Source organism: Nocardia sp. NPDC056611, from assembly GCF_042792755.1.
GTDB lineage: Bacteria > Actinomycetota > Actinomycetes > Mycobacteriales > Mycobacteriaceae > Nocardia.
Map to the genome: position 1 here is coordinate 608,415 of NZ_JBHTVV010000001.1, position 55,920 is coordinate 664,334.

The 55,920-nt window shown below is 67.4% G+C and carries 57 protein-coding genes and 1 tRNA gene (1 of these 58 cut by a window edge); 37 read left to right on the forward strand and 21 right to left on the reverse strand.

Features of this window, described 5'->3' with window-relative positions:
* Positions 1-624: hypothetical protein (locus ACFRAQ_RS02670; RefSeq protein ID WP_379093164.1), on the reverse strand; the 624-nt coding region annotated here is incomplete at its 3' end.
* Between the two features lie 183 nt (positions 625-807).
* Entirely contained in the window at positions 808-1,158 is a 351-nt protein-coding gene (locus ACFRAQ_RS02675) for a YbaB/EbfC family nucleoid-associated protein (protein ID WP_379093167.1), read from the reverse strand.
* A 178-nt stretch (positions 1,159-1,336) separates the two neighbouring features.
* Between ACFRAQ_RS02675 and ACFRAQ_RS02680 the strand changes: the two genes are divergently transcribed.
* The 4 genes from ACFRAQ_RS02680 (at position 1,337) to ACFRAQ_RS02695 (ending at position 4,290) form a co-directional block, all read left to right on the forward strand.
* Positions 1,337-1,630 carry a hypothetical protein gene (locus ACFRAQ_RS02680; RefSeq protein ID WP_379093170.1) on the forward strand — a complete coding sequence of 98 codons (294 nt, stop codon included), beginning with the start codon at positions 1,337-1,339 and terminating at the stop codon, positions 1,628-1,630.
* A complete protein-coding gene (locus tag ACFRAQ_RS02685; RefSeq protein WP_379093173.1) occupies positions 1,627-2,859 on the forward strand; it encodes a DUF6973 domain-containing protein in 1,233 nt (410 codons plus the stop codon). The genes ACFRAQ_RS02680 and ACFRAQ_RS02685 overlap by 4 nt, the downstream gene beginning before the upstream one ends.
* Positions 2,860-2,870: 11 nt before the next feature.
* Positions 2,871-3,380 carry a hypothetical protein gene (locus ACFRAQ_RS02690; RefSeq protein WP_379093176.1) on the forward strand — a complete coding sequence of 170 codons (510 nt, stop codon included), beginning with the start codon at positions 2,871-2,873 and terminating at the stop codon, positions 3,378-3,380.
* Between the two features lie 235 nt (positions 3,381-3,615).
* Positions 3,616-4,290: a biosynthetic peptidoglycan transglycosylase gene (locus ACFRAQ_RS02695; RefSeq protein ID WP_379095756.1), complete on the forward strand. Its 675-nt coding sequence runs from the start codon at positions 3,616-3,618 to the stop codon at positions 4,288-4,290.
* Between the two features lie 162 nt (positions 4,291-4,452).
* Here the strand turns inward: ACFRAQ_RS02695 and ACFRAQ_RS02700 are convergent, their stop codons facing one another.
* The 3 genes from ACFRAQ_RS02700 to ACFRAQ_RS02710 all read right to left on the reverse strand — a co-directional run bounded on the left by ACFRAQ_RS02700 (position 4,453) and on the right by ACFRAQ_RS02710 (position 9,199).
* Positions 4,453-5,163, reverse strand: coding sequence for a histidine phosphatase family protein (locus ACFRAQ_RS02700; protein ID WP_379093179.1), 711 nt, complete (start codon positions 5,161-5,163; stop codon positions 4,453-4,455).
* Between the two features lie 2,405 nt (positions 5,164-7,568).
* Positions 7,569-8,405, reverse strand: coding sequence for a glycosyltransferase family 2 protein (locus tag ACFRAQ_RS02705; protein ID WP_379093182.1), 837 nt, complete (start codon positions 8,403-8,405; stop codon positions 7,569-7,571).
* Positions 8,402-9,199, reverse strand: a complete 798-nt coding sequence (locus tag ACFRAQ_RS02710) for a GntR family transcriptional regulator (protein ID WP_379093185.1) — start codon at positions 9,197-9,199, stop codon at positions 8,402-8,404. The genes ACFRAQ_RS02705 and ACFRAQ_RS02710 overlap by 4 nt, the downstream gene beginning before the upstream one ends.
* A 131-nt stretch (positions 9,200-9,330) precedes the next feature.
* Between ACFRAQ_RS02710 and ACFRAQ_RS02715 the strand changes: the two genes are divergently transcribed.
* From ACFRAQ_RS02715 to ACFRAQ_RS02775, 13 genes are all read left to right on the forward strand, one after another.
* Positions 9,331-9,813 carry a hypothetical protein gene (locus ACFRAQ_RS02715; protein WP_379093188.1) on the forward strand — a complete coding sequence of 161 codons (483 nt, stop codon included), beginning with the start codon at positions 9,331-9,333 and terminating at the stop codon, positions 9,811-9,813.
* Entirely contained in the window at positions 9,813-10,073 is a 261-nt protein-coding gene (locus ACFRAQ_RS02720) for a hypothetical protein (protein ID WP_379093191.1), read from the forward strand. The genes ACFRAQ_RS02715 and ACFRAQ_RS02720 overlap by 1 nt, the downstream gene beginning before the upstream one ends.
* Positions 10,073-10,351, forward strand: a complete 279-nt coding sequence (locus ACFRAQ_RS02725) for a hypothetical protein (protein WP_379093193.1) — start codon at positions 10,073-10,075, stop codon at positions 10,349-10,351. The genes ACFRAQ_RS02720 and ACFRAQ_RS02725 overlap by 1 nt, the downstream gene beginning before the upstream one ends.
* The gene (locus tag ACFRAQ_RS02730; protein WP_379093196.1) at positions 10,351-10,539 is read left to right on the forward strand and encodes a hypothetical protein; all 189 of its coding nucleotides are present in this window, start codon (positions 10,351-10,353) and stop codon (positions 10,537-10,539) included. The genes ACFRAQ_RS02725 and ACFRAQ_RS02730 overlap by 1 nt, the downstream gene beginning before the upstream one ends.
* Entirely contained in the window at positions 10,536-10,820 is a 285-nt protein-coding gene (locus ACFRAQ_RS02735) for a hypothetical protein (protein WP_379093199.1), read from the forward strand. The genes ACFRAQ_RS02730 and ACFRAQ_RS02735 overlap by 4 nt, the downstream gene beginning before the upstream one ends.
* A gap of 5 nt (positions 10,821-10,825) precedes the next feature.
* A complete protein-coding gene (locus ACFRAQ_RS02740; RefSeq protein ID WP_379093202.1) occupies positions 10,826-11,320 on the forward strand; it encodes a hypothetical protein in 495 nt (164 codons plus the stop codon).
* Positions 11,321-11,326: 6 nt separating this feature from the next.
* A complete protein-coding gene (locus tag ACFRAQ_RS02745; protein ID WP_379093205.1) occupies positions 11,327-11,968 on the forward strand; it encodes a DUF2637 domain-containing protein in 642 nt (213 codons plus the stop codon).
* A 109-nt stretch (positions 11,969-12,077) separates the two neighbouring features.
* Entirely contained in the window at positions 12,078-13,352 is a 1,275-nt protein-coding gene (locus ACFRAQ_RS02750; protein WP_379093208.1) for an FtsK/SpoIIIE domain-containing protein, read from the forward strand.
* An 81-nt stretch (positions 13,353-13,433) separates the two neighbouring features.
* Positions 13,434-13,616: a hypothetical protein gene (locus tag ACFRAQ_RS02755; RefSeq protein ID WP_379093211.1), complete on the forward strand. Its 183-nt coding sequence runs from the start codon at positions 13,434-13,436 to the stop codon at positions 13,614-13,616.
* Positions 13,613-13,789 (forward strand): hypothetical protein, encoded by a 177-nt coding sequence (locus tag ACFRAQ_RS02760; RefSeq protein ID WP_379093214.1) that lies wholly within the window; start codon positions 13,613-13,615, stop codon positions 13,787-13,789. Before ACFRAQ_RS02755 ends, ACFRAQ_RS02760 begins: the two co-directional genes overlap by 4 nt.
* A complete protein-coding gene (locus tag ACFRAQ_RS02765; RefSeq protein ID WP_379093217.1) occupies positions 13,786-15,552 on the forward strand; it encodes a replication initiator in 1,767 nt (588 codons plus the stop codon). The genes ACFRAQ_RS02760 and ACFRAQ_RS02765 overlap by 4 nt, the downstream gene beginning before the upstream one ends.
* Before the next feature lie 15 nt (positions 15,553-15,567).
* Entirely contained in the window at positions 15,568-15,768 is a 201-nt protein-coding gene (locus ACFRAQ_RS02770; protein ID WP_379093220.1) for a helix-turn-helix transcriptional regulator, read from the forward strand.
* Positions 15,752-17,014, forward strand: a complete 1,263-nt coding sequence (locus tag ACFRAQ_RS02775) for a tyrosine-type recombinase/integrase (RefSeq protein ID WP_379093223.1) — start codon at positions 15,752-15,754, stop codon at positions 17,012-17,014. The genes ACFRAQ_RS02770 and ACFRAQ_RS02775 overlap by 17 nt, the downstream gene beginning before the upstream one ends.
* Position 17,015: 1 nt before the next feature.
* Here ACFRAQ_RS02775 and ACFRAQ_RS02780 read toward each other — a convergent pair.
* The 4 genes from ACFRAQ_RS02780 to ACFRAQ_RS02795 all read right to left on the reverse strand — a co-directional run bounded on the left by ACFRAQ_RS02780 (position 17,016) and on the right by ACFRAQ_RS02795 (position 19,982).
* Positions 17,016-17,089 (reverse strand) — tRNA-Leu (locus ACFRAQ_RS02780).
* Positions 17,090-17,167: 78 nt separating this feature from the next.
* Positions 17,168-18,013, reverse strand: a complete 846-nt coding sequence (locus ACFRAQ_RS02785; protein ID WP_379093226.1) for a universal stress protein — start codon at positions 18,011-18,013, stop codon at positions 17,168-17,170.
* A gap of 236 nt (positions 18,014-18,249) precedes the next feature.
* The gene (locus ACFRAQ_RS02790) at positions 18,250-18,738 is read right to left on the reverse strand and encodes a hypothetical protein (protein WP_379093229.1); all 489 of its coding nucleotides are present in this window, start codon (positions 18,736-18,738) and stop codon (positions 18,250-18,252) included.
* Positions 18,735-19,982, reverse strand: coding sequence for a hypothetical protein (locus ACFRAQ_RS02795; protein WP_379093232.1), 1,248 nt, complete (start codon positions 19,980-19,982; stop codon positions 18,735-18,737). Before ACFRAQ_RS02795 ends, ACFRAQ_RS02790 begins: the two co-directional genes overlap by 4 nt.
* A gap of 179 nt (positions 19,983-20,161) precedes the next feature.
* Here ACFRAQ_RS02795 and ACFRAQ_RS02800 point away from each other — a divergent pair, with 179 nt between their 5' ends.
* From ACFRAQ_RS02800 to ACFRAQ_RS02830, 7 genes are all read left to right on the forward strand, one after another.
* Positions 20,162-20,521, forward strand: a complete 360-nt coding sequence (locus ACFRAQ_RS02800; RefSeq protein ID WP_379093235.1) for a hypothetical protein — start codon at positions 20,162-20,164, stop codon at positions 20,519-20,521.
* A gap of 93 nt (positions 20,522-20,614) precedes the next feature.
* Positions 20,615-21,565, forward strand: coding sequence for a hypothetical protein (locus ACFRAQ_RS02805; protein ID WP_379093238.1), 951 nt, complete (start codon positions 20,615-20,617; stop codon positions 21,563-21,565).
* 228 nt (positions 21,566-21,793) lie between these two features.
* The gene (locus tag ACFRAQ_RS02810) at positions 21,794-23,941 is read left to right on the forward strand and encodes an ArnT family glycosyltransferase (protein WP_379093241.1); all 2,148 of its coding nucleotides are present in this window, start codon (positions 21,794-21,796) and stop codon (positions 23,939-23,941) included.
* A 225-nt stretch (positions 23,942-24,166) separates the two neighbouring features.
* The gene (locus tag ACFRAQ_RS02815) at positions 24,167-25,303 is read left to right on the forward strand and encodes a BTAD domain-containing putative transcriptional regulator (protein WP_379093244.1); all 1,137 of its coding nucleotides are present in this window, start codon (positions 24,167-24,169) and stop codon (positions 25,301-25,303) included.
* A gap of 101 nt (positions 25,304-25,404) precedes the next feature.
* On the forward strand, positions 25,405-28,077 hold the full coding sequence (locus ACFRAQ_RS02820) for an alkaline phosphatase family protein (RefSeq protein WP_379093247.1): 2,673 nt from the start codon (positions 25,405-25,407) through the stop codon (positions 28,075-28,077).
* An 82-nt stretch (positions 28,078-28,159) separates the two neighbouring features.
* Positions 28,160-29,395: a cytochrome P450 gene (locus ACFRAQ_RS02825; protein ID WP_379093250.1), complete on the forward strand. Its 1,236-nt coding sequence runs from the start codon at positions 28,160-28,162 to the stop codon at positions 29,393-29,395.
* A 161-nt stretch (positions 29,396-29,556) separates the two neighbouring features.
* The gene (locus tag ACFRAQ_RS02830; protein WP_379093253.1) at positions 29,557-30,126 is read left to right on the forward strand and encodes a TetR/AcrR family transcriptional regulator; all 570 of its coding nucleotides are present in this window, start codon (positions 29,557-29,559) and stop codon (positions 30,124-30,126) included.
* 18 nt (positions 30,127-30,144) lie between these two features.
* Here the strand turns inward: ACFRAQ_RS02830 and ACFRAQ_RS02835 are convergent, their stop codons facing one another.
* Together ACFRAQ_RS02835 and ACFRAQ_RS02840 are read right to left on the reverse strand one after the other, a co-directional pair.
* Positions 30,145-31,062: an alpha/beta hydrolase gene (locus tag ACFRAQ_RS02835; RefSeq protein WP_379093256.1), complete on the reverse strand. Its 918-nt coding sequence runs from the start codon at positions 31,060-31,062 to the stop codon at positions 30,145-30,147.
* A gap of 5 nt (positions 31,063-31,067) precedes the next feature.
* A complete protein-coding gene (locus tag ACFRAQ_RS02840) occupies positions 31,068-32,531 on the reverse strand; it encodes a flavin-containing monooxygenase (protein ID WP_379093258.1) in 1,464 nt (487 codons plus the stop codon).
* 139 nt (positions 32,532-32,670) lie between these two features.
* Here ACFRAQ_RS02840 and ACFRAQ_RS02845 point away from each other — a divergent pair, with 139 nt between their 5' ends.
* A complete protein-coding gene (locus tag ACFRAQ_RS02845) occupies positions 32,671-33,711 on the forward strand; it encodes an NAD(P)-dependent alcohol dehydrogenase (RefSeq protein WP_379093261.1) in 1,041 nt (346 codons plus the stop codon).
* Between the two features lie 6 nt (positions 33,712-33,717).
* Here ACFRAQ_RS02845 and ACFRAQ_RS02850 read toward each other — a convergent pair whose 3' ends face one another.
* A complete protein-coding gene (locus ACFRAQ_RS02850) occupies positions 33,718-34,650 on the reverse strand; it encodes an alpha/beta fold hydrolase (protein WP_379093264.1) in 933 nt (310 codons plus the stop codon).
* Between the two features lie 24 nt (positions 34,651-34,674).
* Here ACFRAQ_RS02850 and ACFRAQ_RS02855 point away from each other — a divergent pair, with 24 nt between their 5' ends.
* The gene (locus ACFRAQ_RS02855) at positions 34,675-35,427 is read left to right on the forward strand and encodes a hypothetical protein (protein WP_379093267.1); all 753 of its coding nucleotides are present in this window, start codon (positions 34,675-34,677) and stop codon (positions 35,425-35,427) included.
* Position 35,428: 1 nt separating this feature from the next.
* On the opposite strand, the gene ACFRAQ_RS02860 is transcribed toward ACFRAQ_RS02855, so the two are convergent.
* Complete coding sequence (locus ACFRAQ_RS02860) at positions 35,429-36,301, reverse strand: hypothetical protein (protein ID WP_379093270.1); 873 nt, start codon at positions 36,299-36,301, stop codon at positions 35,429-35,431.
* Between the two features lie 288 nt (positions 36,302-36,589).
* Between ACFRAQ_RS02860 and ACFRAQ_RS02865 the strand changes: the two genes are divergently transcribed.
* The gene (locus ACFRAQ_RS02865) at positions 36,590-38,047 is read left to right on the forward strand and encodes an amino acid permease (protein WP_379093273.1); all 1,458 of its coding nucleotides are present in this window, start codon (positions 36,590-36,592) and stop codon (positions 38,045-38,047) included.
* A 147-nt stretch (positions 38,048-38,194) separates the two neighbouring features.
* The gene (locus ACFRAQ_RS02870; protein ID WP_357092367.1) at positions 38,195-38,482 is read left to right on the forward strand and encodes a hypothetical protein; all 288 of its coding nucleotides are present in this window, start codon (positions 38,195-38,197) and stop codon (positions 38,480-38,482) included.
* A 58-nt stretch (positions 38,483-38,540) separates the two neighbouring features.
* Here ACFRAQ_RS02870 and ACFRAQ_RS02875 read toward each other — a convergent pair whose 3' ends face one another.
* Both ACFRAQ_RS02875 and ACFRAQ_RS02880 read right to left on the reverse strand, forming a co-directional pair.
* A complete protein-coding gene (locus ACFRAQ_RS02875) occupies positions 38,541-39,191 on the reverse strand; it encodes a DUF305 domain-containing protein (protein WP_379093276.1) in 651 nt (216 codons plus the stop codon).
* 89 nt (positions 39,192-39,280) lie between these two features.
* A complete protein-coding gene (locus ACFRAQ_RS02880; protein WP_379093279.1) occupies positions 39,281-39,748 on the reverse strand; it encodes a DUF6153 family protein in 468 nt (155 codons plus the stop codon).
* 106 nt (positions 39,749-39,854) lie between these two features.
* On the opposite strand from ACFRAQ_RS02880, the gene ACFRAQ_RS02885 reads away from it, so the two are divergent.
* The 6 genes from ACFRAQ_RS02885 to ACFRAQ_RS02910 all read left to right on the forward strand — a co-directional run bounded on the left by ACFRAQ_RS02885 (position 39,855) and on the right by ACFRAQ_RS02910 (position 47,475).
* The gene (locus ACFRAQ_RS02885; protein ID WP_379093282.1) at positions 39,855-40,772 is read left to right on the forward strand and encodes a ribonuclease Z; all 918 of its coding nucleotides are present in this window, start codon (positions 39,855-39,857) and stop codon (positions 40,770-40,772) included.
* 58 nt (positions 40,773-40,830) lie between these two features.
* The gene (locus ACFRAQ_RS02890; protein WP_379093285.1) at positions 40,831-42,507 is read left to right on the forward strand and encodes a DUF885 domain-containing protein; all 1,677 of its coding nucleotides are present in this window, start codon (positions 40,831-40,833) and stop codon (positions 42,505-42,507) included.
* A gap of 354 nt (positions 42,508-42,861) precedes the next feature.
* Complete coding sequence (locus tag ACFRAQ_RS02895; RefSeq protein ID WP_379093288.1) at positions 42,862-44,289, forward strand: MDR family MFS transporter; 1,428 nt, start codon at positions 42,862-42,864, stop codon at positions 44,287-44,289.
* A gap of 92 nt (positions 44,290-44,381) precedes the next feature.
* Positions 44,382-45,530, forward strand: coding sequence for a class I SAM-dependent methyltransferase (locus ACFRAQ_RS02900; RefSeq protein WP_379093291.1), 1,149 nt, complete (start codon positions 44,382-44,384; stop codon positions 45,528-45,530).
* 14 nt (positions 45,531-45,544) lie between these two features.
* The gene (locus ACFRAQ_RS02905) at positions 45,545-46,471 is read left to right on the forward strand and encodes an LLM class F420-dependent oxidoreductase (RefSeq protein ID WP_379095759.1); all 927 of its coding nucleotides are present in this window, start codon (positions 45,545-45,547) and stop codon (positions 46,469-46,471) included.
* Between the two features lie 140 nt (positions 46,472-46,611).
* Positions 46,612-47,475: a Bax inhibitor-1/YccA family protein gene (locus ACFRAQ_RS02910; protein ID WP_379093294.1), complete on the forward strand. Its 864-nt coding sequence runs from the start codon at positions 46,612-46,614 to the stop codon at positions 47,473-47,475.
* A 90-nt stretch (positions 47,476-47,565) separates the two neighbouring features.
* On the opposite strand, the gene ACFRAQ_RS02915 is transcribed toward ACFRAQ_RS02910, so the two are convergent.
* From ACFRAQ_RS02915 to ACFRAQ_RS02925, 3 genes are all read right to left on the reverse strand, one after another.
* The gene (locus ACFRAQ_RS02915) at positions 47,566-47,904 is read right to left on the reverse strand and encodes a DUF1330 domain-containing protein (RefSeq protein WP_379093297.1); all 339 of its coding nucleotides are present in this window, start codon (positions 47,902-47,904) and stop codon (positions 47,566-47,568) included.
* Positions 47,905-48,063: 159 nt separating this feature from the next.
* The gene (locus tag ACFRAQ_RS02920) at positions 48,064-49,281 is read right to left on the reverse strand and encodes an acetyl-CoA C-acetyltransferase (protein ID WP_357280193.1); all 1,218 of its coding nucleotides are present in this window, start codon (positions 49,279-49,281) and stop codon (positions 48,064-48,066) included.
* Positions 49,282-49,463: 182 nt separating this feature from the next.
* The gene (locus ACFRAQ_RS02925; protein WP_379093300.1) at positions 49,464-49,928 is read right to left on the reverse strand and encodes a hypothetical protein; all 465 of its coding nucleotides are present in this window, start codon (positions 49,926-49,928) and stop codon (positions 49,464-49,466) included.
* A gap of 81 nt (positions 49,929-50,009) precedes the next feature.
* Here ACFRAQ_RS02925 and ACFRAQ_RS02930 point away from each other — a divergent pair, with 81 nt between their 5' ends.
* A complete protein-coding gene (locus ACFRAQ_RS02930) occupies positions 50,010-51,401 on the forward strand; it encodes a cystathionine beta-synthase (protein ID WP_357091799.1) in 1,392 nt (463 codons plus the stop codon).
* 14 nt (positions 51,402-51,415) lie between these two features.
* Here ACFRAQ_RS02930 and ACFRAQ_RS02935 read toward each other — a convergent pair whose 3' ends face one another.
* Positions 51,416-52,339 (reverse strand): hypothetical protein, encoded by a 924-nt coding sequence (locus ACFRAQ_RS02935; RefSeq protein ID WP_379093303.1) that lies wholly within the window; start codon positions 52,337-52,339, stop codon positions 51,416-51,418.
* 711 nt (positions 52,340-53,050) lie between these two features.
* Between ACFRAQ_RS02935 and ACFRAQ_RS02940 the strand changes: the two genes are divergently transcribed.
* Together ACFRAQ_RS02940 and ACFRAQ_RS02945 are read left to right on the forward strand one after the other, a co-directional pair.
* Positions 53,051-53,614 carry a transglycosylase SLT domain-containing protein gene (locus ACFRAQ_RS02940; protein WP_379093306.1) on the forward strand — a complete coding sequence of 188 codons (564 nt, stop codon included), beginning with the start codon at positions 53,051-53,053 and terminating at the stop codon, positions 53,612-53,614.
* Between the two features lie 185 nt (positions 53,615-53,799).
* On the forward strand, positions 53,800-55,002 hold the full coding sequence (locus tag ACFRAQ_RS02945) for a hypothetical protein (RefSeq protein ID WP_379093309.1): 1,203 nt from the start codon (positions 53,800-53,802) through the stop codon (positions 55,000-55,002).
* Between the two features lie 84 nt (positions 55,003-55,086).
* Here the strand turns inward: ACFRAQ_RS02945 and ACFRAQ_RS02950 are convergent, their stop codons facing one another.
* Complete coding sequence (locus ACFRAQ_RS02950) at positions 55,087-55,434, reverse strand: DUF6401 family natural product biosynthesis protein (RefSeq protein WP_379093312.1); 348 nt, start codon at positions 55,432-55,434, stop codon at positions 55,087-55,089.
* Between the two features lie 74 nt (positions 55,435-55,508).
* On the reverse strand, positions 55,509-55,920 hold the end of the coding sequence (locus tag ACFRAQ_RS02955; RefSeq protein WP_379093315.1) for an acyl-CoA dehydrogenase family protein. The gene runs 764 nt beyond the window's last position; the window shows 412 of its 1,176 coding nt (coding positions 765-1,176); the start codon falls outside the window, past its right edge — the gene reads right to left on this strand; its stop codon occupies positions 55,509-55,511.

Here is a 55,920-nt window from a genome sequence, read left to right on the forward strand (position 1 = left end):
GTCGCCGCGCCAGCCGTCGGTGGCGGTCCAGAAGGTGGTGATGGGTCGGTCGTCGTTGCCGATGGCGAACAGGTCGAGGTTTCCGGGTTTCCGCGCTACCGCGGTGATCTGTTGTGTCCGATGGTCGATGAGGGTGTTGCCGGGCAGGGTCATCCAGTCGCCGCGCCAGCCGTCGGTGGCGGTCCAGAAGGTGGTGATGGGTCGGTCGTCGTTGCCGATGGCGAACAGGTCGAGGTTTCCGGGTTTCCGCGCCACCGCGGTGATGCGTTGCGTCGTGTGATCCAGAAAGGTGTTGCCGGGCAACGCCATCCAGTCACCCCGCCAGCCGGTCGGGTTGTCCGCTGATCCACTCGCGGCACTCCAGAACGTGGTGATCGGCCGCCCCTGATTGTCGATCGCGAACAGGTCGAGGACTCCGGGCTGACGCGCGATCGCGGTGATCTGTTGGGTTCGGTGGTCGATGAGAGTGTTGCCGGGCAGGGTCATCCACTCGCCGCGCCAGCCGTCGGTGGCGCTCCAGAAGGTCGTGACGGGTCGGTCGTCGTTCCCGATCGCGAACAGATCCAGATGCCCGGACGCCCGCGACACCACCGTGATGTGTTGTTTCGTGTGATCGAGCAGCATGGTCGCCTCTCCCATGGCAGGTGCCGTCAGATCATTTCGATGGGAAAGCTCTCGGTTCAGCGGTCAGGCCTACTTCGGACAGCATGCGAAGACGTGGGCTACCAGCCCGGCAGAGATACTACGCCCGCACCGGATATGGCCTGGGCTGATTCCGGTAACAGGTCGGTTCCGAGGCTCGGTTCACTACCGCGTGTCGGTCCAGAGCCTGACCGGCTGCACATCGTCTGGATCGGCCCACTCGGGTTGCGGCGGCATTGCCGGTGCGGCGTCCTTCTTCTCGTTTCGAAGGAACTGTTCGTACACCTTGTGTGCCTGCGTTTCCGCATCGGCGCGCGCGGCCCGGTACTGCTCGATGATGGTCCGCTCGAGCTGCTGGGTCCCCTCGGCGGCGGCGTGCGGCGCCAGCCTGATCTGGGTGATCTGCCCGTAGGCGTCCACCTCGATCGCCATGCTGCGGTCCGCGGCGCGAGCCTGGGCTCGGACCACGCCGATGGCCTCATCGATCTTCTCGGCCCGCGCGCGACGCTGGTCCACGTGCTTCGCACCCCTTCATCCGGATCGTCCATGCCGGGATGTCTCCCCCCGACTGCTCGACACTGTACCGACACCAAGCGTCCGATTGTTCGCAGTACATACCGACCGCTACTGTTAGCGATGCCATTGCCAGTGCTGGGGGATTCATGAAGCGAAAGCTGTTGGTGGGACTGTAGACATGGTTGCCTTCGATCCCGAGAAGTTGCGCGCGCTCGCCACCGATACCCGCACCCATGCCGGTGCGATCGGCAAACTGAGCCCGATCGGCGAGCACAACCGTGACGCTGCTCCCGGCGCGATGCCGTTCTCCGCCTTCGCGAACAACGTCGGGTTGGTACTGAAGGCGATGGATCGGGTGGTGGCGCTCCATCAAGGCAGGCTCGACCAGTTCGCGACTCTGACCGACAACGCGGCCGGCACAGTCGATGGGATGGAAGCGGCGAATGTGGCCGGATTCAAGGGGATCAAGTGAGCGGTGAGAAGATCACCATCTCCACGGTGCTCGGGTGGAAGCTCGATTCGGCACGCTTCGCCGGCGCGGACGCGATGAACGCCGGTATCACCGTCGAGGCCGAATCCCTCAATGCCGACAAGGCGATTCAGGGTTCCGACTCCTACTTCGGCGAGGCCGCCGGTAGTGCCGCCCGCACCATGTCGACCAAGTTGAAGAACGAGGCGGTCACCACCGGTGACGTCCTCGATGCCATCCACAAGCAGATCGACACCACGGCCGCCGCACTGCAATCGGATATCAAGAGTTTGCAGTCGGCTGTCGACGACGTCGAAGACTCGGAGTACAACCTCTTCTACGACGACGAGACCGGTGACGTGAAGTCATACGACTCGAACTGGGAGACCATCAAAAAGCATTGGGGCAACCCGGCTTCCGTCGCCTGGAAGACCGCCGAATGCCTCACCTTGGGTGCGAGTCTCAAGCAGGCGTTCTGGGATGTGCAGGCAACCGACAAGATCGGCGCGCGCGACCTGGCCACGCAACTCGAGCACGTGTCCGATGATGTCAAGCTGGTGCTGGCCGGTATTCCGGAGGACGCCGCGCTCAGGGATATTCTCCTGAAGTATCAGGTGGACACGACGAAGTCCGAGATCGTTGTCTGGCCCGACTCGACCCTGCTGAACCTGATCAGAATGTCCAAGCCCGACATGCAGCCGGTAGAGATGACGGTCGAGGAAAAGGCCGCCATGGATGAGCTCTGCAACCCGCTGTATGGGGGAAATCCGTTGAACTACATGAAGTTCAACGACATCAAGGACGAAGCGGAAGAGTTCGGGAAGAACAACAAGTACACCGAAGTGAATCCGAAATCGAAGGATGACGGTCACGGGGACGCGGCCCGGCATGCCTATTGGAACGCGCGCATGACCCAGGAGTTCGGCGCCGACTGGGCGAAGCAGTACGCCACCGCCCATGAGGGCGTCGGCGGAAACGGTCCGCAGCGAGAGGCGATGGATCTCAAGAACAATGATGTGGGCCGCCAGATCGGTCTGGCGAACATGAACGCATCGAAGGACGACCTGAAGACGGCGGTCATCGCCGCGGTCGACAAGGGCGACACCGTCGTCATCCACAGTCCCAATGGGGACCAGGCTCCCGCCCAGATCGCCTTCAGCAATACCGTTCCCTGGACAGATACGAGGAGTCCCGAGCAAGTGGATATCCCACTTCCGGGCAAGGGAAAGTGAGTGCGAGGTAAGTGAAACCAGCAACGATCGTTGTCGGCATCCTGATGGTTCCGCTGCTGGCTGGATGTGCTGCCAAACCGGCAAAGCCCGCTGCGAAAACCTGTCAATCCGAAATCCGCCTCGACCGGGAGCCGCAGCCGCTCGGCTCGAGCAAGGCGCTGACGGCGGAACTCGAAACCGCCGGGCGAGGACATCAAGCCATCAGCCTCGGCGAGGTCGCTCACGCGGCAGGTTGGTCCGACGACTGGGACACGATGATCGAGGCCGCCGAAGCCTACAACGATGACTGGATGAACAAGACCGCGCAAACCCCAGCGGGCACCTGCTGGAAGGGGCTACCGCCCCGTATCGATTCCGAATATCCGGCGCCTTTCGGATATTACGTCTTCCTCAAAGACCGGCAGGTGGTGCAGTCCGTGGTGTGGCACACCGGCGACATGCCCCTACTGCTCCGTCCCAGCGAGCGGCTGACTCACGAAACCATGCTGAACGCCAAGGGCGGAGGACTCGCAACCTACTGAGGCCCTCACCGACGCCACGCTTCATCGAAAACTGTTGTGCCCAGGAGGGCGTCGGCGGAAACGGTCCGTAGCGAGAAGATGACATGAGCGGCCAGGAGGCCGATGCCATCCGCGCAGAATCTTCACATTCGGCGCAAAGCAACTCCACCCGCGATGCTTAGGGTCACTGGTTATGGAATCCAGTAAACCTCGGCGCCGTCACCGGCTGCGTCGGCTGGGGAAAGTGCTCTTGGTCGTGTTCTTGGTGCTCGGGGTCGTGGTGGCTGCCGGGTGGGCGCTCACCCCGTCGGTTGCCGACGCCGATCAGCGGGTCCGGGATCTGGCAGCGGATCGGCATTCGGCGCTGCTGTCCGATTCGGTGCCGGCGCGGTTCGCGACAGCGCTGCTGGCCACCGAGGACAGTCGTTTCCATGGGCATCACGGCATCGACATCCTCGGTATGGTGCGCGGCGGCCTCGGTCTACTCGGTTCCCGGGAGAGCGGCGGGTCGACGCTGGACAAGCAGCTGATCAAGATGCTGTATTTCCACGGTGACCATCCCCTGGTGGGCGCCCCCGAACAGCTGCTGCTCGGCGTCAAGCTCGACACCACCTACTCCAAGTCCCAGATCCTCCGGATGTATGTCGACGTCACCTATTTCGGTCACGGCTTCTACGGCTTGCAGGACGCTTCCTGCGGTTACTTCGGGGTGCCGCCGGCCCAGTTGAGCTGGTCCCAGGCAACGCTGCTGGCTGGGCTGCCCCAGGCTCCCAGCAACTACGACCCGCTGACCAACCCGGACTTGGCAGCCATCCGTCAGCAACACGTCGTCGACCGCCTGGTCGCGACCGGCACCCTGACTCACGAGCTCGCAACCGAAATCTCCCCGGCCGCATGGCATCTCACGACCACGCCGGGTTGCCACGACTGACCACCGGGCCTTCCGGCCGGGCGGCTGACACGCTCATCATTCCGACTGCTGGGTGAACCGGGCTTCGAAGGTGAGCAGGTCCGTGGGGACCCTGGGCCGAGAGACAACTGCGCCCCGGTGCCATCGATCGTGTCGGTGACATCCGGGGCGCGGAAGGGTGAATCAGCCCAGGTCCGGGTGGCCGACCCACTCGACAATCGTCCAGCCCTTCTGCGGGTTGCCCTTGAGGACGACGCGGCCGCCGTTGCGCATCGGATCGGTGCCGAGCTTGCTCTTGTCGGCGTTGCTCGCATTCATCATGGCCCAGAACATGATGGTGCCGCCGTGCGAGAAGATCACCGGGTTGGCGCAGTTGCGGCGCTGCACCTCGAGGAGTGCCTGATCGACGCGGCCGTCGAACTCGTTGCCGTCGATGGAGCCTGGAATGCGTGCGTTCAGGTCGCCGGAGAGCCACTTGATCGGCGCCTGAAGGTACCCGGACATCGCCTGGGCCTCCGGGGTGCCCTCGTACTCGCCTGCCTCGATCTCCCGGAAACCGGGCTGAACGTTGAGGCTCAGGTTGCGCTTCGCGACGGTCGGTGCCGCGGTCTGCTCGGTACGCACCATGTTGGACGCGAAGGCGCAGTCGTAATTCTTGTCGGCCAGCTGGGTGGCCAGATTGTCTGCCTGCGTCCGGCCGCGCGCGGTCAGGTCGGGGCCGGGCACCTTGGTGTCGATCAGGCCGGAGGTGTTACCGAGGGATTCGGCATGGCGCACCAGGGTGATGACCATTTCGCCGGCGCTGCTGCCGGAGCTGCTGCCGGAGTTTCCGAAGCCGATATCGGCGGACGCGACGCCGGTGGTAGCGGTTGTGGCCGCGACCGCGGTCGCCATCACCGCAAGGGACAATCGAAGAGATCGGATTCGCATGGGTGGGAATGCCTTTCATCGTGGCGAACGCCACTTCAGGTATGCCGAAGAACCGGAATTTGGGGTGTCGCGTCTCACAGAAGCAGCTATCTACCCGAATCAAATACGGGAAATCCCATTCATCGGGATCTTTCGCGCACCGGACCGCGCGCAGGCGAAACCACCTTGCGAGCGTCATGTCGACTCACGCGACCCGCTCACCCGGCCGTTCTCGATGCCGCCGATTCGTCAGGCGACCTGGGAAGATCGTCCGTCCCGTTCGGGCGGATCATGGCTGAACCGGCGGCAGAATCCTGACCGCCGCGAGCGTTTCCCCGGGGCGGTCCTCCGGTCAGTGAGTAGATATCGGAGGCCGCCATAACCGCTTGCCCCAGAGACTGTTCCGGGGACATATAGGGCGGAGTGCCGACTGTCCGGTCGATGTGGGTGAGCCGAGGTGCGGTGCGTGCCGACGATCGCTGGTTATGCCCCGGTACAAATTGTCGAACCGACACCATCCGGCCTCGGCGTTTGCCATCGGTCTCGACGGTGTTGACGCGGTAGAAGACTCGCGACCTGCGCAGACCTGGTTGTCGGTTGGTGCCCCCGGTCGGGTTCGAACCGACACTGTGCGGATTTTAAGGTGGACCCTCTCGACGTTTGTCCGTGATGGACCGCGTTGGTGCACAACGGATGCGCGCTCTGAGCGGGGAGATCGTCTGCTGGCGTCGTTGGTGGGGTTGGGTGAATCTGGCGCTTCTGCGGACTGTCTGCGGACGCGTGGCCCCGGTCAGTATCTGCTGCTACTGTGATCATGTACGCGCGGGAACGTTCGTACGTACCTCTGTAGCTCATTGGATAGAGCGCCCTCGTGCCAAGGGGGATGTAGCGGGTTCGAGTCCCGCCAGGGCTTGGGAGAGGCGCGGTGAGGCCACGGCCCCGCGCCTCTTCTGCTGTTCTAGGACGGGGCTACGGGCATCGGCGGATCCTGACTGGGGACTGTTCTTCTCCCTGCTTCCTCATACTGGCCGCTCTCTGTGGAAGGAAGTCGGGTCAAGGGTGGGCGGATGCCCATCGGCGTGCCGACGCGACGAAGGAGCGCCCTTGATGCGGCTTCCTGGAGCGAGACAATTGGGCCGATGAGGAGGCGGGGAGTTGCCATCGCAGACTACCGTCATCCCAATGACCGGTCTGTCAGTCGCTGCCTTCGCTGTCTCGATAGTGTCGCTTGCCTGGAATGTCGGGTTGTCGATCATCCGATGGCCACGAGTTGGTGTCGCAGTACGGCAGTCAGTCTCCATCGTCGTCGGTTCGTCCGCACCGCACCAAGAGACGTACCAACTCGTTGTGATCAATCGTGGTGCCGAGGCAGTGACGATCGCGAACGTCGGACTGCGTTCAGCTGATGGAGCTTTCGCGTTCGACTACGGAGTCGAAGCAGCCACGGCTGACCCGCTTCTCCCGAAGGGGGAAACGCTCCCGACTCGAATCGAGGGCCACGGATGTCTCCTGTGGGATTTTGATGAGTCCATGCTGGCACGATTCCCGCATGGCACGCAGGTTGTCGGCTACGCACACCGGTATCGGATGTTCGCGAGATGGCCGCGCAGCAAGAGGAGTGTGGTGAAGGAGACCGTGACCGTGATTCCGGTGCACAGAAACGGTGGAGTGCCTGCTCGGGCTTCTTCATAGGCACAGTGGTCTCGTCGGCCCGGCGGATGGTCTCCGCGGCTGGGTATGCCGGCCGATTCGTAAGCGGAGGCCCGTCCAGCCCGTCGGGGTCGGTTCTCAGGCCCGCCTGCTCCTTCGATCATGTCCGTTGCATGAAGCTGCCCATTTGGGATTCGGGTGGTGCGCTGGGGGCGCCGCAACGTGCCGACCCGCCGGGGTGCGAGGAGCGCATGCGACGAGTGCCCCGTCGCGGGTCGTAGCGCGGGGCGGCGCGCCCTGCGCGCCGCCTCTTGAAACCATAGAGGCAAATTCGGCAACGGGACGCGGGTGACAAGCGCGCATGGTCAGCCGTGACGTGCCGCTAGCAGGCTGGCTCATGCGACGACGCTGAAACCGTTCGCGCGCAAGCTGATCGGAGTTGATCGCAGCACGGCAGATCCCAAGCGTGCGAAACTCTGAGCATGGCGAACAACCTCCAGCCGGGCTACTACGTCCTCGCTCCGAACGGCACGGGTCGGGACTACCTACTTGTGCGCATCGACGGTACAGAGAAGCGGTTTCGCTGCCAGGCCGGATATGCGGTCCACCAGGTCGATTCTGGCGGAATTCTCTGCCTCCCTCTGGGGCAGCGGAATCAGTGAGGGCACCAAAAAGGCTGGGAATCAACCGGATTCGATGACCGAACCGAGGATCCCAGCCTCTAAAGGTGAGGGAATTCGCTATGGAATGTAGCGGTCGCCCCCGGGCCTGTCTCCGGGCTGCCATTTGGGAATTGGGCGTATGAGCAGATCTCCAATAGCCCGGACGCGTTCGGCAATGATGTCCAGCCGCTCGGGTCTCGTCTCTCTTGTCAGCGACCGGGTGATCTGGTCATCGTGCTTCCGGTAGTGCAGCCCGACTTCTCTGATGTAGAGGCCGGGAACCGCAGCTTGCGTAGCAAGAAGAAGTCCAGCATCTTCTGCATGGGGCATCGCCATCCATCCACCCATAGCCATCACCCATTCTCGACGGATACACAGCGTCGCTGGATGCACGGGCAGGTCATAGTTGTTCGCAAGCCAGTAGTCGAAAACCCATCCCCGGGGGATGAACGGGGTGAGATTCATTGGCTCCGTTTGGGCGGGAACAAGGCTACCGTCCTGTTGCAGGTCCAGCGCACGGCTGACGGCCCATCCGCAGGCGGGGCGATCCATGAGGGCGTTGATGCTGCGTGCCAGTGCGCCAGGGGTGAGGATGTCATCAGCGTCAAGCACTGCGATCAGCTCACCTCGGGACCGAGCGAGCGCGAGGTTTCGAGCCACGGCTGGCCCACCGAAAGGGCCGGTTGCAGGCTTGACCCGAGGGTCGGCTATCGCAGCGTCAGGAAGCGGAAGAGGCTCATCTTCGCCGTCAGCTTGAACCAGCCACTCCCAGTCCCAGCCGACTGGAAGTTGTTGCGCCAGAAGGGATTCGTATGCGGCGGCAAGGAAGTCAGCCCTTGACTGATAGCAGGGCGTGATCACTGATATCAACATCAGGGCGCTTTCCGATTCGTTGCCAGGGGTTGGAAGGCTCATCTCTGCCACCTCGTGAGATGCGTAGTGAAGACCAGCTGACTCCGGTCGCCAGGAAGGATGACATCCACAACTTCCACCACACGCCCGGTCACGTCCACTACTCGTTTCCGAATATCGAAGACTGCCGTCCCCTCGCGAGCCATCCCCAGCTCGTCAGCTTCTTGAGCAGTCGGCGGGCGCGTCTCAATCTCTTCGGTAATGTGGTCAACCTCTATTCCGAGGGTGAACAGCTGATGCTGTGTACCGCCGGGCCAAGGCTCGTTGTCGACAATCAGCAAGTCGGGGTTGGCCGCAATCATGTCGTATGGCAAGTACGAGCGACTGATATTCAGTGGGGCGTCCTCGACGTGCGGCCGGGTGCGGTAGTCCCGCTGGAGGATCTTCGTACCTGCCGGCACCTCGAACGCATCAGCCAGTTCGTCATCGGCGTAAATGACCTCGTAGTGCGCAGTGAATGACAGGCCGGGCATGGACAGGCCAGAATCTTGCTCGGTCGCGCCGCTAGTGCGCCGCACCGATTCGGGTTCGCGGACCCAGTTCTTTTCCCACTGATACCGCTCGTCGGTGCGTCGAACTTTGACGCGCGGCGCTCGAACAAATGTTCCAACGCCATGCTTGGCCTCGATCAGCCCTTCTGTGCGCAGGACGGCTAGGGCTTGCCGGACCGTCGGGATGCTGACCTTGAACTGCTCAATCAGGGCGGTTTCGCCAGGAACTCGATCGCCAGGGCGTAGCTCGCCCGACTTGATCCGTTGCCGAAGTTCGCCTGCGATTAGCTCATATTTTGATGGCACAACCGCTCCTCTCTCACTCGTTGAACTCATCATCTCATGTCCTCTGTAGGTCTTGACCGCAGGGGTGGAGTTCTGCTGTCCTATATAGGAGTTGTCCTACATAGGACGGCAGGACATAAGGAGTTCAACTAATGGCTATTGGCAAGGGTTTCCGGTTCCCGATCGAGTTCAAGACGGCGTTCCCGCAGGGACTGGTGCAGATGGGCGACATCACGCCGGCCATCAAGTACAACGCGGATCGCACGGCGTTGCCGGAGCAGGATTTCGACTTCGATCCGAAGAATCCGGGTGTCGGTACGCAGCTGCACATGTGGAAGGTGACGGTCTCGGACCCGAACCAGGACAAGGCCAAGCGGGCCTCGTTCGAGATCATCTTCACCGCTGAGGTGCAGCCGGTTCCGGTGAACGAGGAGCTGGTCCCCGGTATGGGGATGCGGTTGATCGAGTTGGAGGGGCTGACCGCCGAGCCGAAGGTGATGGGGCAGGCCCCGTATCAGTACCTCGGCTACATCTTCCGCGCGACGGGCATCAAGGGTGACACGTCGGGTGCGAAGATCCCGCCCGTCGACGTTCCCGCGTCGCGGCCGGCCCGTGGCGAGAAGGCGGGTGCGTGATGTCGGCGAAGATCTCGGTCGGCAACATGGACGACCAGCTCAGCGAGGTCCGCTACGAGGCGGCCTACACCTATCGCTGCGGGCCGAACGGGCGGCGGGGCATCGAGATCCCCGCGACGGTGGCGCTGCGGTTCAACAACGGCACGCTGCGTCTGGACATCGACGACGCTCGAGCCTTGGCGGACGGTCTGACGGTCGCTTTGTCGGAACACGCTGCGACTCTGAAGGATTCGGCTTCCGGTCCGAAGGCGGTGGCGTGATGGCGTTCGTCGATTTCGGTTACGTCGCCGAGTTCACCAAGGTCGAGTACCGGCCCGGAGTGCCTCTGCACGCTCTGAAGGCCATGGGTGTCGATCCCGCCGGGGATCTGCACGGGTACCGCCCGGAGGTCTGGGTTCGGTACGGCGAGAACGCCCTGCTCGTGCGGATGTTCATGGAGGACGTGGAGTCGCTGATTCAGGGCCTGGCTGAGGCGATGGCCGAGCATGTGGCGCAGGTCCAGGCCGGCACGTCCTTCGACCCGAAGGCGGGGCTGTGATGTCGACCTCCGAACAGCGTGCCCGTGCGCGGAAAACCCGCCGGCATGACGACGGAATGCCGGAGCGGCCCGTGAAGACCCGCCGTGGTCAGCGCGATCGTTCGACCAGCCCCGATCTGCTGCTGAGCTCGTGGACCTGTGAGGGCCAGCTGGAGTTGTTCGACATGGCCGAGGAGGTGCAGCGATGAACCGCCAGGATTCGCCGTCGATGTTCGTGCGTGGGGCGTTCGGAATCGCCCTCGCCCTGGTGGCTCCGGCGCTGATCGTCCCGGCGGCTGCGGTGCTGCTGGCTTTCGGTGATCGTCCCGAGCCGGCCGGCACGGAACCCGCTGCGGTGCTGGTGTCGAACCCGACCGGGCCGGCGTGTGTGATGTTCTGTGACGAGCCGTCGCGGACCTCGGATGCGCCGATGCCGACCGCTGATCCGGCGACCTTGTGCCCGCCGTTCTGCGAATTCGAGCGGTGGTGATCGACATGGGAATGCTCGAAACACTCAAGCGTCACATGCCGTTCCGCAAGGTCTCGGGCTGGTGCTTCGAATGGGGGATGCCGACCGACGAGTCGGACACCTCGATCCTGCGGCAGGCCGAGAACTACTGGGTGCCGCGCGATGACAACCTGCGCGTGCACTACTACAACCATCCGCAGCCGCATCCCGTTTCCTGGGAGGAACTCCAGCACGGTTCGGGCACGGTGGCGGCCCGCTTCGAGACCAGCAATACCGCGACGAATGGGCACGTGGTGCTCGTCGTGGGCGGCCATCACAAGGCCAATGTGCCGTGCTCCACACTGTGGATGGATCTCGATACGGCTGAGGAACTGGTGATCCAGCTGCTGGCCGCGCTCACCGACGGCCGCCGCTCCCAGGGTGCGCTGCTGGACCCGATTCCGTTCCAGGACACCACCTTCCAGTCCTGCCAATGCAACGACTGCATTGAGCCGTGGGCCGACGGGATGACGGGGTGGTGATCGACGATGCGGACCAAGGTCACGGCCAACCTGCTCACTCTCGGGCTGGCCGTGGCCGCCATCCTCGCCGTGGGGCTGGCGGCCTTCCGTCTCTCCTTCGTCGGCCTGCGTGAACTCGCTGTAGCGGCGGGGATTCCCGCCGGGGATGCCTGGCTGTTCCCGGTGGTCATCGACATCACCACCGCTATCGCCGCCGCCCTGGCACTCGCTGCCACCGATGACGATGTGCGGCAGTGGTTTTCCCGCGTCCTGATCGTGGGCACCGTGGTGAGTATCGCCGGCAACGCCCTGCACGCCGTCTTGCGTGGTCAGTTGCTGCCGACCTGGGGTTGCGTATTGGTCGTCTCGGTCGCCCCGATAGCGGTGTTCGCCGACGTCCACGGCCTGATCCTGCTCATTGCGTCCATGACGAGCATTCCGCGACCGGCGCCCGCGGATTCATCCCCGGCTCAAGCTGTCGTGCCCGTGAGTGCTCCGCCGGCTCCGGTGTACGTCGATGAGCCGATCCCTTTGGAAGCCGCGCCGGCTGATCCGCCGATGGTGGCGGTGTCGGTGGCTGTGAGTCCTCCGCCCCGTCCCGCACCTGTGCGCCCGATGCCGGTTCAGATGCCGATCGCCCGCCCGATCGTCCCGGTATCGCGTCCGTAATTGCTTGTCCTACTTCGTCTTTCCTGTCTTCCCTGAGGGGGTTGTCATGTCTCTTCTGTCCATCGCTCAGTTCGCTCTACCTGCTTCGGTTGGTCTGGGGGTGACCGCCTTGGTTGTTCCCGGTCCCTGGCATCGCCCCGAACCCGAAGCCCCGCCGTCGGTCGCCGACATCGTGGACGAGGCTCCGGTGGTGCTGCGGCCGGCGGTGGAGGTGTTCGCCAACCCGGAGCAGACCGACCGCATGTTGACCACTCTGAGCCTGGGGCACCCCGAGCGCGGGTTCCCCGGCTTCCAGGGCTGGAACTACGAGCGCCACGGCCTGGACGTGGATCTGTGGGCGTTGGGTGGGCAGACCTTCGACGACTGGTCCAACGACCACACCCGGGCGCAGTTGGCCACCTATCTGGGGGTGGAGCAGGTGACGGTGACTTCGCCTGCTCCGAGTTGGATTCGCCTGCATGTGAGGGTGCACGACACTCTCGCCGAATCGGCAGCGTTGCCGGAGTTGGCTCACAACGACGTGGACTTGCAGGCGGTTCCGATCGGCATCCGCGAGGACGGCACCGTGTGGACCCTGAAAATCCTGTACCGGCAAATCCTCATCGCTGGGGCGTCGGACTCGGGCAAGGGTTCGGTGCTGTGGTCGATCATCGCCGGCCTGGGTCCTGCGGTGAAAGCGGGTCTGGTCGACATCCTCTTGGCAGATCCCAAGGGCGGCATGGAATTCGGGCGCGGCGAGAACCGTCTGTGGAAGCGCTTCCACTACACCGCTGAAGGCATCCTCGAAATGCTGGAAGAGGCCGTGAAGGCGATGCACGAGCGCGCGGCGCAGCTGAAGGAAGCCAAGATCCGCAAGTTCGTGCCCTCCGTGGACTGCCCGCTGATCGTGATCATCATCGACGAGTACGCGGCCATGTCGGCGTTCGCGACCCGGGAGCAGATGGAACAGGGGATGCGGCTGATCGGGCTGCTGCTGACCCAGGGTCGTGCGGTCGGGTTCTCGGTGATCGCGGCCGTGCAGGACCCGTCCAAGGACACCATGCCCAACCGGCAGTACTTCATGACCCGCATCGGCCTGCACCTCGACGAGGAAGGCCAGAACGACATGATCCACGGGCGGGGCGCGAAGAAGCGCGGCGCGTACTGCCACGAGATCCCCACCACCACACCCGGTGTCGCCTACGTCGGCGCGGACGGCTCGACGGACTTCGTGCGGGTCCGCGCCTTCTATATCAGCGACGACGATGCGGACGCGATCATCGAAACCTACGCGGTCGCACCTGAAATCACTGGTCCCACAGAGGATTACAGCGGGTTCGACCCTGACGACCTGGGCGACGAGACCCCCGTGGACGGGTTCGGCGAGACGGGAGCGGCGGCATGAGACCGCGACTGTTGGACCTGTACTGCTGCGCGGGTGGATCTGCCGTCATCTCCTGCCCGCTATCGCTCAAGGGGTAGCGGCATGAGCAACATCGTGCGAATCCGCTTGTCGGGCAACCGCGCCGACATCACCCACGTGCTGGCAGACCTGATCGCCTCACACGCGTTCCGCATCGCCGTGGACGAGCGGACCTACCTCAACCGGGACGGCGGAGTCCGTGTCTACGCCGAACTGACCATCCAGGACCAGGAGATCCGGCGATGACTCTCACCGAAACCGCTCCCCGCCACTGCGACACCCACGCCCACCACTGGAACAGCTGGCTCCCCGACGGCCACTGCGACCGCTGCGGACTGCCCCTGCGCGAAGTCGTCGCCTGGGATCGCCACGGCCAGATGCTCGGCATCATCCCCACCCGCGAGGACGACCCGAGATGAGCGACACCGAAACTCCCGACCCGACCCCGCCGGCCGAATCGGCGCCTGCCCGGCAGACGGCCGCCGAACGCCGCGCGCTGCCGAACCTGGCCGAGATCGCCGAAGCCGCCGCGGAGAAGTACGGCGTGTGCAAGCGCCCGATCCCGATGCGCGCTTTCGACCCCGACACCGGTGAGTCGAAATATGTTGGCGCAGCGTGCAAGTCAACGGTGGCGTCGGTGTGCCCCAGCTGTGCGGCCAAGGCTCGCGCCCTGCGGTACACCCAATGCCGCGAAGGCTGGCACCTGCCCGAAGAACCGGTCCGTCAGCGCAACACCCCCTCCGAGCACCAGCAGGCGTTGCTGACCGCCCGCGCGGACATGTTCGCCGGATACACCGACGCCCGCGACAAGGGCGACCAGGAAGCCGCCGACGGGTTCCGGGAGGTCATCGCCGACCTGGACCGTGAACTGCGAGCCTTGGGCCTGTCGGGCCGGATCAAGGGCATCGACGCCCAGTCCAAGCCACGTCGGACTCGTTCGACCAAGCGCCGGCAGGATGTTCCGAACCTGCCCCGCAAGAGAATCGAAAAGACCACCCTCGGGCGCAAGTACGCCGGCCATCAGCCCTCGATGTGGCTCACGGTCACCATGGATTCCTACGGGCGCTGCCACCGCGACGGCGCGATCGACAAGCACGGCAAGGCTGTGGGAGATGGTTCTCCGGTGGACCCGGAGACCTACGACTACCGGCGTGCCGCGCGGGATGCGATGTTCTTCCCCAAGCTGTTCGACCGGTTCATCCAGAATTGGCGACGCGCCGCCGGACGAGACGTGCAGTACTTCGCCGCAGTCGAACCCCAACGACGAGGAGCACCCCACGCCCACATCGCTGTGCGCGGCACCGACTCACACGCCTTGATCGGCCAAATCATCGCCGCCAGCTACCACAATCAGTGGTGGCCAGACTTTAACCACGAGCAGTACTCCGATGATCGGATGCCGATCTGGGTCCCCGAAGCCGGCGCATTCGTCGACCCCGACCACGGAACCATCCTGCCCACTTTCGATGACGCCATGGCGATGCTCGATGACGACCCCGACGCCCAACCCGCCCACGTCGTCCGCTGGGGCGTCCAGACCGACCACCAGGACATCGGCGACACCGATCCCGACGGTGAACAAGGCCCCGTCCGCCCCGGCAAAGCCAAGGGCGTCATCGGCGGTGAGGATGCCAACAAGCTCATCGGCTACCTCACCAAATACCTGACCAAGTCCATCGCCGAAGTCCTCGAACCACCCAACGAGCGCACCCGCCGGCACTACGAACGCCTGCACGCCGAAATGCAGCGGACACCGTGCTCGGAGAAGTGCGCCGTATGGGTGCGCTACGGCATCACCCCCAGAGGCGCGAACGCCAAGACCCAGCCCGGACGCTGCAAAGGCAAAGCCCACCGCCGCGCCAACCTCGGACTACGAGGACGCCGCGTACTCGTCTCCCGGTTCTGGTCGAACAAGACCCTCCCGGATCACAAGGCCGATCGCATCGAATTCGTTCGGCAAGTCCTGGCCGCTGTCGGCATCGCCAAGGCCGAACGCTCCAAGAACTGGGTGATCCGCCTGACCGAACCCGAAGACCCCGACATCCCGCCCCGCGAACACCTGATCATGGCCACCATCGCCCAGCGCTCGACATGGGAGCGTGAGTACCTCGAAGCCAAACTCGCCGTGTCCGAATCGCCAGGGCCACAACATATTTCGTTTACACAACCGGCCTTCGCATAGGAAGGGGCAGGGAACATGAGTGACAGACTGTTACGCGCCAAGCAGTTGGAGGAGCTGACGGGAATTCCGGCGGCAACCTGGCGGTGGTGGGCGCACATCGAAGCCCCCGGCAAGCCGGTGAGCTTCAAACTGGGTGCGCGCCGGCGGGTGTGGCGCGAATCCACGGTGCTGGCCTGGATCGCCGAACAGGAGGCCCACGGTGGTCACGCGGCGTAATCCCCGAACCGGGGTGGAAGATCGTTGGTTCAAGACCGAGACCCACCGTGACCCGGTGTCCGGGGCTGTCCAGCACGAACGGGTGAAGTCCAAGCAGCACGGCAAGGGCAAGCGGTGGCGTGCACGCTACGTCGATCCGAACGGGGTGGAACGGGCACGAGCCTTCGGTACGAAGATCGCGGCCCAGAAGTTCCTCGACGGCGACGTGACGACCAAGGTCGTGACGGGTACGTGGGTCGACCCCGACCGCAGCGGCGTTCTGTTCTCGGTCGTCGCCGAGAAGTGGTTCACCACCAAGAAGTTGCGCAAACCCAAGACCGTCGCCGGCTACCGGTCGCTGCTCGATACCCTGGTGCTACCGCGATGGGGATCAATTCCGTTGCGGGACATCGAATTCGAGGACGTCCAGGAATGGGTGGTGACGCTGCTCGAATCCGGGAGCTACAGGTTCGCGGGACGAGGCTTGTCGCCGTCGCGAGTCATCCAGACATACCAGGTGCTCGACCAGGTCTTGCGGTTCGCGATCAAATCCAAGCGGCTGGCAGTCAATCCCGCTGAGGAGGTGGACCTACCTACGGCGTCGCCGGCTGAGAAGCGGTACCTGACTCACACGCAGGTGCTGCGGCTGGCAATGGCCGCCGGCAGATTCCGCCCGATGGTCTTGACTCTGGCCTACACCGGGATGCGGTTCGGGGAAGCTGTCTCGCTTCGGGCCGCCGCAGTAGACCTCGATACTCGACGGATGACCGTGTCTCGTTCGGCAACCCATGTCGCAGGTGCGGGCATCGTGGAGACCGATACGAAGAATCACACGACTCGGTCGGTGCCGATCCCGGATTTCCTCGGCAAAGAGCTCCGGCCGGTGCTCGACGGGCTCGCGCCGGATGCTCGGGTGTTCCCGGGTCGCAAGGGTGACTGTCTGTCGCTGGGCGAGTTTCGGTGGGCGTTCGACCAGGCGGCGGCGTCGGTCGGAATCACCGGGGTCGTGCCGCACGGATTGCGTCACACGGCCGCGTCGCTCGCGATCAGTGCCGGGGCCAATATCAAGGTGGTGCAGCGGATGCTCGGGCACAAGACGGCGACGCTGACCCTGGACCTGTACGGCCATCTGTTTCCGGATGATCTGGACAACGTGGCGGCGGCAATGAATGCGGGCGCGCTCATTGCTGCGGACGAATTGCGGACCGAGATGGAAGACGCGGAAGCCGGCAATACTGAAACTGACGGTCTGCCTGCCGTTTCGTGAGTGCCCCCGGTCGGGTTCGAACCGACACTGTGCGGATTTTAAGTCCGCTGCCTCTGCCAATTGGGCTACGGGGGCGTCTGGGTCAGACTACCGAGCCGTACGTTCGTACGGGTAGCAGGTATTCGGGCGCGGGAGGGTTCACAAAGGCCGGGGCTAGGGGGTGGGAGCGATCATGATGGGGGTTTGGACGGACAGCAGGAGGGACTGGCTGGTGGAGCCGAAGACCTTGGAGGCGAAGCCACCTCGGCCTCGGGTGCCGACCACCAGGAGCTGGGTGCTGGAGGAGACCTCGAGAAGGGAGCGTTCGGGGGTGTCGTGGGTGGTTTCGCGGTCAATGCGGACGGAGGGGTAGCGCTCCTGCCAGCCGGCGAGGGATTCGGCGAGGACGTAGTCGTCGAGAGCGTCCATCTCGGGGTCGTCGGAGGCGCCTTCGGCGTGCAGGGCGATGACGGCCACGCCGCGCACGGAGGCCTCCTCGAGGGCGGCCCGGATGGCGGGCTCGCTGATCCGGGTGCCGTCCACACCGACCAGGATGGGGCGGGTCGGGAGATCGGGGGGTAGCGGGACGCCGTCGCGGACCACCACGAACGGGCAGTGGGCGCGGCGGGCCAGGACCGAGCTGACCGAGCCGAGCAAGGCGCGGCGCAGGGTGCCGCCGCCGCGGGCGCCGCCGACCAGCATGCGGGCCGCGTGGGTGCGCTCCAGCAGCGTCGGAACGACCGCGCCGGTGGTCAGTTCGGTGGTGACGGTGAGGCCGGGAGCGGCTTCGGAGGCCGCCTGGGCCGCGGTCTGCAGCAGCCAGGTGCCGTGCTCCTCCAGCTGGTCGTAGTCCTGGGTGGTGATCGTGGTCCCCAGGCCCAGACCCTGATCGGGGGTGATCTCCAGGACCCGCAGCAGGTGCAGCGGCGCGTGGTGCAGGGCGGCGGTGTGCGCGGCCCAGGCCACGGCGGAGCCGGCCGATTCGTCCACGGCGACGATCACGGTTTCCCCGGTCGACATTGCTACGTCCTCTCCCACCGGCGAATCACACGGTGCGGCTACGGGATAGCTGAACGATCGCCACCGACCCTACGCCGCCCCGGCCAGGGAGCGTCCGAGCGGCACCGCGACATGCCTCGCCGAAGAACCCGCGGCCGCGACGAGGGGTGTACGGGCTCGGCGCGGCCGCGGGCGCGGGTCGTGAGGCGACCCGGGGACATCCTGGTACCTCAACAGCTATTGAGGTCAAGTCGCGCTCACGGACGCTCGGCGCCGGGCGGCCACAAAACCGTGACCGGCAGCCCACGGGCCCGAGCCGTCGCCACCACATCGGCGGTGCCACCGAAACCCCGCGCCGGCAAGCCGTCCCACACCGCGAGCAGTTCATCCGCCTCGTCGAGCATGCGCAGACTCCCGACCTGATGCGCCGCCGAATTCGACTCCTCCCGATCCAGGGCGATCACCCGATCCGCCGCGGCGAGTAGCCGGTCGTACGCGGGCCGATGGAACGCGGGCAGGCTCGCACGATAACGCCGGGCCGGAACGACGGCGATCAACCGCCCACCCACATCCAGAATCGCCTGGGCGAATAGCGAATCCGGGCCGTCCGCGAGACAACTCACACCCGTCAGCCCCGGCCCGCCCCGCCGGACGCGCGCCGCGATCTCCAGCCGCAGCGCCCGATCCACCAGCGCCAGCGTGGCCGCGGGCAGGCCGCGGTGCCCGGTGATGGCGACGCTCGTCATCGATCGTCACGTCCGTACAGAGTCGCGAGGGCGTCGTCGAGCGCCCTGGCCTCGACGGTACGCGCGGGCAGGTCGGCACGGAATGCTCTGGCCAGCCTGGTGATTCGCTCACTGTGATAGGCGATCCCCACGGTCAGCGCCTGGGTCGCGAGCCCGCAGCCCGCCTCGATGTCGCCGCCGCGGGCCAGCACCCGCGCGTGTTCCACCTTGGCCAGTGCCCGCGGCTTCTCCGCGGTGAACGCGGCGTCCGCGGTCTCGAACGCGATCCGCGCCGCCCGGTGGTCGCCCAGCCGGGCCAGCGCACTGGCCTGATACCGAGCCGCCTTGGGTCCGTCGAACACGAACACCCATGGCCACCGCGGTTCCCCGCGCTGCCGATCCACCAGCCGCTCGGCCCGCCGCAACGCGCCCAGCGCCCCCGCCCGATCACCGGTCTCGGCGTAGGCGACGGCCAGCAGCGACGACATCCACGCCCCGGCGCTGTCGGGAGCATCGGACCCCAACTGCCCGGCCGCCGTCCGCAACAAGGTCAAACCCGCTCGGCCGTCACCCGTTTCGACCGCGTAGTGCCCGAGGCTCGCCGTCATGTACGAGACGAGCAGCGGATGATGCGTCCGTTCGGCATGCCGGATGGCCTCCACGTACCGCCGCCGCGCCGCCGCGTCGTCGCCGCGGTCGGCCGCCAGCCACGCTGCGAGTCCGGCGATCTCGGACAGTGCCCGGAATCCGCCGGAGGTGCGCAAGCGATCCCGCACCACACCCGCCACCAGCGTCAGGTGCGCGTCCACCGCGGGCGCCAGCCGATCCGAGGGCACCGAGGATTCCATTCGCCGGTAGTTGGCGGTCGGCCCGGCCAGGGTGTCGATGAGCTCGGATTCGGTTGGCGCGGAATTCGACAACACCGCGTTCGTGGTCGCCACGAGCGCGCTGGACAGGAATTGCTTGCGGTTCACGCCCGCGTCATCCGCCACGCGGCGCGGAGCGCTGAACCCGAGTTCGGCGTCGGTCGCCACGTTCAGGACGGCCCGCAACGCGGACCGGTAATGCTTTCTGGGCCATGTCGTTTCGCCTCGCTCCCACTTGCCGACGTGTCGCTCGTCGACGGCCCCGCGCTTGCTGGTGGCCCGGAAGACGTGATCGTTGACGGCGTTCGCCAACTCCTGTCGGGTCATCGAATGTCCCGGCGCACCGGGGGATTCCATGCGCAGTCGAGCCGCGATGAGCAGCTCGTTCCGTCCGGTCACGGCATGCGGCCTCTCTGCTGGACCTCTCCCGAGAATAGGTCTTCCACGGATTTGCCGTGCCGCCCTGACCCTGATTTGCCCCGTACTTTCCCCATCGCACGCCATCGATCAATCGGATTCGGCGGACCAACGTTGAAGTCGGCACAGTCGCCGTCAGTGAGCACACCTGAGGAATAGCCATGACATCGGAACACCACGCCATCGGATGGTTGCGGAGCGACATTTCGGGCGAACGTCGCGAATGGGATGAGGCCCGGATTCGCATCATGGCCCACCGGCTGGGGTATAACCTGCGCAAAACGGTGGCCTTCGGGCCATGGACCGACCGGCCGGTCCATCGTTTGCGGGTGCTCGTCTCGCGGCTCGCCCTGGAGGCCGTGATCGTGCCCAGTGTGGAGCATTTCGAAGGCGGTTGCGTGCCCGCGGAATTGGTGGCGGTCACCGACGTCATCACTGTGACGCCGGAGAACACGTACGCCCGCTACGCGACGGGGGAGTTGCCCGCGCGGCCCTGGGCGCGCGGGCTGCCATCTCGGTGATCCAGTTCACATAGACCCCTCTTGCAGATACCCCCCTGGGGTATTAATTTGATCTTTCGTAAGGCAGTGAAAGCACTCGAGAGGGACGAGAAGATGACCACCCAGGCCCACACCGGACACCACAACCACGCGGCTCACGGCGAGCACGCCGGACACACCGAGCACGCGGCTCACGCCGACCACAACGCACACGCCGCGCACGAAGGCCACGGCGCGCACGCCGCCCATGCCGATCACGCAGCGCACACCACGCACGCCGATCACAACGCCCACGCCGGGCACGGCGACCATGCCGCGCACGGCGGTCACGCCCACGGTGGTCACGACGCCGGAGTGCCGGGCGGCCTCCAGGTCACCCAGGACGGCTACACTCTCGATCTCGCCGAAAAAGTCGTCGCCGCAGGCGAAACCGAGTTCCGGTTCCGCATCCTCGGCCCGGACGGCGCGCCCGTCACCGAGTTCGACGCCATCCACGACAAGGAACTGCACCTGATCGTCGTGCAGCGCGAGCTCACCGGTTTCTGGCACGTGCACCCTGAACGGCAGGCCGACGGCACCTGGACGGTCCGCCTGAACCTTCCTGAGGCGGGCGCCTACCGCGCCTTCACCGATATCGCGCCGCGCGCCCTGGGCCGGACCATCACGCTCGGAGCGGATTTCGCCATCGCCGGCGACTACCGGCCGGGTGCCGCGCCCCAGCCCGACCGCACCTTCGCCGTCGACGGCTACGAGGTCACCCTGGACGGCGACCTGGTCGCGGGGGAGGGCCGCCTGCTCACCCTCACCGTGCGCAAGGACGGCGAGCCGGTCACCGACCTGCAGCCCTACCTGGCCGCCTACGGTCACCTGGTGATCCTGCGCGCCGGGGACCTCGCCTACGTCCACGTGCACCCGAACGGCGAGCCCGGTGACGGCGTCACCGCGCCCGGCCCGGACGTCACCTTCCACACCGCCGTTCCCGGCCGCGGCACCTACCGCCTGTTCCTGGACTTCAAGCACGGCGACAAGGTCCGTACGGCCGCCTTCACCCTTCCGACGGTCTGATCCTCGAGGCCCCCAGCATGCTCGAGCCACTCCGTCACTGACAAGCACGACCGGATACCTGGAAAGGGCACCCGCCACAGCGGGTGCCCTTCCGGCTTTCCTGCCCTCTTCCCCCCAGTTCAGGCCCTCACAGGGAACTCCCAGCCGTCTCGAAGCTGTGGTCAAATCCCGCGGCCTAGGCTCCGCGACGACAGAGAAATCGGGCTGGAACAGCAGAAAGCGGGTGGCATGTCGACCATCACCGGTGTTGCGGATGATGCGGCCGTACCCAAGGACGGTGACGTGTCCCCGGACAGTGGGCGGCCGCGCTGGGAACTACCGGCCACCGCCGCGCTGCTGATCGCCACGGCCGTCGTCTATCTGTGGGGACTCGGCGGAGCGGGCTGGGGCAACGGGTATTACGCCGCGGCCGTGCAATCGGGCACCCAGAGCTGGAAGGCGCTGCTGTTCGCCTCGCTGGACCCGCAGAACTCCATCACCGTCGACAAGCCGCCCGCCGCCATGTGGGTGATGGCCTTGTCCGGCAGGATCTTCGGCTTCAACGCCTGGTCCATGTTCGTGCCGCAGGCGCTGATGGGCGTCGCGTCGATCGCGCTGCTGATCGCCGCCGTACGGCGCTGGGCCGGACCCGCGGCCGCGCTCATCGCGGGCGCGGCGCTGGCCGTCACCCCGGTGGCGGCCATGATGTTCCGCTTCAACAATCCCGACGCCCTCATGGTACTGCTGCTGGTGGCCGCCGCGTACTGCACGGTGCGGTCCATCGACGCACCGGGACAACGCTTCTGGTCCAGCGGCACCGGCTGGCTGGTGGGCGCGGGCGTGCTCATGGGGTTCGGCTTCCTCGCCAAGATGATGCAGGCCTTCCTGGTCCTGCCCGGCCTGGCGCTGGTGGTGCTGGTGGCCGGTGCGGGCGGATGGCTCACGCGCATCACACGATTGGCGTCCGCGGGCGCGGCGCTGGTGCTGTCCGCGGGCTGGTACGTGGCTCTGGTCGAACTGTGGCCCGCGAGCTCGCGGCCCTTCATCGGCGGATCCACCAGCAACAGCCTGTGGGAGCTGGCCGTCGACTACAACGGTCTCGGCCGGATCCTGGGCAACCACAACGGTGGTGGCGGCGGACCTCGCACCATGCCGTCGACGCTGCCCACACCGTCCGCCGCGCCCACGCCGTCGGCGGTGCCGAATCCCTCCGCCCTGCCCACCCCGGGCGCGCACCCCGATCCGTCCCAGATGCGCGGCGGCTTCGGCGGATTCGGTTCGCAGCCCGGCATCACCCGCCTGTTCTCCGGGGAACTGGCCACCGAGTTCTCGTGGCTGCTGCCCGCCGCGCTCATCGCCTTGATCGCCGGTTTGTGGCTGACCCGCAGACAGCCGCGCACCGACCGTGTCCGGGCGGGCCTGCTGCTGTGGGGCGGCTGGCTGCTGGTCACCGGCATCGTGCTCAGCTACATGAGCCGCAGCTTCCACTCCTATTACTCGATGGAACTGGTCCCCGCGCTGGCCGCCGTCCTCGGCATCGGCGCGACCCAATTGTGGCAGCGCCGAACCCATCTCGCGGCGCGCGTCACCCTCGCGGTCATGGCTCTCGGCACGGGCATCTGGTCGTTCGTACTCCTGCACCGCACGCCCGAATGGCTGCCGTGGCTGCGCTGGACGCTCATGGCCTTGGCGGTGGTCACCGCGGCCACGCTGCTGATCGCCCCGAAGCTGCCGCGGTTCACCCTCGCCATCGGTGTGTTCGCGCTGCTGGCCGGGCTGCTCGGCCCCACCGCCTACACCCTCGAGACCGTGGCCGGCGTGCACAATGGCGGCAGCCCGATCGCGGGCCCGGCCCGGAGTCAGCGCGGTGGTCCCGGCCAGAATGCCGGTGGCCCCAGCCAATACGGCGGCGGACAGCGCGGCGGGGTCGCCGATCCGCAGATCGTCTCGCTCGTCGACGGCAGCGATGCCCGCTGGGCGGCGGCCGCGATCGGCGCGCAGGATGTCGGCGCCCTCGAATTGACCACCGGCAAGGCGCTACTCGCGATCGGCGGCTTCAGCGGCCGCGATCCGTCCCCGACGCTGGCCCAGTTCCAGCAGTACGTCGCCGACCATCAGATCGGTTACCTGCTGATCCGCCCCCGTCAGGGCAACGAGCCCGGCGGCGCCTCGAACCAGGGGCAGCCGAACAACTCCCAGCCCGGCGGCAATACCCATGCCGGTGGCGGACACCAGCCCCGCCAGGATCAGAACGGCCAGCAGCCGGGCGGTCAGCAACCCAGCGGGCAGGGCTCGGAATCCAACGGATCCACCGGCGCGGAGATCACCGCCTGGGTGAAGGCCAACTATCCCGTGACGATGGTCGGCTCAGTGGAGGTGTACAACCTCAACCCGTGACCCACTGAACGCCTTCTACTTTCGTATCGCTCGCATGCACTGGTGCAGGCACCCTCCCGAAAGCCGACCGCACCGGTGCATGCTCATGAGTACCCGGCCGATGGAACGAAATCGCGACGGGGACCGACCAGTTCGGTGAGACGAATTCGGTGGATGCGAAGGGCGGGGGCGGGCGTGCGAAGTTACAGTGACGGGCGAGAAATCGGGTCCGGCGGGAGGTCGGCGATGGATGGGGTGCGGGCGCGGGTGGGCGTGCTCGGTCCGGTGCAGCTGACCATCGACGGGGTGGCGCAGCAGCTGGGCGGGCCCAAGCAGCGGGCGGTGCTGGCCTACCTGGCCATCAACGCCAATCGGCCGGTCTCGGTGGACGCGCTGGCCAGCGCCGTCTGGGAGGACAATCCGCCGCCCGACGTGCGGGTCAGCCTGCACGCCATCGTCTCCAACCTGCGCAAGCCGCTGCGCGACGGCGGCATCGACGCCCGGACCATGCTCCAGCACATGGGCACCGGCTACCGCATCGTGGTCGAGGACAGCGCCTGCGACGTCTTCCGCTTCCGCACCCGCCGCGAGAACGGCATGCGCGCGCTGGCCGCCGGACGCTTCGCCGCCGCCACCGAGGCCCTCTCCGACGCCCTCGCGCAGTGGCGCGGCCCGGTGCTGTCGGATCTGCGCGGGCTCGGCTTCGCCGACGCCTACGCCGTCGCCCTCGACGACGAGCGGATCGGCGTCATCGAGGCCCGCGCCGAGGCCGAGATCGCGCAGGGCCGCGCCGAGGGCGTGGTCGCCGAGCTGAACCTGCTGGTCCGTGACCATCCGCTGCGGGAATCGCTGTGGGAGCAGCTGATCACCGCGCTCTACATGACCGGCCGCCAATCCGACGCGCTGGAGGCGGCCCGCCGCCTGCGCGGCATCCTCGCCGAGGAGCTCGGCATCGATCCCGGCCACCGCATCCGGGAACTGGAATCGCGCATCCTGCGCCAGGACCCGCTCAGTGTGCGCCAGGTCGCCGCCGCCTCGGCCACCCGCGCCACCACCATCGTGGACCGCAGCTGGCACGAACCGCAGGCGCTGCTGCGCGACCGGTCCGGGCACGTCCATCCGGTGGTCGGTTCCACCACCCGGATCGGTCGCCTGTCCGACAACGACATCGCGCTCGCCGACGGCCGGGTCAGCCGCCACCACGCCCTGCTCATCGACAACGGTCACACCTGGGTGATCAAGGACCTGCACTCCTCCAACGGCGTGTATGTCAATGGTGCGCGCATCGTGGACAGCGGGTTATTGTCCGACGGAGCGGTGTTGCGCATCGGCGACACGGAACTGGTGTTCGTGCTGGTCCGCACCGATGACAGCACCGGTTGAATTAACTGACCCTTCACCGGTGAGCCCCCTCACCGCCACGAATCCCCAAGGTCGGTCGGCGATCCTCGAGATAGCCGTTCCGATGCTCATTAGGGGATGCCATGGATCGGAGGCGTTTTCTGAAGCACGCCGCGCACGCTGGTGGTGCGGCCGGAGCGATGTCCATGCTCCCGCCGAGCCTGGCCCAGGCCTGGGCCGAACCCGCCCCGCCCGGCGGCTGGGACCGCATCGAGCACGTGGTGATCCTGATGCAGGAGAACCGCTCCTTCGACCACTACTTCGGGTCCATGCCCGGCGTCCGCGGGTACGCCGACCTGAACGCGCTGCAACTGTCCACCGGCCGCTCGGTCTTCCACCAGCCCGACGGCGGCCGTGTCGTCCTGCCGTACACCACCACGCTGCAGAACATCGACGGCACCGACCACGGAACCCGCACCGGCCACGACGCTTTCGCCGCCGGCCGCAACGACGGCTGGCTCCAGGCCAAGGGCGAGGGCACCATGGTCGGCTACGACCGCGACAGCCTGGGCTTCTACTACCAGCTCGCCGAGGCGTTCACACTCTGCGACGGCTACCACTGCTCGGTGAACGGGCCCACCGACCCCAACCGCATGTACCTGTTCACCGGCACCGTGGAAAACCCGCTCGCCCTGGACAATTACGCGGAGAACCTGCAGGTCTCGCTGTTCTCCGATGACCTGAAACTGCGCTGGATGCGCAGCCTGCCGGTCACCGGCATCGTGGACGCGGTCCTGGGCCTGGTGCACGGCCTGACCGGCGCGCTCCCGCCGCCGGTGGCCGCCGCGCTGGCCGGACTGGTCGGTCCGCGCACCGGCAACCTGTTCCTCTACGACGCCCTGCTCAGCCCCGACGCCGGGCGCTATGTCAACGACATCATCTTCGGCCTGCCCTGGACCACCTACGCCGAACGACTTCAGGACCGCGGCATCGGCTGGCGCGTCTACCAGGAGTGGGACAACTACACCGACAACGCGCTCGACTTCTTCCTGCCGTTCCGCGAGGCCGCGCGCACCGCGCTGAAGTACACCAACGGCGGGCGCGGCGTCGCCTTCGAGAACTTCTTCCGCTACTACTCCGACCTGGAACGGGATCCGAGCCTGGAACCCGCCTACGCCGCCGCCCTGAAACGGGGCATGGACGAACTGTCGGCCGGGCAGCGCGCGCTGGTCGAGCGCGGGCTGTTGCGTTCGCGCACAGGCACTCTGGTGGAATCGTTCCGCACCGACGTGGCCACCGGGCGACTGCCCACGGTGTCCTGGATCGTCGCGCCCTACGTCGACTGCGAACATCCGGTGATGGGCCCGCGCAATGGCCAGGCCCTGGTCCGCGGGGTGCTGGAGGCGCTCGCCGAACATCCGGACGTATGGAACAAGACCGTCTTCATCCTCAACTACGACGAGAACGACGGGTACTTCGACCACATCCCGGCCCCGGCCCCACCGCCGGGCACCCCGGGGGAGTATTTCGGCCGCCACAATGTCGGCCTCGGCGCGCGGACGCCGGCGATCGTCGTGTCGCCGTGGAGCAAGCAGGCGGTCTCCTCCGAATTGTTCGACCACACCTCGGTTCTGAGGTTCCTGGAACGCGTGACCGGCGTCGCCGAACCGAATATCAGCCCGTGGCGGCGGCAGATGTGCGGCGACCTGTCCTCACTGTTCGACTTCGGCTCCCGGCGCACCCTCATCCTGCCGAACGCCTCACCCCGCGCCGAGCAGCCGATGTCCGGTGTAGCGCAACCGCTTCCGTTCGTCCAGCGGATGCCCAGGCAGCAGAGCGGCAGCCGGCCACGGGTGCCGCTGCCGTATCGGTTGCAGGCGCGCTGTGCTCCCGGGGCCGACGGCGGGATCACGCTGACCATCGACAATGGCGGGACCGCGGCGGCGCACTGCCTGGTGTACCCGAACGCTTTCGCCACGGATTTCACGCCGACCCGCTTCGACCTCACCGGCGGCGGCTCGGTCACTCACGATCTACCGGCGGTGAACGGCCACTACGACTACACCCTCTACGGCCCGGACGGTTTCCAGCGCCGATTCGCCGGAGATCTCGGCGGACCGTGCGGCGGGCTGCGGGTCACCGCCACCGCCGCGGGCTCCGCGCGGCGCACACTGGCGTGGACATTCGAAAACCCTGGTAAGAACCCTGTTTCGGTGCGGGTGGTCTCGAACGCGTACCGCGATGACGGACCCTGGACCATCGAGATCGCCGCGGGGGCGACGGAGCGCCGGGACATGCTCTGCGAGAGCGAGGTCGACGGCGCGGGCTGGTACGACCTCTCGGTATCCGCCGCTGCCGACGCCGGATTCCTGTGCCGCGTCCGCGGATTCGTGGAGACCGGCGCTGCGGGGAAGACCGCCGACGATGCCGCGCCCTTCACCCGGCTGCTGCTGGACCGGTCCCTGTACGAGCCCGGCCGCGATCTCGTCGTGAGTTACGGCCTCGCCGAGGCGGTGGCCGGGCACCGGCTTGCCGTCTACGCCGATCCCGGCGGATTCACCACCGCCGTCCCCGCGACGCCGGTGCTGCGCGGCCTCGCCCTGGGGAACGGGGTGACCCGGGACCAGGTGGTCCTCGGCGTCACCGAGCAGGCGGGCCCGGACGCCGCAAGCGCCCCCATGGCGGGCGTGCGGCAGGTGGCCGTGATCGACCCCGGCCCGCGGCTGGGACCGCTGCCCACCGGCTCCTACCTGCTGCATCACCTCGATGACGGGGGTCGTCCGCTCGCGCATCCGGTGCGTTTCCGGGTGCTCTAGTACCGATCCGACCGCCTGGTACATCAGGAGAATTTTGCAACGGGTTCTAGACATATTGCGTGTTTTGTCTTACCGTCGGTTCATGAGTTCAATGGCGTCTCATGCGGTGCGATTCGAATTGCGGTCCGGGGAGACCTGGCGCGATCCGTATCCCATGTATTCCCAACTGCGCGACCATGATCCGGTCCACCGGGTCGTCCCCGAAGGTCGCGAATCCGACGACTTCTACGTCCTGACCCGGCACGCCGACGTGTACGCGGCCGCCCGCGAACCCGAGAACTACTCCTCGGCCTCCGGACTGACCGTCGACTACGTCGACCTGGTGGCCGCCGGCTTCGGCGCCGCCAAGCCGTTCGTGTTCATGGACCCGCCCGACCACACCGACTTCCGCCGCCGCGTCTCACCGGGATTCACTCCCCGCCAGGTGAATTCGGTGGAGCCCGCGGTGCGCGCTTTCGTCGTCGAACGCATCGAACGGCTGCGCGCGGCCGGTGGCGGCGACATCGTCAAGGAACTGTTCAAGCCGCTGCCCACCATGGTGGTGGCGCACTACCTCGGTGTGCCGGAACAGGATCGGGGCCGCTTCGACGACTGGACCGAGAACATCGTCGGCGGCGCGGTCGCCGGGGCCGGACTGGCCGCGGGCGACCAGAACGCCTTCACCGCGGTCGGGGAGATGGTCGGCTATTTCAGCGAGCTCATCGACCGCCGCCGCAAGGAACCCGGCGACGACACCATCTCGCACCTGCTGGCCTCCGGGCTGGGCGAGGACGGCGACAACGAGGGCCTGCTGGCCATGCTCGGTTTCGCCTTCACCATGATCACCGGCGGCAACGACACCACCACCGGAAACCTCGGCGGCGCGGTGCAACTGCTCACCGCCTTCCCCGACCAGCGTCGCCTGCTGGTCGAGAACCCGGCCCTGATCACCGACGCGGTCGAGGAATTCCTGCGCATGACCTCCCCGGTGCAGGGTCTGGCCCGCACCGCCACCCACGACATCGAACTGCACGGCGTCACCATTCCCGAGGGTCGGCGCGTGCTGCTGTGCTACGGGTCGGCCAACCGCGACGAACGCGAATTCGGTCCCACCGCGGCCGAACTCGACGTGCGCCGCAACCCCAAGCGGATCATGACCTTCAGTCACGGCCACCACCACTGCCTGGGCGCGGCCGCCGCGCGCATGGTCGCCCGGGTGGCGCTGGAGGAACTGCTGGCGCGCTGCCCCGACTTCACCGTCGACCTCGACGCGGTGCAGTGGGCGCACGGCAACTACGTGCGCTGGCCGATCTCGGTGCCGTTCCGCGCACAGGCCTGAGACTCCGGGCCGCCCGCAGCCTCGGACGGCCCGGTTGCACCGCCCTCGTATCGCGCGGGCAGAGTGTGAGGGAACGGGTCCGGCGGCAGCGTCGCCACCGGACCCGTGACCGGAACACGGGACACGCGAACGGGTCCGGATCGGATGGGAAGGGACACCGCATGAGCCGAGACTGGCTGGCCGACGGACGGGCCGACCTGGCCGCCGAACGCATTCTCGACGCGGCCGCGCGCCTGTTCGCCGAACGGGGCGTCGCCGCGGTCGGCATGGGCGATATCGCCAAGGCGGCCGGATGCTCCCGCGCGACCCTCTACCGCTACTTCGAGAACCGCCAGGCCGTGCGCCTGGCTTTCGTGCACCGCGCCACCCGCCGCATCGCCGCGGGGGTGTTCGAGCAGGTCGCCGCCGTCGAGGATCCGGGCGAACGGGTGGTGGCCGCCATGCTCGGCTCGATTCGCGCGGTCCGCGCCGATCCCATGCTCATCGCCTGGTTCCGGCCGGGCGAATCCGGCGCGGCCGGGCGCATCAGCCAGGACTCCGACGTCATCGAATCCATCGCCGCGGGCCTGTTCGCGCCCACCCCGCTCACCGATCCGGAACGCAGCCGCCTGGCTCGCTGGCTGACCCGGATCATCGTGTCCTTCCTCGCCGCACCCGGCCGCGACGACGCGGAGGAACGCGCCATGCTCGAGGAATTCGTGGTGCCGGTGGTCAGCCGCGCTTTCGTCTGAGCCCGTGTTCGGCTCTGGTCAGCGGCCCGTCCGGTGGCCGAGGTGATGGCCGAAGAGACGGTCCGCCAGCATGGTCGCGAGATCGTCCACCGCCTCGCGCGCTACCCGCATCGGCATGACATGGAAGACGTGCCAGAGCTGCGGATACTCGCGATGCCGCAGGGGCGCACCGACTTTCGCGGCCTGCGCGGCGAACTTCCGTGCGTCTCCGGCGAGCAGATCGTCGCTCGCCGAATGCATCACGATCGGTGCGAGACCGGTGATGTCCCGATACAGCGGGGACCGAGCGTGCCGCTCCTGCTCGGGGACACCGGGCAGGTAAGCGTCCATGAACTGGGCCATCAAGGGCGGATTCAGCAGCGGCTCCTGGCTCGGATCGCAGTGGAACGCTGAAGAATCGGCGGTCAGATCCAGCACCGGGCAGATCAGTCCCAGGATCGCGGGCTGCGGCTGATCCTCGTCGCGCAACCGCATCGCCAGATCCAGCGCCAGCCCGCCACCGGCCGAATCACCCACCACGGCAATGCGTTCAGCTGGAATGCCCTGCGCCAGGAGCGCTCGATAGGCCGCCACCGTGTCCTCGATGGGTGCGGGGTACGGGTGCTCGGGAGCCAGGCGATAGTCGAGGGAGTGGACCGTCGTGCCCACGGCCGCCGCCAGCGCGCCGGTCAGGGGTCGGACCATGCTCGAGTTGCCGATCACATAGCCGCTGCCGTGCAGATACAGCACCGCCGCGTCGGCGGGAGCCCCACGCGGCGTGAGGGTTTCGACCGGTACACCGCCGAGTCGGCCGGCCTCGACGGCGACACCGCGCGGTGCGCGGGCGAATGCGGTGCTCGAGCCGACCCGGGCGCGTACCCGGGCCCAATCCGGAGCCGGGCCGAACATCCAGTGGCCGATCAGGCGGGAAACGAAGCGCCACACTGCTTTCTCCACGATCATCACTTCCCGCTCGGAACACTGTGCTTCAGATGGTAATCCACCGGATCGGGCGTGCCGCGGATCAGTTTCTCGTAACGGCCCGGCGTCCACGGCCACAGCTCCGGCAGCCCGTCCTTGCCCAGGTACCAGCTGGTGCAGCCGGTGGTCCACACCGTGCTCGGCGCGGCGGCGCGCATGCGCGCGTTGTAACGATCGGTGGCGGCGTGGGTCGGCTCGATGGTCGCGAATTCGCCTGCGCGCCAGCGCCGCAGCCAGCTCACGATGCGCGCGGACTGCGCCTCGGCGACCGCGGTCAGCGGGTGGTTGGCGAAGGGGCTGTGCGGGCCCACCAGCATGAACAGGTTGGGGAAGTCCGGCATCATGACGCCCTCGAAGGCGCGCGGTCCGTCCGCCCACGCCTGGTCCAGGGTGCGACCGTGGGCGCCCGTGATCGCCATCGGGCGCATGAACGCGTGCGAGTCGAATCCTGTTGCCAATACCAGGATGTCGAGCTCGTGCAGGCGTCCGTCCGCGGTGACCACGCCACGCCCTTCGACGCGGTCGATGTGCTCCGTCACCAGCGTGACATCGGGACGCTGCACCGCCTTGTAGAAGCGGTCGGAGACCACCAGCCGCTTGCACATGGCCTGGTAGTCGGGCGTCAGCTTGCGGCGCAGTTCGGGATCCTCGACCGAGCGCAGATGGCGTTCCACCACCCACTGGATCAGCGTGCGCACCCACCCGGGATGCACCAGGCCCTGTGAGAACACCGCGAACGCCCCGCGATTGAACCAGTAGGGGACCACGCCCAGGGCGGGCGCCAGCTTGTACAGCCGCTTGGACGCCATCGTGTACGGACGGTTCACGGTCGGCAGGATCCACTGCGGAGTGCGCTGGAACAGTACGACTTCCGACGCCACGCCCGCCAGTGCGCCCACCAGCTGGGTGCCGGTGGACCCGGTGCCGATGACGCCCACCCGCTTCCCGCGCGGCTCGACCTCGTGCCGCCAGCGCGACGAATGCATGACCGGGCCGTCGAACTCGTCCAGCCCGGGGATGTCGGGCCGGGTCGGGTGGTGCAGGAAACCCGTTGCGCACAGCACGAAGTCGAAGCGTTCCGTCGTGCCCGCGGACGTGGTGACCTGCCAGCCGTCGTCGCCGAACACCGCGCCGGTCACCTCCGCGCCGAAGCGGGTATGGCGGTGCAGACCGTGCTCGCGCGCCACCCCGACCAAGTAGTCCTTGATCTCCGGTCCGGCCGAATACAGCTGCGTCCATTCCGGATTCATAGCGAACCTGAACTGGTAGTACCGCGACGGCACATCGCACACCAGGCCCGGATAGCTGTTGTCGCGCCAGGTCCCGCCGTAGTCGTGGGCCTTCTCGAAGAGGGTGAATTCGGGGAATCCGGCGCGCTGCAGGGCCACGGCCACGCAGATGCCGGAGATTCCGGCACCCACGATGGCGATCCGCGGTGAGTTCATGGACGGCAGCCTAGACATGTGTCTTTCGGGGCGGGAAGAGTTTGGCGGATATCGGTAGACATTCCGTCATTCGCTAGACACTGTGTAAAGCGACTGCTACCGTGTGCGCCAGGTCACAACATCTAGGCAAGGAAACACGATGCGCGCACTCCAGTGGACCGGCCCGGAAAAGGTGCAGATCAACGACATCCCGGTACCGGACATCGGACCCACCGACCTGCTGATCAAGGTCGGCGCCGCGGGCGTGTGCCATTCGGACCTGACGCTGGTCAACTTCCCCATCCAGCTGCGCGAGGACCCGCTCACCCTCGGCCACGAGGTCGCGGGCACCATCGAGGCCATCGGCTCCGACGTGAACGGCCGTGAGATCGGCGAACGCGGCCTGGTCTACCTGTTCTGGACCTGCGGCGTCTGCCGGGAATGCGTGAGCGGCAACGAGAACGTCTGCCTCGCCGCCGGCCGCGTCGCCATGCCGCCCACTCCGGGCCTGGTCCTCGACGGCGGCATGGCCGAATACATGCGGATCCCGGCCAGCGCCTTCGTACCCATCGGCGACCTCGATTTCGTGCAGGCCGCCCCCGTCGCCGACGCCGCCCTCACCGCGTACCACGCGATTCGCGGCGCCCGGGAAGCCCTGCGTCCCGGCGGCACCGTCGTCGCCATCGGCATCGGCGGGCTCGGCCACGTGGGCGTGCAGATCCTGCAGGCCATCTCGGGCGTCCGGGTGATCGCGGTCGACCAGGCCCAGGAGAAGCTGGACCTGGCCCGCGACTGCGGCGCCGACATCGGCTTCCTCTCCGGCGGCGACACCGCCAAGCAGATCCTCGACCTCACCGACGGGCGCGGCGCGGACGCCGTGTTCGACTTCGTCGGCGTCGACGCCACCGCCAAACTGGCCTGCGAGACCGTCGCCCCCAATGGCGCCTACCGCATGGTCGGAATCGGCGGCGGCGCACCGGAGATCACCGCCGGACCCGCGGGCGGCCCGGGCTGGCCCTGGGGCGCCACCGTGCGCAAGTCGCTCGGCGGCACCCGCGGCGACCTGCACGCCTGCGTGGCGCTCGCGCAAGCGGGCAAGATCCACATGGAGGTCGAGCGCTTCGACCTCAACGACGGCCCGGAAGCCCTGCGCCGCCTGGACGCCGGGCACATCCGGGGGCGCGCAGTCCTGGTGCCGTAGCCGACATCAGTCCTCGGCGGGCTCGATCTCGCCGAGGAACTTCGCGACCCGCGCCGCGATCTCGTCGGGATACTCGCCATTGATGGCGTGCGACGCGTCCGGCCACACCTCGAACTGGCCGCCGGGCACCAGCTTTCGCGCCCGGTCCGCCAGCTTGCGGGAACTGTGCACGATACTGCGGCCCGCGAAGATGCCCAGATACGGCTGGGCGAGTACCGAAAGCTGTTCCCGGGAAATCCGACTCGTCATCGGCAGGTACGCGGCGAAGTCCTTCATACCCGACGCGATCAACCGCCCCTCCGGCATGTCCTGCGGCGCGGACACGCCACCGGAAATCCAGCTCAGCAACGAATTGCGCCACTTCTCCGGCATGCCGGGCAGCACCGAGCCCAACGAGATGGCGATCATCTTCCAGGTCATCGCGCCGAACACGAACGGCGCGTCCAGGGTGATCAGGGAGGCAACCCGCTCCGGGTGGCGCACCGCCAGATTCACCGCCGACCACCCGCCGATCGACACCCCCAGCACGTGCACGGGCCGAGACTCCAGCTCGGCCAGCGCTTCCGAGAGCCAGGTCGCCTGATCCGCGTCATCGGTCAACCGCTTGGACTGCACGCTCAGACCCGGCTCACCCAGCAGGTCCAGCGTGATCACCGGCCGCACCGCCATCAACCCGGGCAGATTCGCGGCCCACAGGGGAGTCGCGGCCTGGCGTCCGGGCAACAACACCAGTGGCGTCGCGTCCCCGTCGCCGAACCGGTAGGCCCGCACGACACCGAAACTTGTCGGGACATCGATCGTCTCGCGCGCCGGCGGCAACTGCTCGAACCCGTCCCGGTACGCCTGCGCGTACCGCCGATACCCCGCCGTCTCGCGGAAGTACCCGACCCGCTTGCCCTTGAACTTCGGACCCACGTTGCTCTCGGGAAACTCGACCATGGAATCCAGGTTAATCTCCACAGTATGGGGAGGCTCTGGCCGATGCTGGCCATCACGACATGCACGCTGCTCACCGCCTGCGGGCCCGGCGACACCACCGCGGATCCGCAGGCTCCGGCCAAAACACCTCCGGCGACGACGGTGGATGCCGCGGCCCTGCCGATGTGCGGTGACATCCCCGGCGCGGGTGCGGGCGCACACGATGTGCTGCCCGATTGCCGACTGACCTCTCGCGACAGCGCGGGGCTCTCGTTCATCGTGCGGCACAAGGCGAGTGCCGACGGCTACGACCGGACGAACATCGATGTCCTGGGGAGCGGGGGAAAGTCCCTGCAGAATCTGTACGTCCGGGACACCGAGGTGCCCGCCGAGCCCTACCTGGCCGACCTCGACGCCGACGGTCGCGACGAGCTGATCGTGCCCATCTCCACCGCGATCGTGGGGAACTCGAACTACGTCATCTTCCGGCCCAAGGCCGGCAAGTCCGAATTCGTCGAGGCCGGACGCGTTTTCGGCATCGGCGTCGATCACACGGCGAGCGGCTACATCGCGGGCATGGCCAAGAACGGTCCCGCGGACAAGTACATCGAATTCCAGAAGTTCGTCGGATCGAAGCTGGTGTTCGTCGCGGAGATCATCCGGACCTACGACAAGGACGGCCACAGCACCTGCCGCGTCGACGACGAAAAGGGCGTTCCCGAGTCCGAATTCAGCGATGAGGAAGTGGTCCGGCGCTTCTGCGGTGAGCAGCTGCTGCGCCCGACCCCGGTCGGCTGACCTACTGCAATCCCGCGATGCGGCGTTGTATCCAGCGGCGGGCTTCCACGTCCCGGGCGTGCACCAGAATCTTGTGGCGGCCACCCGGGGAGAGCGCGGACAGCAGGTGGGCCAAGCGCTTCCGGGTATCCCAGCAGAGCAGGTAGCGGACCGCGCCCGCGGTGGCGCGGTCGTCGGCCAGCTCCACCGCTCGCGCGAAATCGGCCTGGTCCTCCAGGAGGAGGAACTGCGCCGGAATGCGTTCGTGCGCAGGGTATCCCGAGTACCTCCCGGTGCCTGCGGCGAACCAGGCGCACAGTCGCAGGATTCGATCGACGGGATCCGGGTACGTCATGAGGAGCAGGGCGCGGGCCTCCTCCACCTGGGGTCCGGTCAGACCGCCGCCGGTGGTGGACGTATCCAGGAAGAGCCCGGCGAAGGGGATGAGCGTTTCGGGAATCTCGGCCACCCAGCCGTATGCGACGCGGTCGCTCTCGGCCTGGCGCTGCTCGGCCGCGCGGAACTCCTGCAGCGGCACCGGGACGCCGCGCACCGCCAGCCATTCCAGCGAGCGCATCCCGTCGGCGAGCCGCGCGTCCTGCGGCCAGCCCGGCCAGCGGACCGAGTAGCCGTGATGCAGGGTCACCGAGGTGAGGGGGCGTTCGTCGGCGTCGAAGAAGTCGAGCACCACATCGCCCCAGCACATGCACACGAAGCCGGGCAGGTCGGCGACGCGCAACGCCTCCCGCAGCGCTCGCACGGCAACCGGGTCGCGCTCCTCGATCAGGGTCGGCGCGTCGCCCGGCATCTCGCGGACCCGGACTCCCCGGGCGCCGACCAGCACCCGGTCCAGCGCTTCGGGATCACCGCCCGTGGCCTGGCCCCCGACACCCATACCGAAACAGTAATCCGACCCGACGGTCCTCGGCGTGGCGCGGTGACGGCACGCGGGGAGCTTGTCGTTGTCCAGCCAGTTGCTGAACTGGTACGTACCAGCCGATGCTACGGTTTCGTGTGATGCCGATAACTCCGGCCACCAGCGACGGCACACCGGCCGGGAGCCTGCCGGTGACCGATCGGTGAGAACTACTTTGTTGCCGAGAAGCCAGATTTAGGAGAGATAGTGGCGCTATCGGACTCCCCGCGAGACACTGCCGGTCCCGCTGCCCCGCGCGGAAGCGGATTGTTCCGGACCAAGTCGGTCGAACAGTCGATCCGCGACACCGACGATCCGGACGCCAAGCTCCGCAAGGATCTGACCGCGTGGGACCTCACGGTCTTCGGCGTCGCGGTCGTGGTCGGCGCGGGCATCTTCACCCTGACCGCGCGTACCGCGGGCAACATGGCCGGGCCCGCCGTCTCGCTGGCCTTCGTGTTCGCCGCCGTGGCCTGTGGCCTGGCCGCCCTCTGCTACGCGGAATTCGCCTCGACCGTGCCGGTCGCGGGCAGCGCGTACACCTTCTCCTACGCCACCTTCGGTGAGCTCATCGCCTGGATCATCGGCTGGGACCTGATCCTGGAATTCGCGCTCGGCACCTCGGTCGTGGCCAAGGGCTGGTCGCAATACCTCGGCACGGTCCTGAACACCCAGCCCATCTGGCACATCGGATCGGTCAAGTTCGACTGGGGTGCGGTGCTGCTCATCGCCATCCTCGGCGTGCTGCTGGCCATGGGCACCAAGCTGTCCTCGCGCGTGTCGGCGGTCGCGGTCGCCATCAAGCTGGCCGTCATCGCCCTGGTGGTCGTGGTCGGCGCGACCTACTTCAAGGCCTCCAACCTGAAACCGTTCGTCCCCGAATCGGTCCCCAACGCCGACGGCGGCGCGAGCGCGGTGCACCAGACCCTGTTCCAGCTGGTCACCGGCGGCGGCAACAGCCACTTCGGCTGGTACGGCCTGCTCGCCGCGGCCTCCATCGTGTTCTTCGCCTTCATCGGCTTCGACGTGGTCGCCACCGCGGCCGAGGAGACCAAGGACCCCGCCCGCAATGTGCCGCGCGGCATCCTCGGCTCGCTGGCCATCGTGACCGTGCTGTACGTGGCCGTGTCGCTGGTGCTCACCGGCATGGTGTCCTACAAGGACCTGCAGGGCAACGACGCCACGCTCGCAACGGCTTTCGCCATCCACGGCGTCACCTGGGCCAAGAACCTCATCTCCATCGGCGCGCTGGCCGGTCTGACCACCGTCGTCATGGTGCTGTTCCTGGGCCAGACCCGCGTGCTGTTCGCCATGGCCCGCGACGGCCTGATGCCGCGCAAGCTCGCCCACACCGGCTCCAAGGGCACCCCGGTCCGGATCACCGCCATCGTCGGCGTCGTCTGCGCCGTGCTGGCCGGGTTCGTCGACTTCGGCACCCTCGAGGAAATGGTCAATATCGGCACGCTGTTCGCGTTCGTGCTGGTGTCGGTCGGCGTGGTCGTGCTGCGCCGCACCCGCCCCGACCTGCCGCGCGGGTTCCGGGTGCCGCTGGTGCCGCTCATCCCGATCCTGTCGGTACTGGCCTGTGCCTGGCTGATGTTCAACCTGTCGGTGGAGACCTGGCTGCGGTTCGTCATCTGGATGGCGATCGGCATGGTCGTGTACTTCGCCTACGGGCGCCGGCACTCGCTGCTGAACGGTCGGGAAGCCAAAACCGGTAGCTGATCGGGTGCTCAGGTTCGGTGCTGGTGGTGTGTCGTCACGGATTCACCTCCCGGAATGCGGTTCAATTGCTCTCGAATAGTGAGAGTTGTGCCACAAGTTCCGCCCATCAGCACCGCCTCAGCATCCCGAGAGGAACCGATCGTGAGCATGCTCCTCGCCGTGCATGACGCTTACACCTCGGTTGTCGCGCAGATCGGCAACCCCACCCCGGAGACGCCGCCGGTGGCGGACAAGCTGATGAAGCTGGTCCGCTACTTCACCTGGTTCACCATGCTGTCCGGCGTCACCGCCATCACCTACGGCGGCGGCCGGTTCGCCTGGGAGAAGTGGAGCGGCGGCGGGCTCGAGTCACCGAAGATGGTGGCCGGGGCCATGATCGGCGGCGCGACCGCCACCAGCGCAGGAACCATCATGAACGCCGTGATCGGCAGCTAGCGGAAAGCCGCCGAACGGGTGCGCCGGAAACCTGGCGCACCCGTTCGTGTTTCGAGAACTAGCCCTGCGCCAGCATCTTGTTCATCTGATCGATCTCCTGCTGCTGGGCGGAGACGATCGCCTGCGCCATGGCCTTGGAGTCCGCGTTCGAGCCCTGCGCCAGTTCGGTGTTCGCCATGGTGATCGCGCCCTTGTGGTGCTCGATCATCATCTGCATCCACAGCTTGTCGAACTCGGGACCGGACAAGCTCTCCAGCTTCGCCATCTGATCCTTGGTCATCATGCCGTCCATGCCCGCGTGGCCGCCCATGTCGGCGGACGGGGCGGGCTTGCCGAAACTCCGCAGCAGCGTGGTGATCTGCTGCATCTCCGGGGTCTGCGCCGCTTCCACGGCCTTGGCCAGGGTGAGCAGCTCCTGGTTCTGCGAGCGGGTCGGCACCAGCTTCGCCATCTCCACGGCCTGCGCGTGATGCGGGTACATCATCTGCAGGAAGGTCACATCGGCGTCATTGAAGTCGCTGCGGGTCGCCGCCTGTGCCGAGGTGCCGGTCTGGCCGTGATCCATGCCGGGCATGGTCCCGTGATCCACGGCCGCGGTCGTGGTGGTGGCCTTCGAGCCGTCGCTGTCATTGCTGCTACAGCCCGCCGCGACGAGCGCGGTGGCGGCGGTGGCGGCGATCAGGGCGCACTTGAGACGGGTACTGAACATGGTTGAACTCCTTGGGGTTTGGTGAGCGATCCGGATCCGGGCATGCCGAAGTCCGCGTCCGCGCGAGGTAACGCGGCGCGGCGGGCCCATCAGATCCGCAGAATCGCCAGGTCGGCCAGGGAGAGAACCGTCCACGGAGGTGGACGGGCGGGGAATCCGCGCGGGTGGCGCGGGGTCGAGACGAGCGTGTCGCGGCGGCCGGGCCCGACCCAGGCCAGCAGCGCCGGCCCGAGGCCGAGCAGCAAGACCGTCAGGACGAACAGACAGCCGTGCATGCCGGCGTGGCCATCACCGCAGTCGCCACCGCAGCCCGGTACCGACATGGACTGATCCATGTCCGTCAGCACGGTGATCGGTGCGGCTTCCGGCAGGGAAATCGGCTTGTCGTGCCAATCGGCCATCGCTGCCGGTGCGCTCATGGCGGGATCGGAGTCGTGGCTCATGCCGTCGTGGCTCATGCCGAACACGAGGGCGTGCATGGCCACCAATCCGGCCAGCAGTGCGAGCAGCCCGAAGGCCCGGATGAACCGGGTGCCGGGGGACCGTTGCTCGACCACCCGGACATTCTACGCACGCGGGTCATACCCCCTTGCGGTATCTCCGTAGGGACGCGCCGGACTCACCGCCGCGAGGATCGGCGGGCCGGCCGGTAGCCTGGCGGCCGTGTCACAGCGCGAACTGGTCATTCTCGGAACGGCCAGCCAAGTACCGACCAAACAGCGCAACCACAACGGCTACCTGCTGCGCTGGGACCGCGAGGGTCTGCTGTTCGACCCGGGGGAGGGCACCCAGCGGCAGATGAGCTTCGCGGGCGTGGCCGCCAGCGGCATCACCCGCATCTGCGTCACCCACTTCCACGGCGACCACTGCTTCGGCCTACCCGGCGTACTCGGCCGCATCAGCCTCGACGGGGCGCTGCACCCGGTGGACGTCTACTTCCCCGCCTCGGGCGAGGTCTTCTACGAGCGGCTCGTCGACTCCTCCGCCCACAACCGCCAGGTCGAACTGCACCCGCACCCGATCACCGACAACGGCGAACTACCTCCACCGGGAGCCGATTTCACCCTGCGAGCCGCGCGGCTCTCGCACCCGGTGGAGGCGTTCGGCTACCGCCTCGACGAGCCCGACAGCCTCCGCTTCATCCCCGAACGACTGCGCGAACTCGGTCTGTCAGGTCCGGTAGTCGGCGAACTACAGCGGCGCGGCGCCGTCGAGATCGGCGGCCGCACCGTCACTCTGGACGAGGTGAGCGAGGCCCGCCCGGGCCAGAGCTTCGCCTTCATCATGGACACCCGACTCTGTGACGGTGTGTACGACCTGGCCCAGGGCGTCGACATGCTCGTCATCGAGGCCACCTTCATCGACGCCGACGAGAAGCTCGCCGTCGAATACGGCCATCTCACCGCGGGCCAAGCCGCCCGGGTCGCGGCCCGCGCCGGCGTCCGCACCCTCGTCCTCACCCACTACTCGCAGCGCTACCGCACTCTCGACCAGCATCTCGCCGACGCCCGAGCCCATTTCGACGGCGAGATCGTGGTGGCCGAGGACCTCATGCGAATCCCGGTGCCGCCCCGCCGCTGAGGGTGCGAAGTTTCGCGGCGCCCCCGCCGCGGGGGCGGGCGCGGGCATGATGGTCGGCATGGACGCGCACAAGGAGCTCATCGCACTCGCCGACCGGTACTGGGACGCCATGCTGGAGTCCGCGCCCAGTGAGGCGACCCTGTTGGGGGACAGGCGATTCGATGATCGGATCGAGGACCTGTCGGCGGGGGCGGAGGAGCGGTTGCTCGGCACCTGGCGGGGGCTGCTGGCCGAGGTGGACGCGTTGGACGCGGCGGGGATGAGCGCGGAGGACCGCACCACGCGGAGTCTGCTGCGGACCGAATTGGCTTCGGCGGTCTCGCATCTGGAGTGGCGGCCGGTGGAGATGGCCTCGGATCAGATGACCGGGGTGCACTCGGCCATGTTGACCATGGCGCCGCAGGTGAACGCGCCCGCGCCGGAGAACGCGCGCGATCTGGTGCTGCGGTATCGGCAGTTCGGCACGCTGATGGAGCAGGCGGTGGAGCGGTTCCGGGCCGGGCTCGCCGCCGGGCGCACGCCCGCGCACATCACCATCGAGCGGTCGATCAACCAGCTCGACGGGTACCTCTCCGCCGATCTGGCCGACGATCCCTTCGTCACCCTCGCCGGTCCGGCGGACTGGGATGGCGAAAGTGCTTGGCGCGCCGAGCTGACCGAGGTCGCGCGCGATGTCATCCGGCCCGCGTTCGCCGCCTACCGCGAGGCGCTCGACACCGAACTCCGGCCGGTCGCCCGCCCCGACGAGCGGCCCGGCCTGTGCTGGCTCGGCGACGACGGCGCGGACATCTACCGCCGCCTGCTGCAACGGCACACCACGCTGCCCGACCTCGGCGCGGACGAGATCCACCAGCTGGGCCTGGACGAATTGGCCGGGCTGCGGGCCGAATACGAGGAGATCGGCGGGCGCGAATTCGGTCTCACCGACCAGACCGCCATCTTCGCCCGGCTGCGCGAGGACTCGGCGCTGCGCTACACCGACGCCGCGGACATCATGTCCGACGCCCGCGCCTGCCTGGCCGCCGCCGAGGCCGAGATGCCCCGCTGGTTCGGCCGCCTGCCGCGCCAATCCTGCGACATCCTGCCCGTTCCCGACTTCCTCGCCGCCGACGCGCCCGCGGCCTACTATTTCCCTCCGGCCGCCGACGGCTCCCGCCCCGGCGCGTACTACGTCAACCTGCGCGAGCCCGGCACCCGCAACCGCTACGAGACCGCGGCCGTCGCCTACCACGAGGCCATTCCGGGCCACCACCTCCAGCTCACCATCGCCAACGAGCTCGACCACCTCCCGGCCTTCCAGCGAATGTCGTTCTCCAACACCGCCTTCGTCGAAGGCTGGGCGCTCTACACCGAACGCCTCGCCGACGAAATGGGCCTCTACCCCGACGATCTCGCCCGCATCGGCATGCTGGCCGCCGACTCCTGGCGCTCCTGCCGCCTGGTGGTGGACACCGGCCTGCACGCCAAGGGCTGGACCCGTCAGCAGGCCATCGACTTCATGGTCGCCAACGCCCCCGTCGGCGTCGAGGAGATCCGCGTCGAAATCGACCGCTACATCGCCATGCCCGGCCAGGCGGTCGCCTACAAGGTCGGCCAGCTCGAGATCCGCCGCCAGCGCGCGCAGGTCGCCGAGCGCCTGGGAACCGCCTTCGACATCAAGGCTTTCCACGACAAGGTCCTCGGCGCCGGCTCGGTCAGCCTGCCGGTCCTGCGCGATCTGGCGGCCGAGCTCTGAATGGGTGAGCTTCTACGACAACGGCCAGTGCATTACGGGCACGGAATCGGCGCATGTCGGCGACAGTGAGAGGCGGCCATGGGCGGGCATCACGTTGGTCCCGGACACGGCCGGACATCACGTCCTGTCCGTCGAGTACGCCGGGCAGACGATGACGGTCGCTGTCGACATCCAACCCGCACCCGCGGGCAGCACGCCACCCGAGACGTCCCCGTGCGGACTGGCAGGCCGGCTCGGCTCGGGCCGCGCTGGATGGTCGTCGGGCAGCGCCGACTGTTCTGACCCCGCGGGAATAGTGGCCCGGGAGATGCGTTCGACTCCTTGGTGAGTCGGGTCGTGGAGAAGGGGTTGCCGGTGACGGTCGCGGATGTGAAGTCATCGGTCGGATTGCGGTCGGAGCGCGGGCCGATCCTCGCGGCGCTCATGTTGTCGACCTCCTTGGTGGCGCTGGACTCCACGGTGATCGCGACCGCGGTGCTCACCATCACCGACCAGCTCGGCGGATTCGCGCTGTTCCCTTGGCTGTTCAGCATCTATCTGCTGGCGCAGGCGGTGACCGTGCCGATCTACGGCAAGCTCGCCGACATGGTGGGGCGGAAACCGGTGATGCTGTTCGGAATCGGGGTGTTCGCGCTCGGGTCGCTGCTGTGCGGGCTCGCCACCAGCATGCTCGGGCTCATTGTCTTCCGTGCGGTGCAGGGCATCGGGGCGGGCGCGGTCAGCCCGATCGCGATGACCATCGCCGGTGACGTCTACACCGTGCAGGAGCGGGCCAAGGTGCAGGCCTACCTGGCCAGCGTGTGGGCGACCTCCTCGGTGGTGGGTCCGCTGCTGGGCGGGGTGTTCTCCGAATACGTCAGCTGGCGGTGGATCTTCCTCGTCAACCTGCCGCTCGCCGCGCTGGCCGGCTGGATGATTCAGCGCAAGTTCACCGAAAGCGCTCCGCGGCAGAGCCATCGGATCGACTACCTCGGGGCCGGGCTGCTGACCATCGGCGCGGGCGCGCTGATTCTGGCGCTGCTCGAGGGCGGGCAGGCCTGGGCCTGGGATTCGGCCGCCAGCCTGGCGCTGTTCGGCGGCGGCGCGGTGACGCTGGTGGCGTTCGCGCTGGTGGAGCGGCGGGCCGCGAATCCGATTCTGCCGCTGTGGATTTTCACCCGCCGCGTGGTGGTGGCCAGCAGCCTGGTCTCGCTGCTGGTCGGCGCGATCCTGCTGGGGCTCACCTCGTATGTGCCGACCTTCGCGCAGGGCGTGCTGGGCAGCGGCGCGATGATCGCCGGACTCACCGTGGGCGCGCTCACGCTCGGCTGGCCGCTGGCGGCGTCCCAGGCCGGGAAGGTGTACCTGCGCATAGGTTTCCGATCGACCGCTTTGATCGGCACCGTCCTCGCCACCGTGGGTGCGGCGTCACTGCTGCTGGTGGGCACGGGCTCGAGCCTGACCCAGGTGGCGATCGGCTGCTTCATCGTCGGGATGGGCATGGGCCTGGTCGCCACCCCGACCCTGATCGCGGCGCAGTCGCAGAGCGAATGGTCCGAGCGCGGCGTGGTGACGGCCACCAATATGTTCGCCCGCTCGCTGGGCAGCGCGGTCGGAGTGGCCGTGTTCGGCGCGGTGGTCAACGCGCGCCTGGGGAACGCCGATCATCCGGCCGCGGCCGATCTCGCGCCCGCGGTGCATCTGGTCTTCGTCGGCGTGGCCTTGATGGCGGCGGTCATGATCGCGGCGGCCGCGTTCATGCCTCGGGGCGACGGGATCGCGGCGGAAATCCATTCGGCGTGAACGGGAATTGCGCGTAGGTCATTCCATTTCGGAAAATGGCCACCGGCGGTGCCGAATGGAATAGTCCGGCAATGATCTAGCACACTGTAGGCGTGGTTGAGGTCGAGGACGTATTGCGCCGGTTGCGCCGGTATCCGGATGTCGAAGCGGTGAACCTGTACGCGGTCGATGCCGCTGACCGGCTCATGCTGGATGTCGCCGCCGATTCGCTGGCCGCCGTGGGCGACCGGCGGGTGGCGGTGATCGACGACGGCTACGGCGCGTTGACGCTCGGCGCGATCGCCGCGCACGACCTGCGCGGCGTGCGCGTGCATCAGGATTTGCTGACCGGAGAATTGGCGCTCGCCAACAATGCCCGAATTGTCGGACTATCCGATCGCTATTCCACCGAGGAATTAGGCCCGGACCTCCTCGCCGACGTACGCGTGGTGCTGTGGCGGCTGCCGCGGGCCCTGTCCGGTCTGGCCGAGACCGCTGACGCCATCGCGCGTTTCGCGCTGCCCGAGGTGGAGGTCTTCGCGGGCGGCCGCGACAAGTACCTGACCCCGGCCATGAACGAGGTGCTGGCCGAATCCTTCGGCTCGGTGCACGCCAGCCGCGGCCGCCAGAAGTCCCGCATCCTGCTCGCGGCCGAGCCCAAACCCGTTGGCGAACCCCGTTTTCCGGTGCGCAACCGCCTCGACGAACAGGGCCTGGAGGTGGTCGCGCACGGCGCGGCCTTCTCCGGCCCGCGCCTGGACATCGGCACCCGCTTCCTGCTCGACCACCTGCGCCGGATGAAGCCCGACGCCCGCGACGCCATCGACCTGGGTTGCGGCACCGGCATTCTCGCGGTCGCCCTGGCCAAGGCCCGCCCCGGCATCCGGGTAACAGCGACCGACCAGTCCGCCGCCGCCATCGCTTCGACCCGCGCCACCGTCGCCGCCAACGACGTCGCCGACCGGGTCACCGTGCTGCGCGACGACGCCATGTCCAGCGCCCCGGACAACAGCGCCGACCTGGTGCTGTGCAATCCGCCGTTCCACATCGGTGCGGCCGTGCACACCGGTTCGGCCATCAAGATGTTCCAGCAGACCGGCCGCGTCCTGCGCCCCGGCGGCGAACTCTGGACCGTCTACAACACGCACCTGAACTACCGCAGCGTCATGGAGCGCATGGTCGGCAGAACCGATGTGATGGGCCGCAATCGCAAGTTCACTGTGACCCGGTCGGTGTGTGGTCTGCGCGACGCCGAACAATAGGGTTCATGGGACGAATCGATCTTCGAATCTTCACCGAACCCCAGCAGGGCGCGTCCTACGACACCCTGCGCACGGTCGCCAAGGCCGCCGAGGACCTCGGCTACGACGCCTTCTTCCGCTCCGACCACTATCTGAAGATGGGCGACGCGGACGGCCTGCCCGGCCCCACCGACGCCTGGATCACCCTGGCCGGGCTGGCCCGCGAGACCAGCCGCATCCGGCTGGGCACCCTGGTCACCTCGGCGACCTTCCGGCATCCGGGCGTGCTGGCCATCGAGGTGGCCCAGGTCGACGCCATGTCCGGCGGGCGCGTCGAATTCGGTTTCGGCGCGGGCTGGTTCGAGGCCGAACACGCCGCCTACGGCATCCCGTTCCCGGCCGAGAAGTTCCCGCGCTTCGAGGAGCAGCTGGCCATCGTGACCGGCCTGTGGTCGACGCCGGTGGGGGAGACCTTCTCCTTCACGGGCCGGCACTACACGCTCAGCGATTCCCCGGCGCTGCCCAAGCCCGCGCAGGACCGCGTCCCGGTCATCATCGGCGGTATGGGCGCCAAGCGGACCCCGCGCCTGGCCGCGCGGTACGCGACCGAGTTCAATGTGCCGTTCCAGTCCGCCGAGGCCAGCGCCGACCAGTTCGATCGGGTCCGCATGGCGGCCAAGGACATCGGCCGCGATCCCGCGGACATCACCTTCTCCAATGCCCTGGTCGCCTGTGTCGGCGCGACCGATGCGGAGGTGGCGCGGCGCGCGGCCGCCATCGGGCGCGAGGTGGACGAGCTGCGGGCCAACGGCCTGGCGGGCAGCCCGGACGAGGTGGTCGACAAGCTCGGCCGCTACGCGGAGATCGCCGGGACGCGCCGGGTCTACCTGCAGGTGCTGGACCTGTCGGATCTGGACCACCTGGAGCTGATCGCCACTCGTGTGATGGGTCAACTGACCTGATCCTTCGGTAAAGCTGAGGTAAAGTCCGTTCAGTCCGATCTGTGGGGTTCGGGAACTCCGGGCCCCCATCACGCGTTGGACGAATAGCTTCACTGGCCACGACCGACGTGAGCCGCGACTCCAGAAAGGGACGCACGGAAATGCGCTCCACATCCAACCCGGTCTTCCGGAACTTGCAGCCGCAGCAGGGCGGCTATGCCGGCTTCGGCTCGGCGCCTGGAGCCGGACAGTTCCCCAGCAACCCCTACGGTCAGCAGCCGCCGCAGTACCCTGGCGGGTACCAGCAGCCCTACCAGCCGGCCGTGCCCACCACCCGTCCGATGACCATCGACGATGTCGTCCAGAAGACCGGCATCACCCTCGGCGTGGTCACCCTGACGGCGATTCTGTCCTACGCGCTCACCTCGGCCAACCACGGCCTCGCCATGCTGTTCCTGCTGGTCGGCGGTCTCGGCGGCTTCGCGCTCGCCATGATCATGACCTTCGGCCGCAAGCAGGACAACCCGGCGCTGGTGCTCAGCTACGCGGCGCTGGAAGGCCTGCTGCTGGGCTCGTTCTCGTTCCTGTTCACCAATGTCGAGATCGGCGGCGTCGGCGGCTCGGGCCTGATCGCGCAGGCGGTGCTCGGCACCTTCGGCGTGTTCTTCGGCATGCTCGTGGTCTACAAGACCGGCGCGATCCGCGTCACCCCGCGCTTCACCCGCATGATCGTCGGCGCCATGATCGGCATCCTGGTGCTCATGCTCGGCAACCTGGTCGCCGGTTTCTTCACCTCGGGCGGCTTCGGCCTGCGTGACGGCGGCCCGCTGGCCATCGTCTTCAGCCTCGTGGTCATCGCGGTCGCGGCCTTCAGCTTCCTGCTGGACTTCGACGCCGCCGACCAGCTCATCCGGGCCCAGGCTCCGGAGAAGGCGGCCTGGGGCGTGGCGTTCGGCCTGACCGTCACCCTGGTCTGGCTGTACCTCGAGATCCTGCGCCTGCTCAGCTACTTCCAGGACCGGTAGCGATAGCCGCATACAAGAGGCGAGAACAGTGGGCGGGCATCGGGAATCCGGTGCCCGCCCACTGCTGTGTAGCCAAGCCTGAGAACAGAATCAGTCGTTGGTCACCACCTCCTTCAGCACGTCGGTGGCGACGTGATCCTCGCCGCAGTGCGCGGCGAGAATGCCGACGCTCGAACAGTTCCGCAGGCGCAGCGGCAGGATCGCCTGATAGGCGGGCGACTCGTACCAGTCGATGACGGCTTGGTCGTCGGGGAATTCGATGACGATGGCGATCGCGCTCGCCGGGCCCTCGATGACCCGCTGGATGCCGCCGTGGACGATGAACTTGCCGCCGAACGGTTCCAGCGTGGAGTCGATGCGCTCCAGGTATTCCACGATCTCGGCGTTGAGGTCCACGTCCCACAGATTGGCGATGGCGTAACCGGGCATTTCGAGCTCCTCGATCGGATTGCTGTGCTGCCCTTGATGTTTCCGCCTACGCGGAACGAAGTCGATTACCTGCCAGGTAATACCGCGGGCCCGGCGCCCGGGAGAACGAAACGGGCCGCCCGACCGTGAGGTCGAGCGGCCCGCGTCAGTGCCGAGTTATCAGCTCAGGCGCTCGATGATCATCGCCATACCCTGGCCGCCACCGACACACATGGTCTCCAGACCGAACTGCTTGTCGTGGGTCTGCAGGTTGTTGATGAGGGTCGCGGTGATGCGGGCGCCGGTCATGCCGAACGGGTGGCCGAGGGCGATGGCGCCACCGGACACGTTCAGCTTGTCCTCGTCCATGTTCAGCTCGCGAGCCGAACCCAGGACCTGAACGGCGAAGGCCTCGTTGATCTCGTACAGGTCGAGGTCGTTGATGGTCATGTTCGCGTTCTTCAGGGTGTTGCGCACGGCCTCGATCGGGCCCAGGCCCATGACCTCGGGCGACAGACCGGAGACGCCGGTGGCCACGACGCGGGCCAGCGGGGTCAGGCCCAGCGCCTTGGCCTTGGTGTCGGACATGACGACCAGCGCGGCCGCACCGTCGTTCAGCGGACAGGCGTTACCGGCGGTGATGGTGCCGTTCTCGCGGAAGACCGGCTTCAGCTGCGAGATCTTCTCGTAGGAGGTGCCGGCGCGCGGGCCGTCGTCGGTGGTGACGACGGTGCCGTCGGGCAGGGTCACCGGGGTGATCTCACGCTCGAAGAAGCCGGCCTTGATGGCCTCCTCGGCGCGGTTCTGCGAACGCACGCCCCAGTGGTCCTGGTCCTCGCGGGAGATGCCGGTGAAGGTGGCGACGTTCTCGGCGGTCTCACCCATGGCGATGTAGACGTCCGGGAGCAGGCCCTCGGCGCGCGGGTCGGTCCAGGTGGCGTTGGAGGCCTTGGTCGCCTGGGTGCGGGCCTCGGCGTCGGCGAAGCGCGGGTTGTGGCTGTCCGGCCAGCCGTCCGCGGTGCCCTTCGGGAAGTTGGAGACGGTCTCGACACCGGCCGAGATGAACACGTCGCCCTCGCCCGCCTTGATGGCGTGGAACGCCATGCGGGTGGTCATCAGCGAGGAGGAGCAGTAGCGGTTGACGGTGACGCCCGGCAGGGAGTCGTAGCCGAGCTGCACGGCGACCGAGCGCGCGATGTTGAAACCGGCGTAACCGGCGGGCTGGCCGCAGCCCAGCAGCAGGTCGTTGACATCGTTGACGTCCAGGCCCGGCACCTTGTCCAGGGCGGCCTGCACCATCTGCGCGGCCAGATCGTCCGGTCGCATGCTCACCAGAGAACCCTTGCCGGCGCGGCCGATCGGCGAGCGGGCGTACGAAACGATGACGGCCTCAGCCATGAGGACTCCTTTTTTGCTGGGGTGATCCTCTTCGAATTTACGACGGGTGTGTTTCGTGTCCTACATCCGGTATGCCGGTATCCCATCCACTGGTCTGTGGGAAATCGCACTCGCGCGGCTCTCGTGCCGCACTGCCTGCGGCAGCGCGGCACGAGTCGAGAAGGGGTAGGGCACGTTCGCGTTCACGAGGGGACATCAAAAGTGCTGTGGGACGGGATGTTCGCCATGTCGGTGTAGACGGTGACGACGATGTGCCCGGGTCCGGTGTCCTGGAACAACGCGTAGTGCTCGCTGCCGTAGAAGCCCGCGAGGACGGGAACTCGATATTCGCCGGCGGCGCCGGTGTTCATGTTGCGCCAGGCGACGGTGGCGGTGGTCTCACACATCGGCGCGAAGGAGAACTCGCCCGGATCGAACCCGGCGACCGGCAGCGCCTGCACGTTCACGATCGCCCGGCCGGGCCACTGCGGGCTGGTCTCGGCCCAGGATCGGATAGTGCCGCCGCACAGCATCGCATCGTGGTACATGCTCGGGACCTGCGGAAACTCGATGGTTCCGGCGGTGGCGGGAGCGGCGGAGATGATCATGGTCGTGCTGCCGAGAACGGTCAGCAGGGAGGCGGCGGCCACGCTCGTCGGCATCCTCATGGGGCGATGGTAATTTCCGGTAAGCGTGATATCGCCGACGTGCGCGAAGGCCCGCATCTCCTTTCTGCAACGATGATGGGTATGCGCATCGCTAACCATGTCGTCGATCTGATCGGAAACACCCCGCTCGTCCGGTTGAACTCCGTGGTGGGGCCGAACTCGGGACTGGTGGCGGCGAAGGTCGAGTACCTCAACCCGGGCGGCAGCTCGAAGGACCGCATCGCCGTCAAGATGATCGACGCCGCCGAGAAGGCCGGGCTGCTGAAGCCCGGCGGCACGATCGTCGAACCGACCTCCGGCAATACCGGTGTGGGCCTGGCCCTGGTCGCGCAGCAGCGCGGCTACAAGACCGTGTTCGTCTGCCCGGACAAGGTCAGCGAGGACAAGCGCAACGTGCTGCGCGCCTACGGCGCCGAGGTCGTGGTCTGCCCGACCGCGGTCGCGCCGGAGGACCCGGACAGCTACTACAACGTCTCCGACCGCCTGGTCCGGGAGATCCCGGGCGCCTGGAAGCCGGACCAGTACTCCAACCCGGGCGGGCCGGAATCGCACTACGAGACCACCGGTCCCGAGATCTGGCGCGACACCGAGGGCAAGATCACCCACTTCGTGGCGGGCGTCGGCACCGGCGGCACCATCACCGGCACCGGCCGCTACCTCAAGGAGATCTCCGGCGGCAAGGTCAAGATCGTCGGCGCGGATCCGGAGGGCTCGGTCTACTCCGGCGGCACCGGTCGTCCGTACCTGGTCGAGGGTGTCGGTGAGGACTTCTGGCCGACCGCCTACGACCCGGCCATCCCGGACGAGATCATCGCCGTCTCCGACGCCGACTCCTTCGAGATGACCCGCCGCCTGGCCCGCGAGGAGGGCCTGCTGGTCGGCGGCTCCTGCGGCATGGCGGTCGTCGCGGCGCTCAAGGTCGCCGAGCGCGATCCGGACGCCGTGGTGGTCGTGCTGCTGCCGGACGGCGGCCGCGGCTACCTGTCGAAGATCTTCAACGACCAGTGGATGAGCTCCTACGGCTTCCTGCGCTCGCGCCTGGACGGCACCACCGGCGGCGAGGTGCACGTGGGCGACGTGCTGCGCGGCAAGTCCGGCGAACTGCCGGACCTGGTGCACACCCACCCGCAGGAGACCCTGCGCGACGCCATCGAGATCCTGCGCGAGTACGGCGTCTCGCAGATGCCGGTCGTCGGCGCGGAGCCGCCGGTGATGGCGGGCGAGGTCGCGGGCTCGGTCACCGAGCGCGATCTGCTGTCGGCCGTGTTCGAGGGCCGCGCCAAGCTCACCGACCCGGTCTCCATGCACATGAGCCCGGCCTTCCCGCTGATCGGTGCGGGCGAGCTGGTCTCGGCCGCGACCAAGCTGCTCGAGAGCACAGACGCCCTGATGGTCGTCGACGACGGCAAGCCGGTCGGCGTCATCACCCGCCACGACCTGCTGGGCTTCCTGAGCACCGACGCGCTGGTCTAGCCGACCGCGAAGTCTCACCCGCCCGCCGGAACCGTGAAAGTTCCGGCGGGCGGTTCGCTGTCCAGGGGCGCACCCCGCCCATATCGGTCGATCCACCTAGCCCCGGCGGGCCGGTTCAGCCGGGAAGCAGCCTGTGACCGCGTGTGGCCAGACGCACGTGGCCCTCGCGTCAGGTGAGTCCGCACGGGTATTCGGCGCGCGCGGCCTCGGCGGACAGGTGGGCGGCGGCCTCGCTGGGTTTGTGCGCGAGTCGGCGCGGGCGGTTCGGTTATGGCGGCCAGCACGTCGGCGGCCTCCGGCAGCCGCGCCACGGTGAACAGGTCGTGGACGCGCAAGCCGCGGTGGTGGGCGCTGCCGTCGAGCCGTTCGTGACGCCCGGCGGCGACCTCGGCCAGTTGGTGAGGTGGGGGAGCGGCGCAGGACCCGTTCGGTCCAATAGTTTTGCGGCCGAACCCTTTCCAGGCCGCTGTGGCCGAGTCGGCCGGGGTGTTCCAGATCGATCCGGAGACGGCAGCGCGGCCGAGTTCGCCTGCGGCGTCGGCGAGTTCGGCCGTGTGCGTCGAATGTCCCAGCAGAGAGCGGCCTTTCAGATCCGCCACGGTCGACAGGGGCCGGAACAGATGATCGCGGTCCCGCGGCCGGATCGCGGTGGGCAGCCCGGGTTCTGCGCTCACCACCGCGGTCAGCGGACCCGGTTGGTCCGGCCCGCTCCACATGGCGTCTTGGTCGGCGGCGAACACCACAACCAGGTCGGGATCCAGGTGCCCGCCCGGCGGCCCCGAGCAGCGCGGCGTGGAAGACCGCCCGTCGAGCGGCCTCGGCCAGGCGTAGCTGGGCGGCGTCGGCAACCAGGCAGAACCTTCTCGAACGGCCTTTCCGGTGGCCGGATCAGTGCGGGACAGGGCCGCCGGCACTTCGATGACCAGGGTGGATGCCATGTTCCGACCTCATTCGCGCGGTACTTCGTTGCGAGGTCTTTATCTGCCGTGAGAATTGTGACGTGTGTGATTTGAGCTAACTACTGTGATTTGCTGGACCGTTACCAAAGGGAGCCGAAACGCCGGTGGAACGCCGCGAAATATGCCAAATGTCGGTATATCGCGATCCGAGGGCGAAATTGTTCTGTGATCTGAAACACTTAATGGTTTTAATTGAATCACCAGGTCATCGCATGTATTGATGCAGGTCCGAGGCGTGTGCCTGGGCCGAATTCATCTGTCGTTAACCTTTGATTCAGTCTGCGTTCACTATGCGCTATCAAGCTGTGACCTTGTCGGAAACAGACCGCAAGTCTGGATGGCGCAAGGAGATGTGAACACACATGCGGAACGTGATCACCACATCGGTGCGCTGAGGCTCACGGCCGGGAGGCCGTCACCCTCGCTGCCGCCCTCTAGGTAGGGCGCCAACTCCATTGACCCGTAACGGGTTTCACAACAGCATCCACAACAGCCCGCAGTGTGCAGGTGAGCGTCGGTAGACGCCCGCGTGACCAAGCGCTGCCATTTCAGGCCCGCGAGCCCGAAACCGAACAGGAATCCAAATTCGCCATGCCCAAGAATGTTATGTCTGCTCTCAGTGACCCTGCCAAACGTAGCAAGGTAGTTGCCACCGCTCGGACGGCCGGTGCCGCCGCTCTCGCCCTCGGCGTGTTCGGCTCCATCTTCACCGCCGCCGGCGCCGCGAACGGCGATGTCGAGCCCGCTGCGCTGAAGCAGACCCTGGCCGCCGCCACCGCGCCCGCCGCGACCCTCAAGTTCGCGTCGGCCGGCGAGCACCCCGCCGCGGCTCCGGCCCCGGCCGCGGCTCCGGCCCCCATGCCGGCCCCGCTGCCCGAGGTGGCCCCGGCGCCCGCTCCCGAGCCGGCTCCGGCCCCCGCGCCGCCGGTCTACGCCGACAACCTGGACGGCTGGATCCGCCAGGCGCTGGACATCATGGCCCAGCGCGGCATCCCGGGCAGCTACGACGGCATCTTCCGCAACATCATCCGGGAGTCCAGTGGCAACCCGCAGGCGATCAACCTGTACGACTCGAACGCCGCCATGGGCATCCCGTCCAAGGGCCTGCTGCAGGTGATCGACCCGACCTTCGCCGCCTACCACGTCGACGGCACCCCGTTCGACGTCTGGGATCCGGTCGCCAACATCGTGGCCGCCTGCAACTATGCGGCGCACCGCTACGGCTCGATGGACAACGTCAACAGCGCGTACTGATCCACCGACGACATCACGATGGCCCGCCCGATGAGGGGCGGGCCATTCGTCGTATTCGGGCGGTTGTCCGATCCGATTGGGCAACACTTTCGCAAACAGCCGGATCCGGCGATCGACTCGGCGTATAACGGCCCCGTGGAGCAGTTCCGGCACCCGGCCGGAACAGATAGCGAAGGGACGGGGTCATGCACACCTCGAGTTCGGCTATCGATATCCAGATCGGGCGAGGACTCTCCGACGCGTGGAGTTCCATCGCCACCTGGCTGCCCAAATTCGTCGGGTTCCTGGTCATCCTGCTCATCGGCTGGTTCGTCGCGAAACTCGTGGCCCGGCTGGTGACCCGAATCCTGCACCGAGTCGGCTTCGATCGCCTGGTCGAACGCGGCGGTATCAGGGAGATGCTCGCCCGCGGCCGCTACGACGCCACCGGCATCATCGCCAAGCTGGCGTACTACGCGGTCCTGTTGATCACCCTGCAACTCGGCTTCGGCGTCTTCGGCCCGAATCCGGTGAGCACCATGCTGAACGCGGTCGTGGCCTGGCTGCCGCGACTGGCCGTCGGCATCATCATCGTCTGCGTCGCCGGCGCCATCGCCCGCGTCGTCCAGGACATGGTGTCGAACATGCTGAGCGGCCTGGACTACGGCCGCATGCTGGGACGCATTGCGGCCGTGTTCATCTGGGGCATCGGCATCATCGCCGCGCTCAATCAGATCGGCGTCGGCACCTCGGTCACCATGCCGATCCTCATCACCGTCCTGGCCACCGTGGGCGGCATCCTCGTCGTCGGTATCGGCGGCGGTCTGATCCGGCCCATGCAGCAGCGCTGGTCGGGCTGGCTGGACACCATCGAGGGCGAGATGCCCGAGGTGAAGGGCCACGCCCAGGCGTATCAGCGCGGCCGCGAGGACGCCGCGCGCCAGCGTCAGGCCCAGGAGGCCATGGCCGCGCAACGGGCCGCCATGGCGCAGCAGCCGACCATGGCGGGCCAGGGCATGGGCCAGATGCCTCCGGGCAAATGGGCCGAACCCGGCAGTGGCGCAATGGGATACGGACAGCAGGGGTATCAGCAGGGCGGGTATCAGCAGGGCGGGTACGGGCAGGGCGGCGGCCAGATGCCTCCGCAACAGCCTGGTCAGATGCCCCAGCAACAGTCCGGGCAGATGCCTCCGCCGCAGACCGGGCAGATGCCTCAGCAACAGTCCGGGCAGATGCCGGCGCCCGGAGCCGGGATGCCGTCACCGCACAGCGGCCAGATGCCGTCACCGCAGAGCGGCCAGACGCCATCGCAATCCGGCCGGATGCCCCAGAGCGATCAGCCGACGCCCCCGGCGCAGCGCCCCGAGCGGGGCGACCGGCACGGCGACCAGGATCGCGGCGACATGTAGCCGACGTCTTCCGGGATCAGGGAGCTCTCAGCGTGGAATCTCGTCGATTCCCCGCGCTGACGGCTCCCTGATCTCGTTCGGGGTTCAGGAGGCGCGGGCGAGGGAGCAGACGGCGGCCAGGCGGAGATGCAGCCAGTCGGCGTCCTGCCAGTCCAGGGGAGAGCGCGGGAGGGCGATCTGTTCGGCCTCCCGGAGGTCCTCGAGGATGCCGCGGGCGTACCCGGCGAGCAGCACGCTGACCGGGACCAGGTTGGAGTTCTCCACGCCCAGGTCGAGGATGTCGCGGACGGCGGCGGCGTGCTGGTCGATGACCGCGCTGACGCCGGGGAAGACCGCCGCGGCTTCCAGGGCGGGGGCTCCGTGGGTGCGCTGCAGTCGATTCAGGGTTTTACGCGCCGAGACGACGAGCAAAGCGGAGCCGGGCACAAACACCCGGCGATGCTAGCAACCCGCCCGCGGCGCGCGGATGGAGTGTGATATATCACGCATTCGTCCGGAAGTCCCGCTCAGCGGAAGGCTTTCGAGCCGGTGAGCGCCTCGCCCAGCACCAGCTGGTGCACCTCCGCGGTGCCCTCGTAGGTGAGCACGGACTCCAGGTTGTTGGCGTGCCGAAGCACCGGGTACTCGAGGGTGATGCCGTTCGCGCCCAGGATGGTCCGGCATTCCCGCGCGATTCTGATGGCCTCACGGGTGCTGTTCAGCTTGCCCGCGCTGATCTGCTCAGTGGAGATCACGTGCCGGTCCTTGAGCCGTCCGAGGTGCACGGCCAGCAGTTCGCCCTTGCCGAGTTCGAGCGCCATGTCGGCGAGCTTGGCCTGGGTGAGCTGGTAGGCGGCGAGGGGCTTGTCGAAAACCTCGCGGGTTCGTGAGTATTCGATCGCGGCGGACAGGCAGTCGCGGGCCGCGCCGAGCGCGCCG

What these genes read in the sequence shown, in the direction of transcription:
- ACFRAQ_RS02680 (WP_379093170.1), top strand. Translation starts at nt 1,337, where the DNA reads ATGGTTGCCTTCGATCCCGAGAAGTTGCGCGCGCTCGCCACCGATACC.
- ACFRAQ_RS02700 (WP_379093179.1), bottom strand. Translation starts at nt 5,163, where the DNA reads ATGGCGACCGCGGTCGCGGCCACAACCGCTACCACCGGCGTCGCGTCC.
- ACFRAQ_RS02705 (WP_379093182.1), bottom strand. Translation starts at nt 8,405, where the DNA reads ATGAGCCTTCCAACCCCTGGCAACGAATCGGAAAGCGCCCTGATGTTG.
- ACFRAQ_RS02715 (WP_379093188.1), top strand. Translation starts at nt 9,331, where the DNA reads ATGGCTATTGGCAAGGGTTTCCGGTTCCCGATCGAGTTCAAGACGGCG.
- ACFRAQ_RS02720 (WP_379093191.1), top strand. Translation starts at nt 9,813, where the DNA reads ATGTCGGCGAAGATCTCGGTCGGCAACATGGACGACCAGCTCAGCGAG.
- ACFRAQ_RS02725 (WP_379093193.1), top strand. Translation starts at nt 10,073, where the DNA reads ATGGCGTTCGTCGATTTCGGTTACGTCGCCGAGTTCACCAAGGTCGAG.
- ACFRAQ_RS02730 (WP_379093196.1), top strand. Translation starts at nt 10,351, where the DNA reads ATGTCGACCTCCGAACAGCGTGCCCGTGCGCGGAAAACCCGCCGGCAT.
- ACFRAQ_RS02735 (WP_379093199.1), top strand. Translation starts at nt 10,536, where the DNA reads ATGAACCGCCAGGATTCGCCGTCGATGTTCGTGCGTGGGGCGTTCGGA.
- ACFRAQ_RS02740 (WP_379093202.1), top strand. Translation starts at nt 10,826, where the DNA reads ATGGGAATGCTCGAAACACTCAAGCGTCACATGCCGTTCCGCAAGGTC.
- ACFRAQ_RS02745 (WP_379093205.1), top strand. Translation starts at nt 11,327, where the DNA reads ATGCGGACCAAGGTCACGGCCAACCTGCTCACTCTCGGGCTGGCCGTG.
- ACFRAQ_RS02755 (WP_379093211.1), top strand. Translation starts at nt 13,434, where the DNA reads ATGAGCAACATCGTGCGAATCCGCTTGTCGGGCAACCGCGCCGACATC.
- ACFRAQ_RS02760 (WP_379093214.1), top strand. Translation starts at nt 13,613, where the DNA reads ATGACTCTCACCGAAACCGCTCCCCGCCACTGCGACACCCACGCCCAC.
- ACFRAQ_RS02765 (WP_379093217.1), top strand. Translation starts at nt 13,786, where the DNA reads ATGAGCGACACCGAAACTCCCGACCCGACCCCGCCGGCCGAATCGGCG.
- ACFRAQ_RS02770 (WP_379093220.1), top strand. Translation starts at nt 15,568, where the DNA reads ATGAGTGACAGACTGTTACGCGCCAAGCAGTTGGAGGAGCTGACGGGA.
- ACFRAQ_RS02785 (WP_379093226.1), bottom strand. Translation starts at nt 18,013, where the DNA reads ATGTCGACCGGGGAAACCGTGATCGTCGCCGTGGACGAATCGGCCGGC.
- ACFRAQ_RS02790 (WP_379093229.1), bottom strand. Translation starts at nt 18,738, where the DNA reads ATGACGAGCGTCGCCATCACCGGGCACCGCGGCCTGCCCGCGGCCACG.
- ACFRAQ_RS02800 (WP_379093235.1), top strand. Translation starts at nt 20,162, where the DNA reads ATGACATCGGAACACCACGCCATCGGATGGTTGCGGAGCGACATTTCG.
- ACFRAQ_RS02805 (WP_379093238.1), top strand. Translation starts at nt 20,615, where the DNA reads ATGACCACCCAGGCCCACACCGGACACCACAACCACGCGGCTCACGGC.
- ACFRAQ_RS02810 (WP_379093241.1), top strand. Translation starts at nt 21,794, where the DNA reads ATGTCGACCATCACCGGTGTTGCGGATGATGCGGCCGTACCCAAGGAC.
- ACFRAQ_RS02815 (WP_379093244.1), top strand. Translation starts at nt 24,167, where the DNA reads ATGGATGGGGTGCGGGCGCGGGTGGGCGTGCTCGGTCCGGTGCAGCTG.
- ACFRAQ_RS02820 (WP_379093247.1), top strand. Translation starts at nt 25,405, where the DNA reads ATGGATCGGAGGCGTTTTCTGAAGCACGCCGCGCACGCTGGTGGTGCG.
- ACFRAQ_RS02825 (WP_379093250.1), top strand. Translation starts at nt 28,160, where the DNA reads ATGAGTTCAATGGCGTCTCATGCGGTGCGATTCGAATTGCGGTCCGGG.
- ACFRAQ_RS02830 (WP_379093253.1), top strand. Translation starts at nt 29,557, where the DNA reads ATGAGCCGAGACTGGCTGGCCGACGGACGGGCCGACCTGGCCGCCGAA.
- ACFRAQ_RS02840 (WP_379093258.1), bottom strand. Translation starts at nt 32,531, where the DNA reads ATGAACTCACCGCGGATCGCCATCGTGGGTGCCGGAATCTCCGGCATC.
- ACFRAQ_RS02845 (WP_379093261.1), top strand. Translation starts at nt 32,671, where the DNA reads ATGCGCGCACTCCAGTGGACCGGCCCGGAAAAGGTGCAGATCAACGAC.
- ACFRAQ_RS02850 (WP_379093264.1), bottom strand. Translation starts at nt 34,650, where the DNA reads ATGGTCGAGTTTCCCGAGAGCAACGTGGGTCCGAAGTTCAAGGGCAAG.
- ACFRAQ_RS02855 (WP_379093267.1), top strand. Translation starts at nt 34,675, where the DNA reads ATGGGGAGGCTCTGGCCGATGCTGGCCATCACGACATGCACGCTGCTC.
- ACFRAQ_RS02860 (WP_379093270.1), bottom strand. Translation starts at nt 36,301, where the DNA reads ATGGGTGTCGGGGGCCAGGCCACGGGCGGTGATCCCGAAGCGCTGGAC.
- ACFRAQ_RS02870 (WP_357092367.1), top strand. Translation starts at nt 38,195, where the DNA reads ATGCTCCTCGCCGTGCATGACGCTTACACCTCGGTTGTCGCGCAGATC.
- ACFRAQ_RS02875 (WP_379093276.1), bottom strand. Translation starts at nt 39,191, where the DNA reads ATGTTCAGTACCCGTCTCAAGTGCGCCCTGATCGCCGCCACCGCCGCC.
- ACFRAQ_RS02890 (WP_379093285.1), top strand. Translation starts at nt 40,831, where the DNA reads ATGGACGCGCACAAGGAGCTCATCGCACTCGCCGACCGGTACTGGGAC.
- ACFRAQ_RS02910 (WP_379093294.1), top strand. Translation starts at nt 46,612, where the DNA reads ATGCGCTCCACATCCAACCCGGTCTTCCGGAACTTGCAGCCGCAGCAG.
- ACFRAQ_RS02915 (WP_379093297.1), bottom strand. Translation starts at nt 47,904, where the DNA reads ATGCCCGGTTACGCCATCGCCAATCTGTGGGACGTGGACCTCAACGCC.
- ACFRAQ_RS02920 (WP_357280193.1), bottom strand. Translation starts at nt 49,281, where the DNA reads ATGGCTGAGGCCGTCATCGTTTCGTACGCCCGCTCGCCGATCGGCCGC.
- ACFRAQ_RS02925 (WP_379093300.1), bottom strand. Translation starts at nt 49,928, where the DNA reads ATGAGGATGCCGACGAGCGTGGCCGCCGCCTCCCTGCTGACCGTTCTC.
- ACFRAQ_RS02930 (WP_357091799.1), top strand. Translation starts at nt 50,010, where the DNA reads ATGCGCATCGCTAACCATGTCGTCGATCTGATCGGAAACACCCCGCTC.
- ACFRAQ_RS02935 (WP_379093303.1), bottom strand. Translation starts at nt 52,339, where the DNA reads ATGGCATCCACCCTGGTCATCGAAGTGCCGGCGGCCCTGTCCCGCACT.
- ACFRAQ_RS02945 (WP_379093309.1), top strand. Translation starts at nt 53,800, where the DNA reads ATGCACACCTCGAGTTCGGCTATCGATATCCAGATCGGGCGAGGACTC.